Below are 55,205 nucleotides of genomic sequence, written 5' to 3' on the forward strand. Positions count from 1 at the left end.
CGGGCCGACTCGGCGGAATTTTCGGTCAAGATGAGCCGACTCGGCGGGAGTTGGTCAGGCCGAGAAGGGGACCAGCAGCCGACGCAGCAGGTCGGTGAGCTGGCTCTGCTGGTCGGCGGAGAGGCTGTCGAGGAACTCTCGCTCGGCCGCGAGCAGCGCTTCGAAGGCGCTGTCGACGGTCGCCTTGCCGTCGGGGGTGAGCCGGACGAGCACGCCGCGGCGGTCGGCGGGGTCGGGGAGTCGCTCGACCAGGCCGCGAGAGGCGAGCCGGTCGACGCGGTTGGTCATGGTCCCGCTGGTCACCAGGGTCTCGCGCAGCAGCCGGCCGGGGGAGAGCTCGTAGGGGTCGCCCGCGCGCCGCAGTGCGGCGAGCACGTCGAACTCCCAGGACTCGATCCCGGAGCCGGAGAACGCGTCACGTCGGGCGAGGTCGAGGTGGCGCGAGAGGCGGGAGAGACGCGAGAAGATCTCGACGGGGCCCAGGTCCAGATCGGGGCGCTCGTGTGCCCAAGCCTCGCTCAGGTCGTCGACTTCGTCGCGCATGGCGTTGAGCGTAGCCCAAGTTCGCCTCATCGAGAATCTTGACATCGAGACAAGTCGGGAGGACGATCGGAATATCTTGACATCAAGAGAAATCGAGAGGACGTACGCCATGACTGCATGGGATCCTGAGCGCTATCTGACCTACTCCGACGAGCGAGGCCGGCCGTTTTCCGATCTGCTCCGCCGGGTCGCTGTGGATCAGCCGAAGTCCGTGGTCGACCTGGGCTGCGGTCCTGGCAACCTGACAGCGCTGGCGGCGGCCCGCTGGCCGGGGGCCAGGGTCGTCGGCCTGGACTCCAGCTCCGCGATGATCGACAAGGCGCGCGCGACCGTCGACGGTGTCGACTTCGCGGTGGCGGACCTCCGCGACTGGGCCGACTCGGCGGCACCGGGGTCCGTCGACGTACTCCTCTCCAATGCGACCCTGCAGTGGGTTCCCGGTCACCTGGACCTGCTGCCGGCTCTCGCCCGCGCTGTGAGCGACGAGGGCTGGTTCGCCTTCCAGGTTCCGGGCAACTTCGACGAACCCAGCCACCGGCTCCGCGAGGAGCTCGCCGCCGAGGAGCCGTACGCCGAGCACGCCCGCCACCTCGAGGCGCCCGGGTCGCACGATCCCGCCGAGTACTACGACGTGCTCGTGAAGGAGGGGTTCGCGGTCGATGCCTGGGAGACGACGTACCTGCACGTGCTGACCGGCGAGGATCCCGTCTTCACCTGGATCGCCGGGACGAGCCTGCGCCCCACGGCGGCCGCGCTCGAGAAGGCCGGGCTCTTCGAGTCGTTCGCCGAGGAGCTCAAGAACCGTCTGGCACAGGCCTATCCCGTACGAAACGATTCGGTAGGAAACAGTTTCGTGCTGCTCCCGTTCCGACGCGTCTTCGTGGTCGCCCGCAGGCTGGCGGCATGATGCGGATCCATCACGTGCAGGTCGGCATGCCCGCCGGTCGCGAGGACGAGGCCCGGACGTTCTATGCAGACGGACTCGGACTGACCGAGGTGCCGAAGCCGACCGAGCTGGCCAAGCGCGGTGGCGCCTGGTTCCGATCGCCGGGCGGCGCGGAGATCCATCTCGGGGTCGAGGACCCGCACCGGCCGCAGGCCAAGGCCCATCCCGCCCTCGCCGTCGAGACCGAGGCGGAGCTGGAGGCCCTGGGGGCGAGGCTCGCGCGACTCGGCTTCGACGTCGACTGGAGCCAGCGTCACAACGCCGACGGATTCCAGCGTTTCCACGTCCGCGATCCGTTCGGCAACCGCGTCGAGATCGTGTGGCCAACCGCCGTCTAGCACGAACTTCTGGTCCATGTAGGCGAAAACAGGAATCAAGCAAAAAGAACCGTAACGCCAACTGGTCTGGACCGTTGTCCCCCGGGGGATACAACAACGAGCCAGGAATGATGCCAGAAACGATGGAAGGCAAGACTTTGACTGACGACGTGACCGTCCCCCAGCCTCGGGACGCGGAGACGACGAGCGTGGTCAATCGAGTCCGCCGGGCTCAGGGCCAGCTCGGTGGCGTGCTCCGCATGATCGAAGACGGCCGCGAGCTCGCCGATGTGGTCGGCCAGCTCAAGGCAGTGACCCGTGCCCTCGACAAGGCGGCTTTCGCGCTGCTCTCCAACGAACTGCGCCGTGCGCACGCCGATGGGGACCGCCCGGAGCAGATCGAGGAGCTCGAGAAGGTCTTCCTCTCCCTCTCCTGATCTCGGGCCAGGAGAGGGGAGGGGGTTACCCTCGGGTAACCTGACCGCCATGAGCCAGCTCTACGACCTCTGGAAGTCCTTCAACCGCGTGCCGGTTGTGGGCAAGCGAGCATTCTCGGTCGCGTTCGCGAAGAAGGCGCCCTACTTCGGGTCCATCCACCCGCTGGTCAACCAGCTGCGGCCCAACTACGCCGAGGTCATCGTGCCCAACCGCAAGGGCAACCACAACCACATCGGGACCGTGCACGCCATCGCGCTGTGCAATGGCCTCGAGATGGCGATGGGTGCCCTTGCGGAGGTCACCATCCCGCGCGACAAGCGCTGGATCCCCAAGGGGATGACCGTCTCCTACACCGCCAAGGCGACCTCCGACATCACCTGCATCGCGGAGACCGACCAGGAGGACTGGGAGACCGCGGACGGCGACCTCGCCGTCCGGGTCAAGGGCATCCGCGAGGACGGCACCGTCGTCATCGAGGGCACCATCAACCTCTGGGTGACCCCGAAGAAGAAGTAGAAGCAGGTACGCAACGGCCCGCCGCCCGAGAAGGGGCAGCGGGCCGTTCGTGGTGCAGGTACTAGAGGCCGGCGGTGTTCTGCTTACGCACCCGCTCGGCCTCTGCTGCGATCGGGTCGACAGCCGCGGGGTCGCCGACGGGTGCTGCGGTGTGGGCCACCCGCCGCGTGCGGGCCTCGATCCAGTTGGCGACGAGGCCGAGGATCGTGTTCAGGATGATGTAGATGACCGCCACGACGATGGCCGCGGGGACCAGGTTGTGGAAGTTGCCGTCCAGCTTGGGCACCTGGTTGAGCAGCTCGCTGTAACCCAGCACGTAGCCCAGCGCGGTGTCCTTCAGGAGCACGACGAGCTGAGCGATGATCGCGGGCAGCATGGAGCGGACCGCCTGCGGCAGCAGGATCGCCCACATCACCTGGGTGCGGGTGAGCCCGATGGCGAAGCCGGCCTCTCGCTGCCCGTTCGGCAGGGCGTTGACGCCGGCTCGGATGATCTCGGCGATGACGGAGCCGTTGTAGAGCATCAGGCCGAGCACGACCGCCCAGAAGATGCTGGTCGGCGTGATCCCGAGCGAGGGCTGCATGAAGTAGATGAAGAACATCAGCAGCAGCATCGGGATGGCGCGGAAGAACTCGATGACCACAGCGCACGGGATGCTGATGAGCTTCACGTCGGAGAGACGTCCGATCGCGAAGACGAAGCCGAATACCAGAGCGAGGACCGAGCCGACCGCAAAGGCGCTCAGCGTGCCGATCAGGCCAGGGATCAGCAGGTTGTTCCAGACGTCGGCGTCGAGGAACGGGGTCCACTTCTCGCTCTCCCACTGGCCGGTCTCGTCGAACTTCGAGTAGACGAACCATGCGACGTAGCCGAGCAGGACCAGCGCGACCCCGGAGTAGATCCAGTTGAGGGCCTTGGCGCGCGGGCCGGGGGCGTCGTACAGGACGGAGGCACTCATCGAATCACCGCAAACTTCTTGGAGGCCCAGCCGGCGAGGAAACCGACCGGCAGGGTCATGAGCATGAATCCGATCGAGAAGATGATGAAGATCAGCACGATCTGGTCGGCCTCGTTCTCCATCATCGTCCGCATCTGACCGGACGCCTCGTTGACGCCCTTGGCGGTGACGACGCCGATGGTGACGGCCACCGTCGTGTTCTTGATCATTGCGATCAGGACACTCGCCAGGGGGTTGAGCACCGACCGCAGCGCCTGCGGCAGCACGATCAGCCGGAGGTTCTGCGAGAAGGTGAGTCCGATCGCGCGGGCCGCCTCGGCCTGCCCCAGCGGCACTGTGTTGATGCCGGAGCGGAGGACCTCGCACACGAAGGTCGAGGTGTAGACGCTCAGAGCCAGCACGGCGAGCCAGAAGTTCTGGGTCGGCAGGTCATCGGAGAAGCTCAGGCCGAACTGGAAGGCGAGGCCGAACATCGAGAAGAACATCACCAGTGTCAGCGGCGTGTTCCGGAACGTGTAGACGACTGCCGCCCCGACCCAGCGCAATACCGGCACCGGGGAGACGCGGAAGACGGCGAGTGCGACGCCGAGCAATAAGGCGAAGACGCCGCTGTAGACGGCAAGTCTCAAGGTCAGCCCGAATGCTTGGAGGATGGCCGACCCATACTCGGAGAAGAGATCCATGGGGTACTTTCGGTTCTTGGTGGTCCGTCTTGTCGCTCACCCCGAGTCGGCGGGTCCTGACCCTGTTGCTCGCTCCGCTGGGAGCGGGCCAGAGCCCGCCGGCTCGGGTCTGGGTGAACTCAGTAACGGTCGACCGCGGGAGGCTCCGGCAGCTCGTAGCCAGAATCGCCGAGGTTGTCGTTGAACGCCTTCTCCCAAGCGCCGTCCTCGAAGGACTGCTCGATCAGGTCGTTGATCTTGTCGCGGTCCTTGCTGCCCTTGGGCAGGCCGACGCCGTAGTTCTCCTCCGAGAACGGCTGGCCGACGATCTTGAACTCACCCGGGAACTCGTTGGCGTAGCCCGCGAGGATGATGTCGTCGGTGGTCAGCGCGTCGAGCTGCTTGCCTTGGAGGGCGGTGATGCACTTGCTGTACGAGTCGAACTCCTGCGGCACGGCGCCGTACTCGTCCTTCACCTTCTGTGCGGAGGTGGAGCCGGTGACGGAGCAGATCTTCTTGCCCTTCATGTCGTCCGGGCCCGTGATGGAGGAGTCGTCGGCGCGGATCAGGAGGTCCTGACCAGCGATGTAGTAGGGACCGGCGAAGTCGACCTTGGCCTTGCGCTCGTCGGTGATCGAGTAGGTCGCCAGGATCATGTCGACGGTGCCGTCCTGGAGGAAGGTCTCGCGGTTGGCGGAGACCGCCTCCTTCCACTCGATCTGGTCCTCCTCGTAGCCGAGACCCTCGGCGATGTACTTCGCCATGTCGACGTCGAAGCCGGAGTAGGTGCCGTCGGCCTTCTTGAAGCCGAGGCCCGGCTGGTCGAACTTGATGCCGATCTTGATCTTGTCGCCGCCGGCGTCGGAGCCGGTGTCGTCGCTGCCGCCACAGGCAGCGAGCGAGCCGGCGAGCGCGAGGGCGCCCACGACCGCGGCGATCTTCTTGAACTTCATCGAATCCACCTTCTGGAATATGAGTGTTGGTGCATTGCAGGGTGCGCGAGCTCAGCGGCTCACCCGAGACGTACGTTCAGTGCTTGAGGATCTTGCCGAGGAAGTCCTTGGCGCGCTCGGACTGCGGGTTGTCGAAGAACTCAGCCGGGGTGTTGGACTCGACGATCTGGCCGTCGGCCATGAAGACGACTCGGTCGGCGGCCATCCGGGCGAAGCCCATCTCGTGGGTGACCACGATCATGGTCATGCCCTCCTTGGCGAGGCTGACCATGACGTCGAGCACCTCCTTGACCATCTCCGGGTCGAGGGCGGAGGTGGGCTCGTCGAAGAGCATCACCTGCGGCTTCATCGCCAGCGCCCGAGCGATCGCGACGCGCTGCTGCTGTCCGCCGGAGAGCTGAGCGGGATACTTGTTCGCCTGGACGCCGACGCCGACGCGGTCGAGCAGCTTCTTGGCCTCGGCCTCAGCCTCGGCCTTCTTCAGCTTGCGCACCTTCATCGGGCCGAGCGTGACGTTCTGCAGGATCGTCTTGTGGGCGAAGAGGTTGAAGCTCTGGAAGACCATCCCGACCTCGGCGCGCAGCTTGGCCAGGCTCTTGCCCTCCGCGGGCAGCTCCTTGCCGTCGAGCTTGATCGTGCCCGAGTCGATCGTCTCGAGCCGGTTGATCGCGCGGCAGAGGGTCGACTTCCCCGAGCCCGAGGGCCCGATCACCACGACGACCTCGCCACGCTTGATCTCCAGGTTGATGTCCTGGAGCACGTGCAGGTCGCCGTAGTGCTTGTCGACATGGTCGAGCACCACCAGGGCGTCTCCCGAAGGTGCGCTGGTGGGATCTGTGTCAAGCACGGTCATGTCGCAGACCTAACCACATCCTGCATTGCACATCCATGACTTGGTCCCCGGTATCGGTTACAAGGAGATAACCAACGAGATTCGGTACGCCGGGCCGCTACCGCAATCCTCGCCGGATTCCACCGCGCGGCCCCTGCGGTCGTACTCTTGAGGGCGCTATGACTACGTCGATCGCCTCTGGCTCCGCAACGGCCCGTACGTACGAAGTCCGCACCTACGGCTGCCAGATGAACGTCCACGACTCCGAGCGCCTCTCCGGGCTGCTCGAGGATGCGGGCTATCTCAAGGCGACCGAGGGAACGCAGGCCGACGTGGTCGTCTTCAACACCTGCGCGGTCCGGGAGAACGCCGACAACAAGCTCTACGGCAACCTCTCCCATCTGGCCCCGATCAAGGAGGCCAACCCCGACCTCCAGATCGCCGTCGGCGGCTGCCTCGCGCAGAAGGACCGGGCGACGATCACCGAGAAAGCGCCGTACGTCGACGTTGTGTTCGGGACGCACAACATCGGCTCGCTCCCGGTGCTGCTCGAGCGGGCCCGGGTCCAGGAAAAGGCGCAGGTCGAGATCCTGGAGTCCCTCGAGGTCTTCCCGTCCACGCTGCCCACCAAGCGCGAGTCGGCCTACGCCGCCTGGGTGTCGGTGAGCGTCGGCTGCAACAACACCTGCACGTTCTGCATCGTCCCGAGCCTGCGGGGCAAGGAGAAGGATCGGCGCCCGGGCGAGATCCTCGCCGAGATCGAGGCGCTGGTCGCCGAGGGCGTCACCGAGGTGACCCTGCTGGGCCAGAACGTCAATGCCTACGGCGTGGAGTTCGGCGACCGGCAGGCGTTCTCTAAGCTGCTGCGCGCCTGTGGCGAGATCGAGGGCCTGGAGCGCGTCCGGTTCACCAGCCCGCATCCCGCGGAGTTCACCGACGACGTCATCGAGGCGATGGCCGAGACGCCCAACGTGATGCCGTCGCTGCACATGCCGCTGCAGTCCGGCTCCGACCGCGTGCTCAAGGCGATGCGCCGCTCCTACCGGTCGACCAAGTTCCTCGGCATCATCGAGCGCGTCCGGGCGGCGATCCCGCACGCGGCGATCACCACCGACATCATCGTCGGTTTCCCGGGGGAGACCGAGGAGGACTTCCAGGCCACCCTCGACGTGGTCCGCGAGTCGCGCTTCGCCTCCGCCTTCACGTTCCAGTACTCCAAGCGTCCCGGCACTCCCGCGGCCGACCTCCCCGACCAGATCTCTCCCGAGGTCGTCAAGGACCGCTACGGACGACTCGTCGATCTCGTCAACGAGATCGCCTACGAGGAGAACAAGAAGAACGTCGGACGTACGCTCGAGCTGATGGTCGCCGAGGGCGAGGGCCGTAAGGACGCCGAGACCCATCGCCTCTCCGGTCGCGCGCCCGACAACCGGCTCGTTCACTTCAACGTGGCCGGTGCCGAAGGCGTACGTCCCGGCGACATGGTGAAGGTCGAGGTCACCTACGCGGCTCCGCACCACCTGGTGGCCGACAACCCGGTGCTCGAGGTGCGGCGCACCCGTTCCGGCGACGCCTGGGAGGCGCGCCAGGGCCGAAGCGAGCCCGAGACGCCTTCGGTGGGCCTGGGCATGCCGTCGGTCGGCGTGCCTGCTCCGCTGCCCGCTGCGCCAGCGTGCGGCTGATCGTTCGGCGTCGCATTACTCGAACAGCAAATTCTCCGTAACTCCGTTCCCCCGAGGGTATTTCTGCCCTAGCCTGAGGCAACTTGTCTCAGGAAGGGATACCCCCCATGTCGATTCCCAAGCTGGCCGGCAGAGCAGCAGCGATGGGCGCGCTCGGAGTGCTCGTGGCATCAGGCCTGGCGGCCGCTTCTCCCGCGACCGCGATGCAGGCGGCGGCAGGAGGCGACGCCTGCTTCGACCCGCACGAGGTCGGCGCGGCCCGCGTCGCCGAAGGTGCCGAGCAGGTCCGCGACACGAACCATCTGACCGCCAAGCAGGCCGACGCCAAGGAGAAGGCGCTCAGCGATGCGCTGGCGGCGAAGGGCAAGAAGGGCGGCAGCGCCACCCTCGGCCCGACGACCATCCCGACCTACATCCACGTCATCCAGGAGGACGCCACCACCGGCGCCGTCCCGCAGGCCAACATCGACGCGCAGATCGACGTGCTCAACGCGGCGTACGCCGGCACGCCGTTCTCCTTCGAGGTCGCCGGCCAGGAGACCACGATCAACCCGGCCTGGTACCCGATCATCTCCGGCTCGGCCGGGGAGCGGGAGATGAAGTCGACCCTGCGCCAGGGCGGCGACAACGCGCTCAACGTCTACATCGGTGACATCGACGACGGCCTGCTCGGCTGGGCGACCTTCCCGACCAAGAACATCGGGTCGCAGGACGGTGTGGTCATCCTCGGCGAGTCGATGCCGGGCGGCTCCGCAGCGCCGTACGACGAGGGTGACACCGCCACCCACGAGGTCGGTCACTGGCTGCACCTCTACCACACCTTCCAGGGCGGCTGTCACGGCAAGGGCGACCAGGTCGACGACACCCCGGCCGAGGCGGCGCCCGCCTTCGGCTGCCCGGAGGGCTCCGACACCTGCACGGCTCCGGGCCTCGACCCGATCCACAACTTCATGGACTACACCGAGGACGCGTGCATGGACGAGTTCACGCCGGGTCAGGTGCAGCGCATGATCGACGGGTGGGTGGCGTACCGCGCCTGATCGCTGCTTCGACGATCTCCACAAAGCGCCGAGCGCCGGGTCCCTTGCGGGCCCGGCGCTCGATCCGTCTGCGATCAGCAGGGTTGACTCAGAACTGCGACTGCTCCTGCTCGCCGCCGAAGCCACCCTCGCTGGACTGCTCGCCGCCGAAGCCGCCCTGGCTGGACTGCTCGCCGTAGGAGCCGCCCTCGCTGGACTGCTCGCCGTAGGAGCCGCCCTCGTTCTGGCCACCCTCGGCGCCGTAGGAGGAGCCCTCGTCGGACTCCTGGCCGCCGTAGCCACCCTCGCTCGAGCCCGCGGACTGCTCGCCGCCACCGTAGGAGCTGCCCTCGTCGGACTGCTCGCCGTAGGAGGAGCCGCTCTCGCTCTGGCCACCCTCGGAGCCGTAGCTCGAACCCTCGGACTGCTCGCCGCCGCTGAAGCCGCCCTCGTCGGAGGACTGCTCGCCGTAGGAACCGCCCTCGCTCTGGCCGCCCTCCTGGCCGCCGAAGCCGCCCTCGGTGGACTGCTCGCCGTAGGAGGAGCCCTCGCCGGACTCCTGGCCGCCGAAGCCGCCCTCCTGGCCGTAGTTCTGCTGCTCGTCGCTGTTGCCGTAGTTCTCAGTCATAGTGGTCCACACTTCCGAGTAGTTGTGTTCGGACCGGCTTCGGAACATGCGTCGCACGTCCGCCCCCCGGCTGTCCCATTCGGTGAGGCACGCGAGCGGGACGGTCTCGACCGTTCCATGTGGCGGCACGAATGGCAACAGGTGCGTAACAGTGTTTCGGAAAAAGCCATGCAAAATGTCAACCGGGTGTACGGCTCACGCAAAGCGAGGCGGGGAACAACCCCGTGTGGGTTGCTCCCCGCCTCGATGCGTGGATGGGTTCAGTTGCCGTCCAGCTTCTCCGCCTCGTTCTTCGCGGTCTCGACGCCCTGGTCGATCTGGTCGCTGAACTTGCCACCGGTCTTCTCGTCGGCGAACTCGCCGGCCTTGTCCAGGCCCTCGCTGACCTTGTCGGCGCCAACCTTGTCGATGCCCTGCTGGGCGAGGTCCTTTGCCTTGTCCAAGAAGCTCATGCTTCCCCCTCATGGTCGGTGGCTCCCCGTATGAGCCAACTAGCGGTCAGACTAACCACATGGAGTACGACAGCAACAGGGGGACACGCGACCTGGATAGTTCGCCCGGGCTATCCAGCTTGGGATCTTCTTCCTGGTCCGTGACCCCGATCGTGGCCGTCGTCGGCGCCACCGCGGCGGGCAAGACGTCGCTCTCCCTGGACCTCGCCGAGACCCTCGGCGGCGAGATCATCAACACCGACGCGATGCAGGTCTACCGCGGCATGGACATCGGGACCGCGAAGCTTCCGCTCGCCGAGCGGCGCGGGATCCCGCACCATCTGCTGGACCTCCTCGACATCGCCGAGCCGGCCTCCGTGGCTGACTTCCAACGGCTCGCGCGGGAGCGGATCGCCACGCTCCGTGAGTCCGGGAAGACGCCCGTGCTGGTCGGCGGCAGCGCTCTCTACACGCGAGCCATCCTGGACCGGTTCGAGTTCCCCGGGACCTCGACCGAGGTCCGGGAACGCCTGGAGAAGGAGCTCGAAACCGCAGGCGAGAAGGCACTTCATGATCGGTTGCGGGCTCTGGACCCGGTGGCGGCCGAGCGGATCGAGGTCGACAACGGTCGCCGCGTCGTACGCGCCCTGGAGGTCATCGAGCTGACCGGTGAGCCGTTCAGCGCCCGGCTGCCCGAGCAGGTCTATCAGGATCCGGCCTCCATCCAGATCGGCGTCGACATCTCCCGCGAAGCCCTGGACGTACGCATCCGGCAACGCGTCTCGGAGATGTTCGAGGCCGGGTTCGTCGATGAGGTCGCCCGGCTCCTGGAGGCTGGTCTCGGACGGACGCGGACCGCGGCGAAGGCCATCGGCTACAACGAGGTCGCCGCGTACCTCTCCGGAGAGATGACCCTGGAGGAGGCCATGGAGCGGACCGCCATCAGGACCCGGCAGTTCGCCCGACGCCAGGACGCCTGGTTCCGCAAGGACCCGCGGGTCGTGTGGGTCTCCTACGACGACCCGTCCCGCCTCGACAAGGCCGTGGCGGCGGTGCGGACGGTGCGGGCGGTGACGCGGTGAGCGAGCAGGTGCGCGACCGCCTGCGGGAGCTGCTGGACGCGGTGCTCGACGGCGCCGACGACGGGGAGCCCCGCACGCTGGCCCAGATGGCGGGGGACGCCTACACCTCGCCCTACCACTTCAACCGGCTCCTCTCCCGGGGCGCGGGGGAGCCGCCGGTGGCGATGCGACGGCGGGTGATGCTGGAGCGCGCTGCCTGGCAGCTGCGACACGGCGGCACCGTGACCGACGCGGCCTGGGCCGCCGGCTACGAGTCTGTGGAGGGGTTCTCCCGGGCCTACGCGAAGGCGTTCGGGCACCCTCCGAGCACGGCCGCTGTCAGCCACTGGCTGCCCGCGCCGAACGGAATCCACTTCCATCCGCCCGAGTCGCTGTGGGTCGACTCCCAGGAAAGGGTGCTCGCGCCGCTGACCGAGCAGCTGGTGATGCACGACGTCGACGACACCCGGGCGCTGCTCGACCTGGCCAAGGACCTGCCCGAGGAGGTGCTCACCGGGGTGTGCCTGCCGGGCCACGAGGTGCTGCCGTGGGACGGGCCGGAGGAGTCGCTGCGCCAGGTCCTCGAGGCGACCGTGTGGGCCAAGGAGTGCTGGGTGGCCTCCATCGAGGGTCTCTCGATGCCCGTCCGGCGCCAGTCCGACGACGCCGCCGCGCTGATCGAGCGTCACGAGTCCGTCGCGGCGCGCTGGCTGGCCGTCGTCCGCGACATCGAGCGCCGCGGCGCCTGGGAGGACCGGCTCGTGGACGCCCTGTGCGAGCCGCCGGAGAGCTTCCAGATGGGGTCGGTGGTCGCCCACGTCCTGACGTACGCAGCCCACCGGCGTCTGCTGGCTCGGATGATGCTCCGGATGGCCGGCGTCGAGGTCGACCGGGGTGACCCGATCGACTGGCTACGGGCTCGCCGCGGCGAGGTGCCGCCTCGTACCCTGGGGCGGTGACCCCTACCTGGACTGAGATCAGCACGCCCGAGGAACTCGTCGACCTGGTCGGCACGCCGCACGAGCGAGCGGTGACCAAGGGGCGTCCGGCGCTCCTCGACATCGACCGGGAGTGGCTCGCCGCGACGCCGTTCTGCGTGCTCGCGACCTCCGACGCCGACGGCAACTGCGACGCCTCGCCCAAGGGGGACCCGGCGGGGTCGCTGGTGCACGTCATCGACGACAAGACGATCGCGATCGCGGAGCGACCGGGCAACAAGCGGGTCGACGGCTACCGCAACGTGCTCTCCAACCCGCACGTCGGGCTCAACTTCCTGATCCCCGGCCGGGGCGACACGCTGCGGATCAACGGTAGGGCCCGTCTGGTCTCGGACGCGCCGTTCTTCGACGAGATGGTCGTCAAGGGCAAGCGGCCGATCCTCGCCCTGGTCGTCGACATCGACGACATCTTCTTCCACTGCGCGAAGGCGTTCCTGCGCTCGGGCCTGTGGGACCCGGAGACCTGGGACCCCGACCACCTCCCCAAGCGTGCGGTCATCGCCAAGCAGGTCGAGAACGACCCGCGCACGCTGGCGGAGATGGAGGACTACTACCGCACCGACGTCTACTCGAAGTACCTCTACTGATGACCTACTCCTACCTGAAGGGCCACGGCACGGAGAACGACTTCGTGCTGCTGCCCGATCTCGACGGCTCGGTGCACGGCGCCCTCTCCGACGACGAGATGGCCGCGCGGGTCCGAGCGCTGTGCGACCGCCGCGCCGGCATCGGCGGCGACGGGATCCTGCGGGTGATCCGCACCGCCGCCTACACCGGCGAGGACCGGCCGGCGAGCGACGCCGAGTGGTTCATGGACTACCGCAACGCCGACGGCACCCTGGCCGAGATGTGCGGCAACGGCACCCGGGTCTTCGCGGAATACCTGCGTTCTGCCGGGCTCGCCGGTGACGAGGTCACCTTCGCCACGCGTGCCGGCGACAAGACCCTGCGCGCGGAGGGGGACGTCTGGACGGCCGATCTGGGCTCGCCGAAGCTGCTCGGGTCGACCCAGGTCACCGTCGCCCACCACTTCTGGTCCGCGTGCAACGTCGACATGGGCAACCCGCACGCCGCGGCCGAGGTCGAGTCGATCGACCCCCACGGCCCGGTCGGCGACCTCTACGACTCCCCGATCTTCGACGAGACGGTCTATCCGCACGGGGTCAACGTCGAGTTCTTCGTACGCGTCGCCGAGCGTCACGTCGCCATGCGGGTCTTCGAGCGCGGCGCCGGCGAGACCCGGTCCTGCGGCACCGGAGCCTGTGCGGTGATGGTCGCGGCCGCCGAGGCCGACGGCCTCGCGATCGCGCGCGATGCCGACGTGACGTACCGGGTGGATGTGCCGGGCGGCACCCTCCACGTCACCTGGACGACCGACGACCACGTTCTGCTCACCGGACCGGCGATCCTGGTCGCTGAGGGTACGACGTCGCTCTGACCGCGAGATGGTTAACGGGTATTCACCACCGTGAGGGTGGTCACGTCTATGGTGCTGCCCATGCAGTTGACTGACAGCACAGCGATCGTGACCGGAGCGGCCAGCGGAATCGGGGCGGCGACGGCCCGGGCGCTGGCAGCCAAGGGTGCGACGGTCATCGTCGCGGACATGCAGAAGGACAAGGGCGAGGCTCTGGCGGAGGAGATCAAGGGGCTGTTCGTGCCCGTTGACGTCACCGACACCGACCAGATCACCAACGCCGTGGAGAGGGCCGTGGAGATCGCGCCGCTGAAGGCGGTGGTCAACTCGGCCGGGATCGGCTGGGCGCAGCGCACCATCGGGCGTGACGGTCAGATCGGTTCGGCGCACGACCTGGACGCGTACAAGAAGGTCATCGCGATCAACCTGATCGGCACCTTCGACATGTGCCGCCAGGCGGCGACCTACATCAGCCGCAACGAGCCCGACGCCAACGGGCAGCGCGGCGCCATCGTCAACCTGGCCAGCGTGGCCGCCTTCGACGGCCAGATCGGGCAGGTGTCCTACTCCTCGTCCAAGGGCGGCGTCGTCGGGCTCACTCTTCCGCTCGCGCGCGACCTCGCCGCGGTCGGCATCCGGGTCAACACCGTCGCCCCGGGGCTGATCGACACCCCGATCTACGGCGAGGGCCCCGAGTCGGAGGCGTTCAAGGCCAAGCTCGGCGAGAGCGTGCTGTTCCCGCACCGCCTCGGCGTGCCCGAGGAGCTGGCGAGCATGGTCGTGGAGTGCCTGACCAACGACTACATGAACGGCGAGACGATCCGGGTCGACGGCGGCATCCGGATGCCACCGAAGTGACCGGACGCAACTGGTAACAGGACGCAGGTAGTACCCCGACGGCTGGCGCACCGCTAATGTGTGCGCCAGCCGCGGACCGTTCAGACCGCTCCGCGGATGTCGGAGCTAGGGGAGTTCGCATGTCCGATAAGGCGGGCACCAGTACGTCGAAGGCGCTCGCGATCATCGAGCCCGAGGAGCCCACCGGGCCGCCCGAGCCCGCGCGGGAGCCGCGGTTCACCCGGGAGACGATCGGCGTGATGGCCGGTGCCGCCGGTGTCCTGGCGCTGTGCCTGCTCGCGACCGCCCTGGTCGCCGAGGGAAAGGCCGGCTCGAGCGGCGAGCGGACCTGTCTGGGCCCGCAGATGACGGTCGCGGTGGCCCCCGAGGCGGCGACCGTGGTCGGCAACATCCTCGAGGACGCCGGCTGCGGCCAGATCGAGGTCGAGGCGACCAAGACCGACCAGGTCCTCCAGCCGATGGCGCTCGGCGGTGAGCTGCCCGACGTATGGATCCCCGACTCCTCCGTCTGGCTCGACCGGATCACGCCGGCCGCCGAGCCGGTGACGCTGCGGGCCTCGATGGCCTCCTCGCCGGTCGTGCTCGTCTCCGGCGACGGGCTCGCCCGCACCTCCTACGCCGAGGCGTTCGTCGAGGACGACCTGCTGATGGGTGACCCCCGGCGGATGATGAGCGCCCTCGGCACGGTGGTCGCCGGCCAGGCGAAGCCGGCGAGAGAGGCCAGGCTGGAGCCGTACGGCGAGCGGATCGCCTCCGGCGACGAGGCTGCCGCCCCGACCGACTCGGCGCGTCTGGCCGAGCTGCAGACCGTCATGAGCGGGGTGACCGCGACCAGCGAGCAGCAGTGGTCGACGAACGCGCCGATGCTGAAGGCCGCGGCACCCAAGGAGGGCACCGTGGTCCTCGACTACCCGGTCCTGATCACCGCCGACTCCTCGCGCCGCAACGCGATCGCCGAGTCGATCACCAGCTTCGCGCGTGTGCTCGACAGCGGCGCGGCCGACACCGCGCTGACCCGGGCAGGGTTCCGCACCACCGGTGCCGGTAAGCCGTCGCCCACAGTCGGTGCCTACACCCGGGTCGACGCAGCGAGCGTGACCAACGCTGCCGCCGAGTGGAACGCCAAGCTGCAGCAGACCCGGACGATCGCGGTCGTCGACGTCTCCGGGTCGATGGCCTGGCCGACCGGTTCCGGGACGACCCGCCTCCAGCTCACCCAGGCGGCGGCGTCGGAGGCCGTCGAGCTCCTTCCCGGTGGCGCCGCGGTCGGGCTGTGGGCCTTCTCCGAGGCGGCCGAGGGCGATCCCGCCGACCACACCGTGCTCGTCCCGACCCGCCAGCTCGCCACGAAGGACCAGCGCGCGCAGCTGAGCGAGGAGATCGCCGGCCTCACCGCGCGCACCGGCGGCGGCACCGCCCTGCACGACACCGCGCTCGCGGCCTACCAGGCCGCGGTCGCCTCCTACGACCCGCTCGCGTCCAACACCGTCCTGCTCTTCACCGACGGCACCAACGACGATCCCGGTTCGATGGACCTGGCCGAGCTCGTACGCCAGCTGGAGGCTGCCTCCGACCCGCGTCGGCCGGTCCGCGTCCTGGGCATCGGGATCACCGCCGACGCCGACCTGGGCGCGTTGCAGGCGATCGCCGATGCGACGGGTGGGGCTGCGTACGTCGCGGAGCGTCCGGAGGACGTCGGGACCGTGCTGCGGGAGGCGCTCGAGCAGCGCTGAGGGGCGCTCTTGGATAAGCATTGTCCCCCGGGTGGTGTGGCGCCGTACCCTTGTTGGTATATGACGAACAACGCACACGATTTCTCACTCGCTGACGAGCTCGAGGCCACCGAGGAGTGGGACGCGCTCGACGACAGCTTCGAGAGTGGTTACGCCGACGAGGATCCCGAGGACACCGATCCGACCGTCGGCGCGATGGAGCTTGCCGAGCGGCACGCGCTCAAGCGCGTCGCCAGCCTGCGCACCGAGCTCGAGGACATCACCGAGGTCGAGTACCGGCAGCTGCGTCTGGAGCGAGTGGTGCTCGTGGGCGTGTGGGCCGGCGGCACCCAGACCGACGCCGAGAACTCCCTCGCCGAGCTCGCGCTGCTGGCCGAGACGGCCGGTTCCGAGGTCCTCGAGGCGATCTACCAGCGCCGCCAGGCGCCCGACCCCGCGACCTACATCGGCCGCGGCAAGGTCGAGGCACTCAAGGAGATCGTCGCCGCGACCGGCGCCGACACCGTGATCGCCGACGGCGAGCTGGCGCCTTCGCAGCTGCGAAACCTGGAGGACCGCACCGGGGTCAAGGTCGTCGACCGGACCGCGCTGATCCTCGACATCTTCGCCCAGCACGCCAAGTCCCGCGAGGGTCAGGCTCAGGTGGAGCTCGCTCAGCTCAACTACATGAAGCAGCGGCTTCGTGGTTGGGGTGGCAACCTGTCCCGTCAGGCCGGTGGCCGGGTCGCCGGTGGTGCCGGTATCGGTGGCCGTGGTCCCGGTGAGACCAAGATCGAGACCGACCGTCGCCGGATCAACACCAAGATCGCGAAGCTCAACCGCGAGCTGAAGGCGATGAAGGGCACCCGCGACACCAAGCGCGCCGACCGCAAGCGCCACCAGATCCCCGCGGTGGCGATCGCCGGCTACACCAACGCCGGCAAGTCGTCGCTGCTCAACCGGCTGACCGGTGCCGGGGTTCTCGTCGAGGACGCGCTCTTCGCGACCCTGGACCCGACCACCCGGCGTACGACCACCGAGGACGGGCGGGTCTACACGATGTCCGACACGGTCGGCTTCGTGCGTCACCTGCCGCACCAGCTCGTCGAGGCCTTCCGCTCGACGCTGGAGGAGGTCGCCGACGCCGACCTGGTCGTGCACGTGGTCGACGGCTCCCACCCCGACCCTGAGGGCCAACTGGCCGCGGTGCGTGAGGTGTTCGCCGAGATCGGTGCCGGCGACGTGCCGGAGCTGGTCGTGATCAACAAGGCCGACATCGCCGACCCGCTCGTGATCAGCCGGCTGCTCCGCGCCGAGCCGCACTCGGTCGCGGTCTCGGCCAAGACCGGCGAGGGCATCGACGAGGCGATCAAGGCGGTCGAGACCGACCTGCCGCGACCGGGCGTGGAGTTCTCCGCGCTGGTTCCCTACGAGCGCGGCGACCTGGTCAACCGGATCCACCAGCACGGCGAGATCGACCACCTCGAGCACACGGCCGAGGGCACCGTCGTCAAGGGCCGCGCCAACGCGGACCTGGCGGGTGAGCTGGCGGCTTACCCGAACTGAGCGCACCCCGCCTGATCCAGGGCTGGCTCGGCGTTTCGACATTGGCTCTGCCACGCTCGTCCCGCACACTTGGGGACGGTCGGTCGACGGAGAGGGCACGGATGCGCACAGAGGTACGCCGCGCGGCGCGCGCCACGGTCGTGAGCGCGCTGGCTGGTGCTGTCCTGATGGCCACGCTCGCCGGCTGTGCCACCGAGGGCGACGGGGTGCTTCCGGGCGCCGAGGGCAGCCACGGGGCCGAGGTGACCCAGGACCTGTGCGCCCGGCTGGCGGCCGAGTCGATGACCCGCGCCTCGGTGGTGACCGGGGCCGGTGAGCGGGTCGTCGTGATCGGCGACTCGTGGGCCTCGGGGTTCGGGCTCGACGACCCCGGCCTGTCCTGGCCGCGCTATCTCGACGGCGAGGTCCGGGTCTCCGGGTTCGGCGGCACCGGCTACGCGCGCGGCTCGATGGAGACGTGCGGTCCGATCTCCTTCCCCGAGCGGATTCCCGACGTGATCGCGCAAGGGGCCGACCTGGTCGTTCTCGAGGGCGGCATCAACGACTCCAAGAGCGACATCGAGGACGTCGAGAAGGGCTTCCGGGCCACCCTGGACGAGCTCGAGGGCTATGAGGTCGTCGTGCTCAGCGCGCCCAGGGTGAACTCCCGGGCCAAGGCGATCAGGGTCGTCAACAAGATGATGCGCCGGGTCTCGGCGGAGTACGGAGTGACGTACATCAATGTCTTCGACCTGCAGCTGCCGATGCTCGAGGACAACACCCACCTGACGGTCGCGGGCCACATGCAGTTCGGGGAGATCGTCGCCCGCCGGATCGCGGAGAGCCGATCGGAGACTGTCCCCGCCCACGGCTAAGGTTGCCCGAGTGACCGCAACCGAGATCGCCTCCCAGTCGCCCGTACGTGAAGCCCTGGCGGATGCGGTCGCGACCCTCGGCGGTGCCACCCGCGAGGGCCAGGTGATGATGGCCGACGCGGTCGCGCAGGCCCTGGCCGACGAGGAGCACCTGCTGGTCGAGGCCGGCACCGGCACCGGGAAGTCGCTGGCCTATCTGGTCCCGTCGCTGCTCCACGACAGCCGGGTCGTGGTCGCCACCGCGACCCTGGCGCTGCAGCACCAGCTCGTCGAGCGCGACCTGCCGCGCCTGGTCAAGGCGATCGGCTCGCGTCCCGGCGTGGATGCCTCCTACGCGGTGCTCAAGGGCCGCTCCAACTACGCCTGCCTCCACCGTGTCCGCGAGGGCGCGCCCGACGACCAGGGCACCCTGGTCGACGTCCCGCTCGGCCCGATGGCCGAGAAGGTCCTGGAGCTGCGCAGCTGGGCCGAGGAGGAGGCCGAGAAGGGTGGCAGCGGCGAGCGCGACTCGGCGCCGCGCCACACCGACCGTGAGTGGCGTCAGGTCTCGGTCAACCACCGCGACTGCCTCGGCGCCGCCAAGTGCCCCTTCGGCGAGGAGTGCTTCGTCGAGGTCGCCCGCGACAAGGCCCAGAAGAGCCACCTGATCGTCACCAACCACTCCCTGCTCGCGATCGATGCGATCGAGGGCGTGCCGATGATCCCGGAGTACGACGCGGTGGTGATCGACGAGGCCCACGAGCTGGTCGCCCGGGTGACCCAGGCAGCGACCGACGAGCTGACCGCCGCAGAGGTGGAGCGTGCCGCCCGCCGGGCGCAGAAGCACGTCGAGGGCTCCGAGGCCGACGACCTGGCCGACGCCTCCGACGCGCTGCGGGCGGCGATCAACGAGACCTCGCCGGGGCGGTTCGTGACCCTCCCGGAGCTGGTCTCCGACGCGCTGGTGCTGGTGCGTGACGCCGCGCGCTCCGCGCTCTCGGCGCTCCCCAAGCCGAAGGACTCCGACAGCGCCGACCCTGGCTTCCAGCAGGCCAAGGGCGGACTCCAGGAGGTCTTCACGACCGCTGAGCGGATGGCCGCGGTTTCCGAGCACGACGTGATCTGGCTCAACGAGGGCAGCGACCGGATCCCGCCACGACTCTGCGTCGCGCCGCTGCAGGTCTGGGCGCAGATGCGCGAGAAGCTGCTGCGGGAGAAGACCGTCGTGTTCGCCTCGGCGACGCTCAAGCTCGGCGGGGACTTCGGTCCCGTGGCCGGATCTCTCGGGCTCAAGGCGGAGGAGCGCACCGAGGTGGGTGCCGGGGCGCAGCGCACCGAGGACGTGCTGCCGTGGGTCGGGCTCGATGTCGGCAGCCCGTTCGACTACGGCCGGCAGGGGATCCTCTACGTCGCCCGCCACCTGCCTCCTCCCGGCCGCGACGGCATGGGCGCCAAGACCCTGGACGAGATCGTCGACCTGGTCGACGCCGCCGACGGACGTACGCTCGGGCTCTTCTCGTCCCGTCGCGCGGCCGAGGCGGCCGCCGAGGTCGTGCGCCAGAAGCTGCCTCACCTGACCACGCTGGCGCAGGGCGACGCCCAGCTGCCCGAGCTCGCAGCGCAGTTCGTCGCAGACCCCCACACGGTGCTCTTCGGGACGCTGTCGCTGTGGCAGGGGATCGACGTGCCCGGCGACACCTGTCAGCTGGTGATCATCGACCGGATCCCGTTCCAGCGGCCCGACGACCCGCTGATGTCGGCCCGGCAGCAGGCGGCGGACAAGGCCGGCGGCAACGGATTCATGCAGGTCGCCGCCACTCATGCCGCGTTGCTCATGGCCCAAGGCGCCGGCCGGCTGATCCGCACCACCACCGACCGCGGGGTGGTGGCGGTGCTGGACGCCCGGCTGGCGACCGCGCGCTACGGCGGCTTCCTCAAGGCCAGCCTGCCGCCGATGTGGGCCACCACCGACCCGGCCATCGTGCGCCAGGCGCTGAAGCGACTCTCCGAGTCAGCCTCCGCCTGACGCCGGTCGAGTCGGCTCGTACTGACCGAAAAGCACGTCGAGTCGGCTCGTTGGAACGAGCCGACTCGGCGTGATCTGGGTCAGCGGTAGGTCTTGGCCCACCAGCGGTGGGTGGCCTTGTCGGGCGTGGCGACGCCGTGGCAGGAGTACGGGGTGCCCTGACCGCAGGTGAAGTTGCTGCTCGCGTTGGCGAAGGTGACCTCGACCTTGCGGATCCGCTTGGAGGAGAACCCCTCGATGGTCTTGGTGGCGATGCCCTGGCTGTTGGGCTTGAGGTGGTAGACGCCGCGGGTGCCGTCGGTGCGGAAGATGCTGATCACGGCAGCGTTGGCGTTGGGGCGGGCGACGTCGACCTTGATGCGCAGCTTCCAGCCCTTGCCGACGTTCTTCGGGACCAGACGCTGGGAGGCGTAGGTGAGGTGCTTGAGGGTGAACTGGCCGTCGACGGTCTGTCGCTTGGCGGGCAGCGCGGTGCGGCCGTCGTAGACCGGCGGGTAGTAGGCGCCACCCTCGCTGTAGCTCTTCGCGGGGGCCAGGTTGGCGGCGGCGAAGCGGGCGTACTGCAGCTTCAGCGTGGTGCCGCGCGCGGCGAGCGTCTGTCGGATGGCCGCGGTGGAGTAGGTGGACGGGGCCCGGTTCCAGACACCGAGGACCACCTCCGGGAGGGAACCCCGCTCCTTGGCGAAGCGCTCGGAGAGGTAGCGGAAGAAGATCCAGTTGCCGTAGATGCCGAGGTTGGAGACGTTGGAGTTGTCCAGCGGCTTGCGCTGGTCCTCCAGCTGGCCGTAGGCCAGGTACTGGCGGTTGTCGTTGATGCTGTCGTAGACCTCGTCCTCGACCCAGGTCGCCGTGGACTCCATCATCCAGCGGTCCTCGCCGGCGTCGTAGGCGAACTGGACCGCGTGGAAGTACTCGTGGGCGGCGGTGACCCGGAGGTTCTCGGTGGGCGTGTTGGCCGTGCCGTACTCACTGGTGGCGTAGTCGTTGTCCAGGACGCAGTAGGCCGTCGCGGCGGTCTTGGAGACCTTCGTCTCGGGGGCGCAGTAGCCGTAGTAGCCCTCGTCGTAGAGGTTCTCCAGGTAGATGTCGACCTTGCCGGGGGTGACCGTCTTGTCGGCGGCAGGCTTGCGGTAGCCCGCCTGCACATAGATGTTGTGGACCTTCGTGACCACGTCACGGACCTGGGTCGCGTACGCCACCGAGGCGCTGTCGCCACCCTTGCCCGGCGTGTAGTGGACGCAGACGACGTCGCTGCACGTCTCGGTCGCGGTGCGCGGGCGGGCGAGCAGCTCACGCGCGGCCTTCTGGTTGGAGCCGTCCAGGGCGTCCTTGGCGTTCCAGAGGTTGGTCAGGGCGATGGTCGCGTCGGGCCGGCCGGCGACGTGCCGACCTGGCACGACCTGGCGGGCGCCACGGACCGACTGGTTGCGCTTGACCTTCTTGGCCTCGGCGAGAGCCTCCCGGGCCTCCTCCTCTGTCACCGGCTGTGCGGCGCTGGTGTCGCCGCCGGTCCGCACCGAGCTCGCCGGGGTCGATCCGGTTGCGGGCATGGTGGCGGCGAAGGTGGCCACTACCATCCCTGCGATCAAGACGAGGGAGCGTTGTTTGCGGTTGATCCGGCGGGCAATGTTTCGCATGAGATACCAGACGTTCGGGAAGGTAGACCAGGGCAGTCTAAGGGCACGCGACTCGGCCACATCGGTGAAACGCCTAGACCGGCTCGGTGACGTGATGGAGCCGGTTGCTCCCGCTCGCGGTGGCGTACGACCTGGCCCAGGTGGCCGTGGTCCTGGAGTCCTTGCGCTCGCCGATGACGTACCAGTCCATCTGGGCCCGGTTGCGGGTCACGTCGAGGACCGAGAAGCCGTGGTCGTCGAAGTTGAGGTAGCGCACATGGCGGTTGGCGGTCCTGATGATGTTCTCGACCGTCACGCTCACCGTGCGGCGCGGTGCGCCGAGGATGTCCTTGAGGTTGTTCGAGGTCACCGAGGTGGCGACGAACTCGACGCCGGCGGTCCTGCCGAGCGGGTAGACGGCGGAGTCGTACGGCAGGTCGCAGGCCCACGCCGAGTGGATGTCGCCGGTGACGAACACCGTGTCGGTGATCGCGTTGTCGCGGATGTGCTCGAAGAGCTCGGTGCGGTCGGCGGTGTAGCCGTCCCACTGGTCGACGTTGTAGGCGATGCCGTTGTCGGGCAGCAGCCCGGTGACGTCGTTGACCGGGCTGACCAGGCTCTTCGGGAGGGCCGCGAAGGTGACCGGCGCGATCATGACCGGGTTGCCGACGATCTTCCACCGGGCGTCGGTGAGCAGGCCCTCCTTGAGCCACTCCAGCTGCTCGTCGCCGGTGATCGTACGGTCGGGGTCGTCGACGCCGGCCAGGTCGGTGCGGGCGACCTGCTCGGAGCGGTAGGAGCGCAGGTCGAGCATGCTCAGCTCGAGGAGGGTGCCGAACCTCAGCCGCCGGTAGATGCGGTCGTGGAGGTGCCCGCCGGTCTCGACGACGGCAGTGCCGTCGACACGTAGCGGCATCCACTCGTCGTAGGCCTGGTTGGCGTTGGTCTTGCGGTCGATCCAGTCGTACTCGCCGGGCTCGTTGTTCTCCGCACCCAGCAGCCAGGCGTCGTTGGCGGACTCGTGGTCGTCCCAGGTGACGATCCAGGGCAGGTGTGCGTGCGCGTCGGCGAGGTCGGCGTCGCGCTTGTACTGGGCGTGCCGGACCCGGTAGTCGGCCAGGGTGTGCATCTCGTGGGCCGGCTCGTGCGGGCGGATGTCCTCGTTGGCCATGCCGTAGCCGTACTCGCCGGGGCCGTACTCGTAGAGATAGTCGCCCAGGTGGAGGATCGCGTGCAGGTCGTCGCGCGCGGCCAGATGGCGGTAGGCGGCGAACCAGCCGGCCTGCAGGTTGGAGCAGGAGACCACCCCGAAACGTACGTTGTCCGGGGCCGCGTCCGCAGCCGGAGCGGTGCGTGTGCGGCCGACGCGGCTGGTCTGGCCGTTGTAGGTGAAGCGGTAGAAGTACCAGCTCTCCGGGGACAGGCCGGTGACGTCGAGCTTCACGGTGTGGTCGCGGTCCGGGCCGGTGAGCTGGGTGCCCTTGGCGGTGAGGCGGCTGAAGTCCGCGGTCGGCGAGACCTCCCAGTGGACCAGGATCTCCTCGCCCCGTCCGGACCCCGGGGTCGCCTCCGCGGTGGGCGTGACCCGGGTCCAGATGACCACGCGGTCCGGGAGCGGGTCGCCGGAGGCGACGCCGTGCTGGAAGTGGTTGAGCGTGGTGCCGGCTGCCTCGGCGGGTGTCGGCAGTGCCACGACTCCCACTCCTGCGGCGGTGGCCAGGCCGGCGGCGATGAGGGTGCGGCGGTCGATCTGCGTCTGGGTCGTGCTGCTCTGAGTCACGCTGTATGGAACGACGCAGCCGCCGGCCCTGTCATGGGCCGGCGGCTGGATTTCACGCAGAGTTCCCGGACTGGTCGCGGGAGGTGTGAGACAGGACTCAGAGGCTGCGCAGGACCGCCGTCACCTTGCCGAGGATCGTCGCGTGGGTGCCGTCGATCGGCTCGTACGCCGCGTTGTGCGGCAGCAGCCACACCTTGCCGTCCTTGCGGGAGAGCGTCTTGACCGTCGCCTCGCCGTCGATCAGCGCGGCCACGATCTCGCCGTTCTCCGCGGTGGGCTGCTGGCGCACGACCACGAAGTCGCCGTCGCAGATCGCGGCGTCGACCATCGAGTCACCGGAGACCGAGAGCAGGAAGAGGTCGCCGTTGCCGACCAGCTGCTTGGGCAGCGGGAAGACGTCCTCGATGCTCTGCTGGCTCGAGGTCTCCTCGGCCAGGATCGGGCCACCGGCCGCGATCCGACCGACCAGGGGAACCATGGTGGCGTCGGGGTTGGGGTTGACGACGGCCTCGGCGGTGAGCGCCGGCTCGGTCTCCTCGCCGGCCATGGCCTTGCGGTGGGCCATCACCTCGGGGAGGAAGACCTCGAGGGCACGGGGTCGCTTCGGGTCCTTGCGGATCAGACCACGCTGCTCCAGCGCGCGCAGCTGGTGGGCGACGCTGCTGGTGCTGGTCAGCCCGACGGCGGCACCGATCTCGCGCATGCTGGGCGGGTAGCCGCGCTGCTCGATGCTGTCGCGCAGGTGAGCGAGGATGCGCTGCTGACGCGGCGTGAGCCCGGTCGCGTCCGGCGGCCCGTCGGGCAGCTCGCGGACGCGGCTCTTCTTCGAACCGCCTGATCCGGTGCCTGTCTTCTGCGTGGTCATGTCATCACATTAGTCCCTCTGGCACCACGACATCAAACATCTGTTCGATCTCGTTCGAAGTGCGTGTCGGCGTTCAAAAATTCCTGACGTCGCTACTTGCGTTGTTCGAACACGTGATCTACCTTCGAACATGTGCTCGATCGAACACGTGATCGAGAGACTTGTGAACTGGAGGCCGTGATGAGTGCAACCGTCTATGTGCTGCCCGTAGCCGAGCCGCCCCGGCCCGTGCCGGAGGTGCGTCGCTCGACGGTGCGGCTCACCCGTCGTGGGCGGATCGTCGTGTTCGCCTTCGCGCTCGTCGTGCTCTTCGCGATCGCTTTCGTCGGGGCGCGGGTGGCCTTCGCGGTGGACGGTGATGCCGACAAAAGCCCCGCCCCCGCCGCTCACACGATGGTCGTCGGCGATGGCGACACGCTCTGGGACATCTCCGCGGAAGCCGTCGCCGGGACCGGCGCTTCGATTCGGGAGATGGAGCAGAGGATCAAGGAGCTCAACGGTCTCGAGTCCTCGATGCTCGTGTCCGGGCAGACCCTGATCGTTCCGACCGCGCCGTAGCGGGCGCCCACAGATGTCCGGCTGCTCCTTCGAGGGAGTCAGCCCGCGCGGCGGGCACCCTGGCAGCCGGCAACCGGGGAAATGTGAGAGTGCTGCAGACGATGGGAAGCGTCTGCAGCACTCTCGCTGTCCTGGCGGTCGTCGTCAGTGACGCCCGCGGTAGGGCGTGTCCGGCTCGGGCGGCGGCCACTGCTTGTTGCGGGTGCTGTGACGCGGCGGCCACTCGTCGTCCGGCTGAGCGGCGGGCGGTTCCTGGGGCTGTCGTTGGGTGGGCATCGCCTGCGTCGCTGCCGGATCCTGGGTCAGTCGAGCCCTCGAGCCGGTCTGGCCGTAGCTGGCCGGAGCCTGGTAGGCGCCGGACTGATACTGCGAGGAGCCGGCCTGCTGGGTGGGGTAGCTGTCGGTGCCGTAGCCCTGCGAGCCGTACGCCGGGGAGCTGGTCGGCGTGGAGGCCGGGGTCGGCGGGCTCGTGTAGTAGGGCGGGGTGCTCGGCGGCGTCGGCGGCTGGTAGCTCGGCGTGCTGTAGGCCGACCGGCTCCCGGTGTTGCCGAAGTCCGAGGAGCTGCTCGTGTAGCCGTAGGGCGACTGGGAGCCCGTGTCGGTGTAGGCCGAGCGGCTGCCGGTGTCACCGTAGGGAGCCTGGCTCCCGGTGTCGGAGCTGTGCCGGCCGTAGGAGCCGGTGTCCTCGTAGCCGTAGGAGCCGGTGCCGTAGTAGTCCTGCTCCATGTAGGTCGTCTGGTCGCCGTATGGCTGCTCCGGGTAGTCCTGCTCCTCGACGTAGGCGTTGGAGTGGCTTCCGGTGTAGTCGTCGGCGGGCGGTGGGGTGGGGGAGCCGGTGAGGGCCCGCCAGGCCTTCCCGGCGAAGGTGAAGGTCAGGAAGAGACAGGCGACTGCGACGACGGCCGCGACGGCGAGCTTCACCCAGGCGCCGGAATCGCCTCCTCGTGCGTCGGCCCCGAAACCGACGGCGACCCACACCAGCACTCCCCAGATGACGAGGAATGCCAGCGTCGCGATCGCAGGCAAGATGAACGGTGGCCGGGGACCGCTTCTGGGGCGCGTGCCTCTCCGCGACCCGACGCGATTTCCTCCGGAGATGTTTGTCACGGGGTCATTCTTACCCATCTGGGCCAGCGCGTCGCCGCTGAACCGGAATCTTTCGGTGTTTGACCGACGACACGCCGGGCGCACGGGGAAACGCGGCGCTCGCTTGCATCGACTGGGGGGCGGGCGTACGGTTACCACTACATCTAGTAGTTACACCGCTGTAGTTATCCACATCTAGTTCACATGAACAGGTGGATGACCCACAGCGACGGGGGTGTTGTTCCACAGGGACTCACGCTCAATTCCACAGGTTCCACAGGCTCGGGCCGCCGCTGAGACGGCCTGGATCCACAAGGCTTCACGAGAGGGGCTCGACCGTGCACTGTCCGTTCTGCCGACACAGCGACACCAAGGTTCTCGACTCCCGCGTGGCCGAGGACGGCGGCCAGATCCGGCGTCGTCGGGTCTGCCAGGAATGTGGGAAGCGGTTCACGACCGTCGAGCAGATGCAGCTGATGGTGGCCAAGCGCTCCGGCGCGGCGGAGCCGTTCAGCCGCGACAAGGCGGTGCACGGCGTACGCAAGGCGTGCAAGGGCCGCCCGGTCACCGAGGACCAGCTCGCCTGCCTCGGCCAGGAGGTCGAGCAGGCGCTGCGGAGCCAGGGGTTGGCTGAGGTGCCCAGCCACGAGGTGGGGCTGGCGATCCTCGCGCCGCTGCGCGAGCTCGACGAGGTGGCCTACCTGCGCTTCGCGAGCGTCTACCGGGCCTTCGGCTCGGCCGACGACTTCGAGCGCGAGATCCAGATGCTGCGTACGGAACGGGAAGTCCAGGACTTCGAGGCAGAACATCCGGTCGAGGCCCCGGTGGGCACCGACTGATCCCACGGCCATGGGAGATGGCACACAGACCGGCCCGGGCAGGCCGTGGGGAAGCGACCTGTCCGGGCCATCCAGCAAGACAACAGCACGACGCACGAAGCCCGAACGGGCGCACAGGAGACTCCACCATCAGCACCGACCAGCAGTACGGCACAGCGATCGATGACAACAGGGGGAACGAAATGACAGACACGGCATCAGAGGCACAGGCATCGTCGAAGGCGGGCGCCGGGCTGAAGATCGAGCGGATCTTCAGCACCGAGGGCGTCCACCCCTACGACGAGATCACCTGGGAGCGACGCGACGTCGTCCAGAAGAACTGGAAGACGGGTGAGACCGTCTTCGAGCAGACCGGGGTCGAGTTCCCCGACTTCTGGTCGATCAACGCCTCGACGATCGTGACGACCAAGTACTTCCGCGGTGCCCTCGGCACCGACAAGCGTGAGCAGAGCCTGAAGCAGCTGATCGACCGGGTCGTGAACACCTACGTCGCCTCCGGCAAGGAGAACGGCTACTTCGCCTCCGAGGCCGACGCCGACCTCTTCGGTCGCGAGCTCACCTGGCTGCTGGTCAACCAGCACTTCGCGTTCAACTCGCCGGTCTGGTTCAACGTCGGCACCGAGTCCCCCCAGCAGGTCTCGGCCTGTTTCATCCTCTCGGTCGACGACTCCATGGACTCGATCCTGAACTGGTACAAGGAGGAGGGCCTGATCTTCAAGGGCGGCTCCGGTGCCGGTCTCAACCTCTCCCGCATCCGCTCCTCCAAGGAGCTGCTGAAGTCCTCCGGCGGCACCGCCTCCGGCCCGGTCTCCTTCATGCGCGGCGCCGACGCGTCCGCGGGCACCATCAAGTCCGGTGGCGCCACCCGTCGCGCCGCGAAGATGGTCGTCCTCGACGTCGACCACCCCGACATCGAGGAGTTCGTCGAGACCAAGGCGCGCGAGGAGGACAAGATCCGCGCGCTGCGCGACGCCGGCTTCGACATGGACCTGGGCGGCAAGGACATCTCGTCCGTGCAGTACCAGAACGCCAACAACTCGGTGCGCGTCTCCGACGAGTTCATGCGCGCGGTCGAGGAGGGCAAGAAGTTCGGCCTCCGGGCGCGTACGACCGGTGAGGTCATCGAGGAGATCGACGCCCGCGAGCTGTTCCGCAAGATCTCGGTCGCCGCGTGGGAGTGTGCCGACCCGGGTCTGCAGTACGACGACACCATCAACGACTGGCACACCAACCCGGAGACGGGCCGGATCACCGGCTCCAACCCGTGCTCGGAGTACATGTCGCTGGACAACTCCTCCTGCAACCTGGCGTCGCTCAACCTGCTGAAGTTCCTCAAGGACGACGACACCTTCGACGCGGTCCGCTTCCAGCAGGCCTGTGAGGTCGTCTTCACCGCGATGGACATCTCCATCTGCTTCGCCGACTTCCCGACCGAGGCGATCGGCGAGACCACCCGCGACTACCGCCAGCTCGGCATCGGCTACGCCAACCTCGGCGCCCTGCTGATGGCGATGGGTCTCGGCTACGACTCCGAGGGCGGCCGGACCATGGCTGCCGCCATCACCTCGCTGATGACCGGTGCCGGCTACAAGCGTTCGGCCGAGCTGGCCGGCGTCGTCGGTCCGTACGCCGGCTACGCCCGCAACGCCGAGGCCCACCAGCGGGTCATGCGCAAGCACCAGGCCGCCAACGACGCGGTCCGCTCGATCAACCCGGTCGACCGCAACATCATCGACGCGGCGACCCGGGTGTGGTCCGACGTCGTCGAGATCGGCAAGGTCAACGGCTTCCGCAACGCCCAGGCCTCGCTGCTCGCGCCGACCGGCACCATCGGCTTCATGATGGACTGCGACACCACCGGCATCGAGCCGGACTTCTCGCTGGTCAAGTTCAAGAAGCTCGTCGGCGGCGGCTCGATGCAGATCGTCAACCAGGTGATCCCGCGGGCGCTGACCAAGCTGGGCTACCAGGCCGAGCAGATCGAGGCGATCGTCGCCTACATCGCCGAGCACGGCCACGTCGTCGACGCCCCCGGCCTGCGCCAGGAGCACTACGAGGTCTTCGACACCGCGATGGGCAAGCGTGCGCTGCAGCCGATGGGCCACGTACGCATGATGGCGGCTACCCAGCCGTTCCTCTCCGGCGCGATCTCCAAGACCGTCAACCTGCCCGAGTCGGCGACCGTCGAGGACATCGAGCAGGTCTACATGGAGTCGTGGAAGCTGGGTCTGAAGGCCACCGCGATCTACCGCGACAACTGCAAGGTCGGCCAGCCGCTGGCCGACGGCAAGTCGGAGAACGCCAAGAAGGACCAGGGTCTCTCCACGGCTGCTGCCGAGGTTGCGGCTGAGGCCGAGGTCGAGCCCGAGGTCGTCGAGAAGATCATCGAGAAGATCGTCTACGCGCCGACCCGCAAGCGCCTGCCGAAGTCCCGCGTCTCGCGCACCACCTCCTTCACGGTCGGTGGCGCCGAGGGCTACATGACCTCCGGCGCGCACGCCGACGGCGAGCTCGGCGAGGTCTTCCTCAAGCTAGGCAAGCAGGGCTCGACCCTGGCCGGCGTCATGGACGCCTTCTCGATCGCCGTCTCGGTCGGCCTCCAGTACGGCGTGCCCCTGGAGACCTACGTCTCCAAGTTCACCAACCTGAAGTTCGAGCCCGCCGGTCTGACCGACGACCCGGACGTACGCATGGCACAGTCGCTCATGGACTACGTCTTCCGCCGGCTGGCGCTGGACTACATGTCCTTCGAGGACCGCTCGGCTCTCGGCATCTACTCCGCCGACGAGCGTCAGCGCTACCTCGAGACCGGCTCCTACGAGCAGCTCGGCAACGGCACCACCGCCGCCGAGCTCGTCCAGAAGCCGGCTCCGGAGCGCAAGGTGGAGGCGAAGACCGAGGTCGTCGAGGCCGACGTCAAGGAGGAGGCTCCTGCCGAGGCGGCTGCGCAGGAGGCCCCCAAGGCGGCCGCCCACACCACCGCCGAGCTGCTCGAGTCGATCAGCGGCATGGCCATCGACAGCCCGCTCTGCTTCACCTGCGGCACCAAGATGCGCCCCGCCGGCTCCTGCTACGTCTGCGAGGGCTGCGGCTCGACCTCTGGTTGCAGCTGATTCGTTGAGTGACTGAGTCCGGTCCCGCATCCACTCCTGGGTGCGGGACCGGACTCACTTGTTGGCTCTAGGGTTGCTGGGGTGAGCGCCGATGCCGGGTACGACGGGACCGACTTCTACTGCGATGTCGCCATTCCTCGTCCCGACCGCCTTCATGTGGTGCACGACAGCGCAAGGGTGCTGGCGTTCCACCACACGCGACCGTTCTGGGCCGTGCACGTCGTGGTGGTGCCGAAACGCCACCTCGGATCACTCACGACTGTGAGTGCCGAGGACGAGGCCGACGTGCGTGAGCTCCTCGGTGTCGTCCAGGCAGTTGCCCGGGACGTGGAGCGCGAGCACGGCGCCGCGGCGGTGCTGACGAACCTGGGTGCCTACCAGGACTCCAAGCACCTGCACGTGCACATCCACAGCGGTGGGTGTCGTGACCAGGGGTGATGTGGGAGTCGTGGTGTCACTGGGTGACATCGGGACTCCCTGGTCGGGGAAGTTGCAAGGGGAGGAAGTGATCCCGGGTCCAGCCGGCGGTGTCCAGGACGAAGCGGAGCAGGACCGAGTCGCCCGTGCCAGTGAGTTCGGTGTCGATGTCCGTCGCCGATGAAGAGCCTAGGCCTGGGACGTACGCATCAAGGGCACTCCTGCGCCGCGCTTCGGTGTCGGGTGGGCCGGTGACGGTGAGGGCCGAGCTGTCGATGGCCACCCCGGTGACCCGCCCGGATCCGATCGGGCGGCCGGCGACCATCAGTGCGGTCTCGGTGGCTGCCCTGACGGATCGATGGTCAAGGACCGCGCCGAGGGCGACGCGCGGGCGGTGGGCCGCCGTTGCCAAGGCGTGAGCGACCGCGTCGTGGCAGGCGATGTGGTCGGGGTGTCCGGTCAGTCCGTCCGGTCCGACGGTGAGGACGATGTCAGGTCGGATTGCTTCGAGTGCGGTCCTGACACGAGCGGCGAGGTCGGTGGTGTCGGCCGCGCCGATGGTCTGCGCCGCTGAGTGCGGCGTGTCCGTCCAGCGTCCGGGCTCGGTCAGGTAGCCCCAGGTGTCGATCCCGAGCAGCTCGGCTGATGCTGCGAGCCGAGCCTCCTTGGCTCGGCGCGCGGCCGCAAGGCCGGCCGGGGTCAGCGGGCTTTGACGGCCCTCGCCACCGGTGAAGAGGCGCAGATGGGTCCGCATCCCCGAGGCCTTGGCGGCGACCGTCGCAGCTCCGGTGGCGAACACCTCGTCGTCTGGGTGAGCATGCACGACGAGCACCACGGCTTGGTCGAACCCCTGGCCGCTGAACATGCCCACACGCTACGGGCACCGGCGTGGAGGCATATGTGGAGGTGAGAGTCCAGACACTGGTCTTCTGGCCCTCCGGCGTGTGGCCTTCGTCCCTGTGACGACGACGACCGGCGCGTGACGATCACAGTGAGAAGCGCGGCGTGAGGGCGGACTTCGCTCGAAGGGACAGGAGTCGACAAATGATGGGTTACGGATACGGCATGGGGGCCGTGGGCTGGATCGCCATGACCATCTTCTGGGTCGGGTTGATCACGTTGGTCATCTGGGTCATCGCCCGCGTGCTGCCGACCGGGGGTGCCTGGGGTGAATCGACGCCACGACGGGGCGGAGCACCCGCGGAGAGCGCCGAGGACATCTTGGACCGGCGCTTCGCCGCCGGGGAGCTGGACGAGGAGACCTATCGGTCGATGCTCGCCACGCTGCGCTCGTCGAGGACCGCGCGGACCGAGCCCCGGTGATGCGTACGCTCAAGAGCCTGTGGATTCCGCTGGTCGCTCTGCTCGCGATGCTCGGCTCCGGCGCCTGGCTGGTCACCCAGGACGACGATGACGGCCGAGGGTTCGGCCCCTGGGGTGGGACGGGCATGCCGATGATGGGCGGCTCGGCCGAGTCGTGGCGGCCGGGCGGCGAACGCGATCCGGTGGACGACCTCGCCGAGGCACGAGACCGAGCCGAGGACTTCGCCGAGACGCTGGGGCCCGGGCTGCGCGTAGGTGAGGTCATGCGGTTCGAGAACAACTACTACGCCGAGCTCGAGGAGTCCGACGGGGCCAAGGCCACCGAGGTGCTGGTCGATCCGTCGACCGGGGCCGTGCAGCTCGAGTTCGGGCCGGCCATGATGTGGAACACCCGCTACGGGATGATGGCCCGACCCGGCACCCGCGCCCGGCTCAGCGCCGAGCAGGCCCGGTCTGTCGCGCAGGCGTGGGCCGACGACCACGGCGGGCTCGCCGTCGCCGAACCCGAAGCCTTCCCCGGCTACTACACGCTGCACACGCTCCGGGATGGCGACATCAAGGGGATGCTCTCGGTGAACGCCGTCACGGGTGCCGTCTGGTATCACAGCTGGCACGGGGAGTTCGAGGAGATGTCCGAGGGCGAATAGCCACGCGGGCTCCTGCGGTTCGGTCAGCGGCCGAGGATGCGGGCGAGCCAGGTGCCGTTCGGGTCCTTGGGGTCGGCGGAGTGTCCCGGGCACCACTGCCCGGTGGGCACGGAGGCTTTGATGGCGGCGACGTGGCGGCCACAGCCGGCCCAGGTGGTCTTCTTGCACTTCTTGCAGCGGACGGGGCGACACATTCTGTTCGGTTCCTCTTCTGTGGTTCGGGTGGTTCAGCTGTGGGAGAACGTGATGTTGGGCAGTACGCGGCGCAGCCAGGCCGGGGTGGCCCAGGCGGCGCGGCCGGCGACTCGGAGCATGACCGGAAGTAGCACGAGCCGGACCAGGAAGGCGTCGAGCAGGACGGCGACGCCGAGGATGACGCCCATCTCCTTGGGGGGTAGCGGGCCCGAGAGGGCGAAGGTGAAGAACACCGCGACCATCACGCCGCCGGCGGCGAAGATGACCCGCCCGGAGTGCGCGACCGCGCCAACCATGGCCTCGTGCGGGTCGCCTGACTTCTCCCAGTGCTCCTTCGCGGAGGCGAGCAAGAAGACGGTGTAGTCCATCGCGATCGCGAAGATCATCGCGAAGAAGAAGACCGGCGCCCACGCGTCCAGGAAGCCTTGTGGCTCGAATCCGAGGAACCCGGAGCCGTGTCCGTCCTGGAAGATCAGGCGAGCGACGCCGAACGCGGCGGCTGTCGACAACAGACTGACCAGGGTGCCGAGCAGCGAGATCAGGGGCGCCTGCAAGGCCACGAGCAGCAGCAGGAAGCCGAGCACCAGGACGACGCCGATCACCAGCGGGGTCGTCGTATCGAGTTGGGTCTTCAGGTCGATGTTCTCGACTGCTGCGCCACCGACCAGGGCAGAGTCCGGCAGGTCGGTGCGGAGACGGTCGATGCTCGCGGCGAGGTCGGGATCGGACGGGTCGACCGTCGGCACCGCCTGGATCAGGCTGTAGTCGGTGCCGTCCGAGGCCGGGGCCGCGGGCATGACGGCCTCGATGCCGTCGTCGTCGGTCAGGATCTGCGATGCGGCCTCGGCGTCCCGCTTGTCGACGACGACCTGGAGCATGCCTGGGGCACCCTCGCCGAAGGCGTCCTGGACCTGGTCGTAGCCGACCCTCGCGCTGGAGTCCTCGGGGAGCACCTTGATCGAAGGCATCGCTGTCTCGAGACCCAGGATGGGGGCGGCCAGCACGATCAGCACGATCAACGAGCCCAGACCCCAGACAGCGGGGCGTCGCCACAGTCGTTCGCCCCAGGAGGCGAAGACGGGGGAACGGTGCTCCCCGGCCTTCACCCAGGGCAGCGAGAACTTGTTGATCTTCTGGTCGAGGGCGACGAGGACGAGGGGGAGCAATGTCAGCGTCGCGGCGAGCACGAAGACGACCGAGAGCATGATCCCTCCGGCCATGGAGCGGAAGGAGGGGGAGGGAACCAGCATCACCGCAGACAGCGAGACCAGCACGGTCACGCCGGAGAGCAGAACGGCCTTGCCCGCCGTGTCCATGGTTTCGGCGATAGCCGCACGCGCGGAAGTGTGGTGTCCCATCCGGGCAGCGCGGTATCGGGCGACGAGGAAGAGTGCGTAGTCGATACCCAGTGCGAGAGAGAACATCATCGCGAAGTTCATCGCCCAGATCGAGACCGGAACCAGCTCGTTGATCAGCACGAGCGAGCCCGCGGAGGCGACCAGGCCGGCGAGGGTGAGGACGAGCGGAAGGCCAGCAGCGACCAAGGCCCCGAAGGCGAGTACGAGGATCGCGAGAGTGACGGGCCACGACATCATCTCCGAGGTGAGCATTGCCTCCAGGTTGGCCTCGTTGAAGTCCGACCACAGCAGCGACGAGCCCGTGGGATTGACCTGCACGGTGTCGGTGGAAAGAGCCTGGAGCTCTTCCTTGAGATCGGTGGCGACGCGCACCATCTCGTTGGTGTCAACACCGGCACCGGCCAGCACCACCGCTGTGGCGCCGTCCTGGGACAGGCTCGCCCCGGGCATCGGAGCGATCACCTCGTCCAGCCGTGGCTCGTCGTCGAGGATCTGGGTCACCTCTGCCAGCACCTGCTGACCCTCACCGTCCTGGAGCGAGCCGTCGGTGCTGTGGACGACCACCTGGATCGCGTGGCTGGCGTTGCCGCCGAAGTGTTCCTGCGCGAGCTCGCGGACGGCCACAGACTCTGAGCCGTCGGCCTGCCAACCGGCCCCGGAGAGGTTCTTCTCCACCGCGGGAGCGAAGACGCCCAGTCCGATCACCAGGAGCACCCAGCCGACGGCGACCAGACGTCGGTGATCGATCACCCACACTCCCAGTCGACCCAGCGGGCCGGGTCGGGTGAGTGGCGTGGTCGCCGGCGGGCCAGCGGCGTACGTCGTCTGTGGCATTCGTGCTTCCTCTCGAGAACTAACCCCCTGGGGGGATGCGACGACGGTAGCATAACCCCCCGGGGGGTTGTAGAATCCACGGAGACGAAAGGGAGAACCGATGACCAGCTTCACTTTGAGCGCCACCGTCCCCGCGTCGTACGCGGAGACCTTTGTGCGCGTACGAGAGCTCCTCGGCGAGGCCGGGTTCGGCGTGCTCACCGAGATCGACCTGACCGCCACCCTGCGGGCCAAGCTCGGTGTCGAGGTTCCGCAGCAGGTGATCCTCGGAGCCTGCATGCCTCAGCTCGCCCACCGCGCGCTCGAGGCAGACCCGCGGATCGCGACCATGCTGCCGTGCAACGTCGTGGTCGCGGCCGAGGGTGAGGGGACCCGGGTCGAGATCTTCGACCCGGCCGCGATGACCTCGTTCAGCCCCGACGCCGGTGTCGCCGAGGTCGCGGCGGACGCGCGCCAGCGCCTCACCGGCATGCTGGATGCACTCACGGGAAAGAAGTAGGACGACGATGCAGCTCGAGCCTGACGAGATCAAGGCCGTCATCACCCGACTCAAGCGCGCCAACGGACACCTCGCCTCGGTGATCCGGATGCTCGAGGAGGGCTCGGAGTGCGAGGACGCGCTCACCCAGCTCGCGGCGGTGAACAAGGCGGTCAGCCGAGGTGGGTACGCGCTGGTCGCCACCGGGCTGGAGAAGTGCCTGGCGGACGGTGGTCGCGACAGCGTGGACACGAAGAAGATGGAGAAGCTCTTCCTCGCGCTGGCCTGAGCTGCCGGGCCGGTTGCCGTCCACAGGCGGCGTTCGGCACCGGGTTTTCCACAGGCGCCCGAACACGGGTGGCGGAGCGGCGAGATCCGGGTTCTGCTGGGGCCATGCCCAAACCAAGGAAGCACGACAGATCGCCTCGACCGCCGAACAGATTCGGCGATCCGCGGCGGCGTTCGTTCGCCGAGAAGGTCGTCGGCAGTCCCTACTGGCCGGCGATGTTCGCGGTGAACGATGCCGAGTCCCGTGGAGACGTCAAGGCGGCGCTGGAGATCGTCCGCAAGACCGCTCGCCAGCTCGACGACGAGCAGTTCTGGCACCCCTCGCGGCTCGAGCGGCTGGAGCAGATCCGGCTGCTCGAGATGCTCCTGCCGCGGTGGGCGCACTCGCGGTGGATCGTCGCGCAGGCGATGCAGGGGACCCATCCGCGCAACCAGTGGCGGATGGCGAAGGCGATCAACGTCGCGCTCGACGTCAGAGGCGGTCCCGACCCCGTGCGTGACCGGGAGGACGACCGGATCCGGGTCATGGATCGCGACTGGGTCTATCGCCAGTCGTTCCTCTACGACCTCGGCGGGCTCGAGGCGTTCCTGCGTCACAACGCCTCCGGCGCGCTGATCGCCGGCGCGGACCGGATCTGGGAGTGGGCACGGGCACCGATGCGCGGTGTGCGACTTCTGGAACGGGAGCCGAGGCACCTGTTGTGGGAGGACCCCGAGACCGGGGAGCAGGTGCGCACGATCAACATCGGAGCCGGCTTCCTCGTCGAGGACGGCGAATGCGCGATCGGCAGGATCGTGCCGCTGGAGAGCGGGTCGATGTTCGAGACGGCGCCGTTACGGGTCCCGGACGAGGTGGCGTACGCAGTGGCCGACGAGCCCGACAGATGGACCGAGACGCTGCGGGACGCCTGCGCCCAGGGTCCGGACGAGATCTGGGTCCGCCGAGGGCTGCGGGACTACGGACTGCTCACCGACATCCCTCACGCTCTGGTCGATCTCGCCATGGACGCGGGCCTGCGCGCGTTCCACGACCCCGATGACGAAGAGCTCGCCGAGCTGTTCACCCACCCCGCCGACTACCCGGCTTGCCTCGCCGCCTGGCTGGTCCGTCCGGAGACGATCAACGCGCTTCGCGCCGGGCTGCACCCTGAGGGGCGCGCGGCCCTCGTCGGTTTCGCCGAGTTCGTCCACGAGCCGGCGGCGAGCCTCATCCACGACCTCGTCGACCACCATGAGGAGGCCGCCTGACACCCCGCGCGGTCCCTCGCCTGAATCTGGAATTTGACCTAGTTGAATCCAGTCAAGACCGTAGGGGTCGCAATGGCAGCACTGCAGGCGGCATCGGGCACCGAGCCTCAGCTGAGCCGGCGCAGGATCAATCCATCTTCGGAACCGTGCATGCTCGGCATGCTGCTCGCTGCGCTCGACGGGGCGCTCGCGGTGCTCTCACGCAAGATCGTCGAGGGCGAGAGGACCTGACCCCGGCCGGCGCCGGCTTATAGGGCTTTTTACTTTCGTCCGTGTTTGAAATCCACGAGAGCGGGTAGGACAAGGGCATGCCCGACGACGACATGCACGTCAATCCCGACGATCTCAGGTCCATCAAGAACACGCTCGACACCGCCGGTGGTGACCTCTTCAAGCAGGCCGAGCCGCTGCAGAAGACCCCTGACGTCGGGGAGTCGTCCTCGGAGGTCGCGACCGCGCTCGCGTCGCTGGCGGCGGCGGTCGGTGGGATGTCCCAGGGTCTCGGAAAGCTCGGTGACAGTGTGCAGAACGCCCTCGATCACGCAACCACGTCCGATGATGCCGCCGGCGAAGCGGGCCGGCGCCACGAGCAGAGGGTGAGGGGCAACTGATGCCGGAAGCGATGGACACGAAGGTCTACGGTGACGCGTCGGCGGCGCAGACGGCGGCGGATGCCTGCACGACCGCCAAGGACGCCGTCGGGGACGCCCTCGACGATCTCGGTAAGGCGATCAAGACCGCCGGCTCGTGGAAAGGCCAGGCCGGCGCCGCCTTCGAGTCGAAGGCGGAGAAGCGCAAGAGCGACCTGCGTCAGCTCGAGTCGCGCATCGAGGCCATGGGCAAGGGACTCACGACCTTCTCGGGCGACCTGACGGCGGTCGAGAGCAAGATGTCCACGATCCGCGCCGAGGCCAGCGGCGCGGGGCTCACGGTCAGCGGCACCATGATCTCGCCGCCGACCGACCCCGGCGACGATGCGTCCGAGAGCGACGTCGACGCCCACAACACCAAGGTCGAGAAGTGGAACGACCTGGTCAGCCGGGTCGAGACGGCTCGCAAGGACGAGGACAACGCTCACGAGGACCTCGGCAAGGCGATCTCGAAGTCCACCGGTGACGGCTGGATCGAGGACCGCCTCGAGGACCTGGGCCTGCTGCCGAAGGACTTCTCCGACGGCATGCAGATCGGTGCGTACGCCTTGGGGTTGGCGGGTCTCGGAGCCGGTGCCGGCGTCGACTGGATGGTGAAGAGCCGCTACGGGACGTTCCAGCCGCGGGTGAACGGCCGGTTCGCCAGCCCGGCGAGCCTGACCAAGCTCGAACGTGCTGCGAAGGTGCTCAGCGACAAGAACTGGCACGCGAAGGCCAACAAGGCAGCCGTACGCGGCAAGTGGCTGACCGCGGGCAAGTGGGCCACCCGCGCCGGTTGGGTGGTCACCGCCGGGACCTCGGCGTGGGAGCAGTGGCAGAAGGACGCCGACGACCCGTCGCTGTCCACCACGGAGCGGGTGAGCCGCACGGTGAGCACGTCCGCGATCACGACCGCGGGTGCCGCGGGTGGCGCCTGGGCCGGGGCACAGGCCGGCGCGGCGATCGGCAGCGTCTTCCCCGGCCCGGGCACGGTCATCGGTGGCGTCGTGGGTGGTGTGATCGGTGGCGCGATCGGCTCCGGGCTCGCCGGCAAGGCTGCCGACTTCGTGGTCGACGAGGCCGGTGAGCTGGGCGAGGCCGTCGTCGACGGGGTCAGCGACTTCGCGGAGGGCGCCGGCGAGGTAGCCTCCGATGTCGGCGACGCCATCACCTTCTGGGACTAGGACCACCATGATCTGGGCCGCACTCATCCTGGCCGCCGGCGTCATCGGCGCCGGCGTCAGCATCTGGCAACATCTCGGGCTCTCGGCCCGAGCCCGTTCCTGGGCGAACGCGTGGAACCGGGGCGGTGTGGGCGAGGACGTCGTGCTCATCCATCTGCCCTGCATCTCCGCGCTGGCGATCACCGGCTCGACGGCCTTCGGGCTGGTGCCGGAGCAGACCGCGGCGTGGACGATCACCGGTGGGCTCTTCCTGCTGACCTGCGTCGTCTACCCGCTGCTCGTCGTCCTGCCCACCCCGTCGTTCATCAAGCCGAAGTGGTATCGCGAGTCGCGTCCGAAGAAGCGCACCGCGGGGAAGAAGTGACCGTGTCCGAGACTCAGACGACCCTGGTTCTACCGGACGGCTGGGAGAGCGTCGACCCACCCGAGGGCGTACGTTTCCTGGCGCTCGCGCCAGCCGACGGCACGTTCCGCGCCAACATCACGGTGACCGCCCAGACCAACGGGGACCTGGGGTTCCGCGACTGGCAGGTCGGTTCCGAGATGGCCTTCGTCCAGATGATGCCGGGCTACACGCCGATCGACCTCGAGCGCCTCACGATCGCCGGGCAGGAGGCGGGGCGGCGGCTGGCGATGTATGACGGACCGGGTGGCTCCGCGCTGACCATGGAGCAGTGGTTCGTGGCGATCGACGGTGTCGGTCACACCCTGACCGCGACTGTGCCGACCAGCGACTATGCGGCCTGGGCCACCCTGCTCGACGCCACCGCCGCGACCTGGGTCCCGGCATGAGCGCCGCGTCGACCGAGGTCGTCTGGGTCCTCGCCGGACCGGGCGGGCGGCTGGAGCACCGTGCCGCGGTCGACCCTGCGGGAATCCACCTCCGGCTCGCCCTCGACGGCACGCGTACGCAGCACCTCGGCGTCCCGCGCGGCCACCTCGTCCCGAGCCTGGTCCGCACCCTGAAGATCCGTCCGGTCAAGGGCGCGGCCGGATCGGTGCGCGCGTTCCCGACCGCCCGGATGGCCGTGCTGCTGGGCGATGACCAGGGCTCTCGCGACGAGGCCCTGAATGAGCTCGGAGCCCGCACCGCCTGGTCCATCACGGTCGGCGAGTGGCAGCTCGCCGGCATCAACGGTCCCGACGGTCTCCATCTCGCGCTTGAGGACACGCTCACCCCGATCACCAACACCGGCTTCTACCGGCTGCTGTGCCAGCAGCTCGGCGCCTACTGATCCCGGCGGAGCGTGAGGGTCGCGAGGTCGGTTCCGAGGATGCGGAAGGCGTCGACGAGGAGGCCGGCGACGAGTGCTGCGTCGGCCTGGGGGACGGTGCGCCAGTAGTGCGGCACCTCAGGCGCCGGTGCGATCGGGTCGGTCTCGTCAGGGGTCAGCCAGCCGGCCGTGCGAAGCGCCTCGTGCTGCTCGGGGGATGCCTCCCAGGTGCCACCGATGTGCTGCGTACCTGCGAACTCGGCGGAGAGCATCTCGTCCACGCACAGCACCTGTCCCCAGCGCGACGGAGCGGCCGATCGTGATGCCTTCGACCTGAGCCGAGCCAGGAACCCGGTCGGCTCCGGCACCGGAGGCTCGGGCTCGCCGATGATCACGAACTCCTGCTGCCCGAGGCCGGCGAGCTCGGACGTGATCCGTTCCTGCCACTGCGTTGCGTCCACCCGTCCATCCAACCAGGGCCAAGTAACGCACCGGTGAGCAGCGTTACCGGCGCGTTCACGCACAAAGGGTTGTCACGCGATTGCGGCACTGGTTGCATCTGTCCACCCCCACAGCCCCACAGACAAGGGACCCCACATGACTCTCGGGAGACGACTCACGCGCAAGCTCGCCCTCGCGCTTCCGCTCGCCGCACTTCTCTCCATCGTTCCGGCCGCCGCCTGGGCAGCTCCGCCGCCGGCGCTGCCGGCGTCCGCCCCCGAGGGCGATCGCACCTGGCAGCCGGCGCTCGACTTCGACACCGACGGCTGCTACAACACCCCGGCGATCGGCCCGGACGGCACGCTCAACGGTGGCCTCGCGATGGGCGGCACGGTCAACGGCCAGTGCCGCGACCTCTCGGACCTGCAGAACACCAACGTCTACTCCCGCTCGAAGTGCAACAACGGCTGGTGCGCGTACCTCTACGGCTACTACTTCGAGAAGGACCAGGTCTCCTGGGGACCCGGCTCGGCGGGCCACCGGCACGACTGGGAGCACATCATCGTGTGGGTCCAGGACGGTCACGCGCGCTACATGTCCGTCTCCCAGCACTCCAGCTACGCGATCAAGTCCGAGTCGGAGCTGCAGTTCGAGGGCGGTACGCACCCCAAGGCCGTCTATCACAAGGACGGTGGCAGCACCCACTGCTTCCGCTTCCCCAAGACCGGTGGCGGAGACGAGCCGCCCGAGAACCATGAAGGCGTCTGGCAGGTCAAGGGCCTGGTCGGCTGGGACAACTACCCGGCCGGCATCCGGGACCGCCTGGTCGCGGCCGACTTCGGTGCGGCCACCTTCAAGCTGACCGACGCCCGCTTCGGCGGAACGCTGGCTGCCGGGAAGCCGGCCGCGGTCACTCTCGACCCGTACGCCTGACCGTACGCCCTCCAGGCCGGCCTCCCCTTCTCGCAGGTCAGGTGGCCTGCGAGAAGTCGAACAGAGCGATCGGAGCCGAGGTCGGTTCGTCGGAGCCTCCCTCGGGCTCGACGGTGATCCCGGCCGCGCTCGCATCCGCGGCGTCGCCCTCGAGGACGAAGGTCTGGTCACTGCCGGCCGGCATCAGGCCGGCAGGGACCATGACATCGTCGTGCTGGAGCCAGAGCTCGTAGACCTTGCCGGCCGGAGCGGCGGGCATGCCGGAGGTGACCAGCACCGCCCTGTTCTCCGAGACCGAGCGAACCACCCGGGCACGGGCCTTGCCGGGTAGGTCGATGGCCACGGTCGTCGCGTCCTTGGCACCCAGCACCCGCTCAGCGGTCGTCATGGTCTGGCTGGAGTCGTCGCGGATCAGCTCGACCGCGGCGACCGTTCCGGTGCCGACGACGGCCAGCACAGCGGCCGCGGCGGCGAACGTACGCCAGCCGAACCGGTGACGGGGCGACGTGCCTGAACGCTCGGGAACGTCCTCGTGGATCGGCGGGGTCTCGGGCGGAAGCGGCCGGATCTCCTTGATGCCGGCGAGCAGCCGGTCGCGCAGCTCGGGCGGAGGCGCGGCGTCGGTCAGGCTGCCGAGCATCCAGGTGCTCTCGCGCAGGCTGGCCACCTCGTCGCGGCAGTCGGCGCAGACGGCGAGATGCTCCTCGAACCGAGCGCGCTCGATGTCGTCGACGGCGTCGACGGCGTAGGCGCCGGAGAGGGCGTGAATGTCGTGCGCGGTCATCGGCTCACTCCCATCGCGTCGCGCAAGCGGATCAGTCCGTCCCGGATACGGGTCTTTGCAGTGCCTATCGGTAGGTCAAGCATGGTGGCGACCTCGGTGTGGGTGTAACCCCCGAAGTAGGCCAGCTGTAGCGCCTCACGTTGCACTGCGGTCAGCGTTTCGAGTGCGGCGTGGACGCGGCGGGCCTCCAACGAGGCCTCCACGGTCTCGGCCGTGGTGTCGTGGGGTGGGGTCTGGGTGGTGCCGTGGTAGGCCGTGTCGTTGCGGCCGGCCGACTCCGCGGACCGGACCCGGTCGACGGCCCGGCGGTGGGCCAGGGTCAGCAGCCAGGAATGAGCGCTGCCCATGTTCTCGTCGTAACGGCTGGCCGTACGCCACACCTGGAGGAATGTCTCCTGGGTGACCTCCTCGGCCTGAGCCGGATCACGCACCACCCGCAGCACCAGTCCGTGCACACGGGCGGAGGTCGCGTCGTAGAGAGCGGCGAAGGCAGCTTCGTCGCCTCGGGCGGTGCGACGAAGCAGCCCGGCAAGTCCTGGGGACCCGGTCCCCTCCGACGACGAGTCGTCGGAGGGGACTGAGTTGAGCGATCTCATGTGTAGATCCTCGCGGATGTTCGGTTCGATGTCCCGATCAGGGCATCAGAACGGTGTCGACGACGTACACCGTGGCGTTGGCGGTCGGGATGTTGCCGCACAGAACCTTGGCGTTCTCCTTGCCCACGGTGAACTCCTCGCCCTCGCCCTCGACGGTGATCATGTCACCGGCCAGGGTCTCGTGCTCACCGGCGACCTCGTCCGGGCTGAGCTGACCGGCCACCACGTGGTGGGTGAGGACCTTGGTCAGCGTGGCCTTGTCGGCGAGAACGGCGTCGAGGTCAGCCTTCGGGATCTTCTTGAAGGCGTCGTCGGTCGGGGCGAAGACCGTCAGCGCGTCGGCGCTGTTGAGGGTGTCCACGAGCTCGGCCTCGCCGACGGCGGTCACCAGCGTCTTGAGCAGCGGGTTGGCGCTCGCAGCAGAGGCGACCGGCGCGGTCGCCATGCCGTTGAACGAGCCGGCACCGTCGGCGGGGATCAGCTTGCAGCCTTCACCGAAGGTCTGCGCCCCGGCGTCATCGGTCTCAGGCGCGGCCTCAGTGGTCTCGGAGGTCTTGGAGCCGCTGTCGCTCTCGGCGGCGGTGTCCTCGGAGCCACATGCCGAGAGGCCGAGACCCATCAGGAGGGCCAGGGTAGCGGCCGCGCCGCCGGTGCGGGTGATGGTGTTGATCTTCATGGAAGGGCCTTTCGAGGGATGGTTCTTCTTGCTGTCATGAGGGCTTCGGCACGGTGGCCAGATCGGATTTCGCCAATTTCTGATCAAGTGACCGTGACGACGATTTCCTGGATCCCGCTGGACCCGTCGGGGAACGGGGTGGCCCGCTCATCGCTCTGCACGTTGCCGTCGCGATCGGTCACCCGGACGGCCAGCTGGTGGCTCCCGGGCTCGGCGTCCCAGGGCATGAACCACTGGCGCCAGTAGTCGATCCCGGCGTCCGGACCGAGCTCGGCCGGCTGCCAACGGCCGCCGTCGATGCGTACGTCGACCTTGGCGACACCGTGGTGCTGGGCCCAGGCGACGCCACCGATCACGGTGCGGCCGGCCTCGAAGTTGCTCAGTGGCCGGGGCGTGTCGATCCGGCTGGAGAGCTTGATCGGGGCATCGATGGCCCAGTCCCGGTCCGTCCAGTAGGCCGTCGCCTCGTCATAGCGGGTCAGGGTGAGCTTGGTGACCCACTTGGTGGCACCGACGTACCCGTAGAGGCCGGGCACCACCAGCCTGGCCGGGAAGCCGTGGCTGCGAGGGAGGACCTCGCCGTTCATGCCGAGGGCGACCATCGCGTTGCGGCCGTCCATCACGGCCTCGAGCGGGGTGCTGATCGTGAAGCCCTCGACGTCGGTCGAGAGGATCTGGTCGGCGCGGCTGCCGACACCGGCCTCCTCGAGCAGCTCCTTGAGAGGTACGCCGGTCCAGCGCGCCGCGCCGACGAGCTTGCCGCCGACCTCGTTGGAGACGCAGGTCAGGGTGATGTCGTACTCGACGTTCTCCCGCGCGCGCAGGTCGTCGTAGCTGAAGGTGAGCTCGCGGTCGACGTCGCCGTCGATGGTCAGCGACCAGCTGTTCTGGTCGACGATCGGGACGGCCAGCTTGGTGTCGACCCGGTAGAAGTCGCGGTTGCGGGTGATGAACCGGGAGATCCCCTTGTGGGTCTCCTCCAGACCTGCCGGGAGCGCCGGCAACGGCTTGCGGACCCGCGGCAGCATGATGTCGGCGAGCGCCGTACGGCCCCGCACGATCATCTGCCCGCCGGTCGCGGCCGCGGCGGAGAGAAGGGCGAGGGCGCCGAACCCGATCAGGACGCTGCGGCGGGTGGCCGCGCCTTCGTCCGGGGCGTCCTGCCGGTGAGCCGGGGTGCGCTCAGCTGTCAGGGCGCGGGTCAGCAGCACCAGCAGGCCTGGGCCGAGGACGAGCGCCACCAGCGTCGGCACGAGGTTGGCGATCTCGAAGAGGGGCTGGCGGACCACGGCGGCGCCGGCGAGCAGGACGAGGCCCGCCATGAGGCCGACTCCGAGTTTCAGGCGTCGACGGGCGACGACGCCGATCACGGCGGCGAACGCGATCGTGACCAGCAGCACGCTGCCGATCAGGATCGGCTTGTCGGCGCTGCCGAGCTCACGCACCGCCCATTCCTTGACGGGGGTGGGCGTGGCGTCGATGACGGCGGTGCTGACCGCGAGCGCGGGGGAGGAGGCTGGTGTTAGCAGGGCAGCCGTGAGGTGCGCGACGGACATTCCGACCGCTCCGGCGAGCACACCGGCGGCGGCATGGGCGAGGGTATGACGATCCAGGTGTCTCATAGCGGGGATTCGCGCCCGCCCCCGAATCGGATTTGATGCCCGCCGAGACGATCAGTCCGAGTCGCGCATCTTGGCGAGCCTGGCCCGCAGGCCGGGCGCCCGGTGCGCGTTGGCACGCAGCTCGACGTACGTGTCGCCGTAGACCCAGAGCAGGGCGTCGTCGAGCCGCCGCACGGCGCCCGGCGGGTAGCGGTAGTCCATCCGCGCCATCAGGGTGTCCTCGTCCACCGAGCGCAACGCGTCGCCGAGCTCGGTCAGCGAGGTGATCCCCAGCTCGAGGATGACGCCGGAGATCCAGCCGTAGTGGTCGGTGCGCGACCAGCCGGCGTCGGCGTACTGCCCGGCGAGGAACGCCGCCAGCTCTCGCGGGCTGATCCGCGGGTCGTCGTCGACGGCCTCGGTGCTGGCGCCGGTCACGCCCTGCCGCAGCCGGTCCCTGATCGTGGAGAACTCGCGGTCGGCGAGCTCGAGCAGGCCCGCGGCGAGCGTGAACCGGCGGTCGAAGTCGGGCACGTGCTCGCTGGGGATGGTGCCCTTGTAGCGGATGTCGTGCTCGAACTCGGCCCAGGCGTGCTGCAGCACGGTGCGGATCTGGATCTGTGCCTGGCGGCCCCGCAACAGTTCGTACGCCGCCTGGCCCTCGCGAGCGGGGTCGAGACTGACCAGCAGGTGACGGCTGGCGTACCCGAACCGGCCCTCGCTCGCGGTCTCCTCGCCCATGTCGCGGTCGTCCAGCACCACCACCTGGTCGTCGAGGAGCTCGGCGACGGCCTGGACGTCGCTGTGGACGTACGTGATCACCCGCAGCCCGATCTGATCGGTGATCTCGCGGAGCGGGTCGGCGTAGACCGGCCGTCCGTCGACGGTGCGAGCCGCCTTGGCCGCGAACGACGCGACCGACTTCGCGCGACAGGTCACGGTGAGGTAGTTGATGCCCGCCTCGTCGAGGATCGAGGTCACCAGCCGTACGTACTGGTCGGCCGCCTCCTGCAGCATCGGCTGGATCGCGGCGTACTCGCGGACCGCGGTCCCGGGGTCGTGGACCTTCGACTCGGCCTGCCCACGCGGGGTGGGGCGGAGATCGTCGGGCAGCGTCGGCGTGACGATGTAGCCGGTGGCGAAGTCGCCGTACGTCGTGGTCCGGTCCGGTGCCCGGGTCGCGAACAGGCCGATGTAGGCGCACAGCACCGCGTCGACCTGGTCCTCGACCGCGCGCAGCTCGCTCTTGCGTACGGCGTTCTCGGCGGCGGTCCGAAGCGCCAGCCAGGACGGGTCGTCGAGCCGCAGCGGCGGCTCGGAGCTCTGGAGACCCTCGAGCAGGCCGAGCAGCACGAGCAGCTCGGCCCGGAGCTGGTCGACCTCACGCCCCGACTTGTGCTTGTACTTCAGCGTCCGGCCCAGGCGGAACAGGGCGACCGTCGCGGGATGCGGGTAGACCTCGATCGCCCGGCGGCGCCGACCGGACCGCGGGTTCATGTCGAGCCCGAGCCGGGCCGCGATCCGGGCTCCTCGAGGCTGCTCGCCGAACTCCGGCTTGCTGGTGTTGGTGGGATGCGCGCCCGCGTCGAAGCGAGCGAAGTCCTTGTTGAGCGCCGCCTCGGCCGGCCGGTTCCCGGTGGGGTTGGTGACGATCAGGGGAGCATCGATCGCGACCAGGCAGTCGCTGCCGACGTACGGCTCCAGGGCGGCAACGATCTCGTCGTCGGTCTTCGCGGCCGAGACGTGGACGAGCCGGCCCTCCTCGTCCAGGACGGCCAGGCCCGTCGGCCTGCGAACGCCCCAGGCGAGGTCGACTCCGATGAAGTACATGGGGCCAGCCTGCCCGCCCGTGCTGCGCGGGTCTAACACCGAGGTGCGTCAGCGGGTCGCCTGGACGATCGTGATCGGCCCGAACCGGTGCTCGATGTGGTCGATCTCGCGGGCGTCGGTGAAGCCGGCGTCGGTGAGCAGGCTGACGATCCCCGCCACCGGTGGTCGAGCCTGTCGAGACCTCCCGTGCCGGTGGCCGTGCTCGTGCTCGTGCTCGTGACCCGGCCCATGATCCGGCGCCCCGAAGTCGACGATGGTGACCCGCCCGCCGGGCTTGAGCACCCGGTACGCCTCGCGCCCGAACCCTTCGCGTCCGGCCTCGTCGACGTGGTGGAGCGCGAGCGAGGAGACGACGTGGTCGACGCTGCCGTCCTTCGGCAGCAACCGGTCGGCGTACCCCTGCACCAGCGAGAGACGTACGCCCCGCCGACCCGCCTTCCGGGCCGCCAGCCGCAGCGCGCTCGCATCGGGGTCGTGCCCGGTGACGACGGCTCCGGGGACGGCGCGGAGCACCGCGAAGGAGAGGTTGCCGGTGCCGCAGCCGACGTCGAGCACGGTCTGGCCGGCTTGGATGCCGGCGAGCTCGACCGTCCGCTCGTGGAGCGGCCGCACGCGGGCGAACCGGGTGAAGAGGTCGTAGAGGGGGAGGAGCCAGGTGCGGCCCATGCCGGGGAGGAACTCGCGGCCGCGATCGCTCTCGGCGCGGCCGTCGATGATCTGTATGGTGGTCATGATTCCACGATGGGACATTCTGCGGATCTGCGGTGGGAGGGAAGTAGGTAGTGATGGGACGTTCTTCGGATTCGGCTGCGACGCTGTCGCGCTCGGTGCGTACGGTCCGGGCCGACGGCACCCCGATCTACCGTTGGGAGCAGCGCCCCGGCATGCCCGCGGTGAGGGTCGTTCCCTTCGATCCCGACTGCGACACCGAGCACCTACCTCCCGACAACCGGCACGCCCACGACTTCTGGGTGCTGGCCTACGTCGAGCGCGGCGGAGGCGCCGTCGGCCTCGACGGCCGGCAGGTCGCGCTGCGCGACGGCGAGGTCCACGCGGTGGCTCCCGGCGAGGTCGTCGCCGCCGAGTCGCTCGCCGAGCTCACCCACGCTCGCGCCTGGTCGGTGGCCTTCACCCCCGACGCCATCCCCGCCCTCGCCTCGATCTCGCCGCTCACCTGGACCCACCACCCGCTGCTCGCCCTCTTCGCCGCCGACGGTCGCCGCGCGCTCGTACCGGAAGCCGAGCGCCCCCGCTGGGAGGCCATGTTGGCTGATCTGGCCGAGGAGCTACGCCACCCCGACCGCCTCGGCGCCCACGACGCCGTCACCGCGACCCTCACGAACCTCCTGGTGGCGTCGGCTCGGCTGGCCCCGAGCGCCCCCATCGCCCCCGACCCGCTGGTCAGCCGCGTGTTCGACGAGATCGAGAGGACGTACGCCACCAAGGTCTCCGCCGGCGACCTCGCCCGATCCTTGGGCTACACCCCCGGCCACCTCACCACGGTCATCCGTCAACGCACCGGCCGCACCCTCCTCGACTGGCTCACCGAGCGCCGCCTCACCGAAGCCCGCCGCCTCCTCCGCGAGACCGACCTGCCCCTGTCGGTCATCTCCACCCGCACCGGCCTCACCGACCCCGGCTACCTCGTACGCCGCTTCAAGGCCCGCTACGGCACAACCCCCGACCGCTGGCGTCGGGAGGTGTGAGTCGCGTAAGGCGACTTACGCGACTTGCTTGGACGGATGCCACTCCGGCAGGAGATCGGGGGTTCGCGGGTACTTGGCATGGTCCTGCAGGAGGAGATCGCGAATGAAGTCCTTGCCCTCTTCGGACTCGTCGTAGGGCTTGCCGTAGTAGTCGAAGTCAGCCTGGAGGCGCCGCTGCGCGTCGATCGTCATGGTTGCGCGATACCAGGTGCCCGCGCCGTGGGTGTACATGGACTTTCGGAGCTTGTGTGCGTTGCGAGCTCCCGCCGCACCTAGTGAAAGGTTTTGGCTGCCCTGCGGGGTCGAGACCTCGGCGCGGACGGTCGTTGAGTTCGCCATACCCGACATGGCGATCGTGATGCTCTGCCAGTCGGCTGGAGCCGAGTCGAGGGCAACGTGCCCGATGGACTCCAGCAACTCGTTACTGGTGTCAAGCATCTGTGCCTCCTGGATCGGGCTCTTCGTTCTCGATAAATGTAGTCGCTTCAACGCCGTCGACCACGTGGGTGACGACGATGTCGGTTGGTCTACGACTGGATCCGTCGTAGTCGAGATCAATCGTCACCTCGACCGTCTTCCCCTCCTGAATCCGGTCTGACCAGAGATTCTCAAGCCGTCGGTATTGACCTTGATTCACCTTGCTGCCATGCATGGGGACCAGGTTGATCAGGTCGCCAGGGCCCTTGAAGATCCGGGCAAACAGATGCCCTGCGTGGTCGACGTTCTTGATTTTGTCCTCGAGATTGCGTTGCGCCGCGACATTGCGCGGGTGGGTGGGGTCGTACTCGCTCAGAGTCGCCTCTGCTTGCCAAACCCGACTCACCTCGTCGGTCCTGTACAAGAAGCGATCGTCGACCAGGACCGTAGATTCGGGCGGAGGTTTCGCCAGTGTCTTTCTGTGGGCCGGGTCGGTAGACGAGAGTCTGAGCGTGCGCTGCACACGTCGGTCTGATTGCGTCGCAGCCTCGCCAGATGGGACCGCACCCGCTGAGGCCGTCTCGACCTGTCGGGGCACGTACGGCACGAAGGTTGCTGCATCTGGATCAGTCCAGGACGATCCCGTCAGTGGCATGTAGGGGAGAACGAAACTGGATGGCGCCCCAGAAGACTGTGTCGGAGCCACCTCGGTCCTGTTTGATGGGCTCGCTGCGACGTCGGCCGTGACGGTGCCCATACGAGCCGCCAGTGCTGCCCTCAAGGGTGCGAAGGCGCCATTCAGGACGGGCCCCACGGTGTAGGCCTGCGGCCGGACCAGCTTCCAAGCAACGTACGTCAGCACACCGATGAGGCCGAGCTTGAGGACGAACCAGAGGGCGTCGGTCGCAAGAATGGCAGCGAAGAATCGCAGCAGCAGAAGCCCCACGAGGAAGCAGATCGGGCCCATCACCAGCGGCCCGGCGACGCGCTTGAGCATCGCGACCGCCGCATCGCGGGTGCGATCGATCATGAACAGCACACCCAGCGCCGGGGAGAAGGGGACGAGAAGCCGCACTAGGGCGTACGCAAGCAGCGTGGCGAGAGCGGCCAGAAGCAGGAAACCGCAGGTCACCAGGATCATGGCGAGGTTTACGAGCGATGTCGTGACTCGCTGCGACCAGTGACCGCCCTTGAAGTGGTCGTACGCCAGCGCATCGGTCTCCTTGATCTGCTCGGCGTACGTCTTGAAGTCGTCGGCCTTCTTCTCGACGATCTTCGCGCCAGCACCCTCGGGATCGTCGCGGTAGGTCTCGTACTCCTCCCAGGAGAAGTGCGTAGCCGCGAAGACCTTCGGCCCGTACTCCTTGGCGGTCGCCGAGTCGGGATTGCCGAAGACTCCGGTGGTCCACGTGCGGTACTGCGTCGTTCGGACGATGTGATCGAACTGGATGTCCACCGCGACGACCGCCGACTCGTCGCCGAGGTCTCTTGCGTCTTCCGGGAGAGCCTTGTCGTCGTTGAACGACGTGGCGATCAACTCGGTCGCTCCTCGCACGCCGTCATCGACGAGGTGGACAGCCTCCAACGGGTAGTTCATCAACCAGGACGAGAGGCCAAGTACGAGGAGCGCCCAGGCCGCTGCGGTGGCTGAGTCTGCGAATCGACCGGCTCGCGAACGCAAGATGATGATCACGACGACGAGAAGTAGGACGATCGGTAGCCATGGTGACCACACTCCCTGCGCGGTCGCAGTCGTGGCCTCCACGACGGGTTCTTCGAGTGCGATGAGCCATGAGCTGGGGGACAGCACCGAGTGGAGCAGGGCGTGGGACCAGTTCGGCAGCAGGCCGGCGAGTTCGAGCAATATGTTGCTGAGCGCCGTCCCGGCTTCGGCCACGAACTGCCCGGTGCAGCCGTTGTCGTAGGTGAACCATTGCGGTGAAGTCCCGTAGACCGACTCGATCGACGCCGGGTGCTGGTCGGCAAACGGATCTGCTGATCGCCCCGCTCGGTCGATGTCGAGCTTTACGACGAACGATCCGAATCCGTGAGGTGAAGCCGGAATCGGCGCATCGAGGTTGTTGCACGCGTCCTCGCCCGGGATCGGCAACGGGTCGAACGGCACGTCGATCGCTGCGGCCGGGAGCGCGGTGAGCAACGCGAGCAGGAGAGTCGCCGAGGCCAGCAGACGGCCAAACGCCCGCCTGCCTGCCAGATCCCTCAATGCCGCCCGAGCAGCCTTCACGTGAGTGTTCTACCCGCGACCACCGACATCTAAACCGAATCAAGCAAAGAAATCTCCCACGCTGGCAGAGCGCACAACCTGGGCGCAGCCGGTTCGTTGGCCCGTGCTGCATCGCTAGGCCTCAAGGCCTAGCTTGCGGCCACCGAGGCCGCGGTGAAGAAGTCGGTTGGCATGGCGTGATCCAGGCGCCAGGTGATCGCGATGGGGCGATCACCCGTGTGGGAGACATAGGTGGCCGGGCCAAGGAAGAGATAGGGCGACGTGCCGAAAACCCCGTCGGCCTGCTCACGTGCGAAGAGCAGCACGCTGCTTGCGCCGGTCAGATAGCGTTGTCCAGTCTTGCTCGTCACCGAGGTAGTGGACTGCGTCTCCCAGTGGAACAGCGTCGGGCTGATCGGATAGTCCCGATACATCGTGGTGGGGGAGAAGTCGGCTTCCGACTTCTTGAGGTTGATGAAGAACGCATCCACGTTGAGCTCTGGGATGTGCTTGACGCCTTCGCGCATGGAGTTCGGCTTCCGGTCGAGGCTTGCATATCCCAGTGCCGCCAGGATCTCTTCGCGCTGATAGCGCGCGTGGACCATGAGCGGCACCTCGGAAAGCGAACCGGAAAGGTTAGACAGGCTGTGACGTGCGGAATCGAAGGCGAGGTCAACCACAGCCTTGATCTCGGACCGTGTCGCCTGCTCTGACCGGAGGGCAGCGAATCCGGCATTGATTGAATCGAATCCGCCGCCATCGGGCCAGAGCGAGAAGAAGAGCATGTCGGCCAACCGCCGCTCGTCGGAGGAAAGCGATGAATACGACGGTGCGTCGTCTGCGAGCATCCGAGAGAACGTAGTCGCGCGAAGCGGATCATCTACGTGGGAAAACGCGCGTACGCGACGCAGCAGTCTCGACTCGGCGGAGGTGCCCTCCGGGACGGGCAGGCCAGCCAAGCGGCGCAGCTCCGTCCACGAGTGCTGGCCCTTTCGAAGAACGTCGGGCAATTCCATCCCCGACTCGTTGAGGTACTCGGAAAGGGCAAGGTCGCCGTATGAGCGCAGTTCCTGAACCATCGAGGGCCAGCGGTTCGAGATCTGCGACTTGAGATTGTCGACGATCATCGTCTGTGCCTCGCGGTCCATGACGATCTGGCAACCGGCGGGCAGGAACGGGAAGCCGCGTTCGACCTCGCGGCGGAGAGCAGCTCTGGTCAGCCCGGTCATGGCTCGAAGCTTTCGATCCCAGGAGAACTGCTTGTTCTGATGGCCGACGAAGTCGAGAACTGTGAGAACGGCTTTGTCGCGGGTGCGCCGCAGGCCACGACCAAGCTGCTGCAGAAAGACTGTGGCTGAGTCAGTGGGCCGGAGGAACAGGACGGTGTCTACGTCAGGGATGTCGAGGCCCTCGTTGAAGACGTCGACGGAGAACAACACGTTGAGTCGTCGCTCGCGCAGTGCGGCGATGGAATCACGGCGTACGGCGGAGGCAGTGGTGCCGGTGACGACTCCGGCAGGGATCCCAGCCTCGTTGAAGACCTTCGCCATGTAGTTGGCATGCGCCACGTCGACACAGAAGCCGAGGGCACGCATCTGCGACACGTCGGGCATCTTGTCGCGGAGCTCGTTGAGGATGATCCGGGCGCGAGCATCGTTACCGGTGTATAGCGAGGAGAGTGCTGTGTCGTCGTACTTTCCGCGCACCCACTTCACGGTCCGGAGGTCGGTGTTGTCGGATACAGCGAAGTAGTGGAAGGGACAGAGGAGGTCTGCGCCGAGTGCGTCCCACAGCCGGAGCTGGGTGGCGATGCGATTGTCGAAGAATGACGCGACGTTGACCCCGTCCGCGCGTTCGGGCGTCGCGGTTAGACCGACCAGCTCCGTGGGCCTTAGGTGGTCAATGAGCTCGCGATACGACCTTGCCTCAGCATGATGAAACTCGTCGATGACGACGACGTCGTAGGTGCTCGGTGGGATCTGAGAGACGCCGTACGACTTCAGTGACTGCACGCTGGCGAAGACATGCTCCCAACGCTCCGGGCGAGCTCCGTCGACGTACAGCTCGCCGAAGGTCGCGTCGGAGAGGACCTCGCGGTAGGTCCGCAGTGACTGCTGCAAGATCTCCTTGCGATGCGCCACGAACAGGAGCTTTGGACGCTTCCCCTCAGGGTTGTTCTCTGCGAATCGTCGGTAGTCGAGAGCAGCGACGACGGTCTTTCCGGTCCCCGTCGCAGCGACCACGAGATTGCGATGCCGGTCGTGCAGCGTACGCTCCGCGTCGAGGTCGTCGAGCATCTTCTGCTGGTATGGATACGGCCTGACCTCAAGGCCCGAGAGCGAGATCGTGACTCGATCTCCACGGCTCCGGCCGGATGCCTCGGCCAACGCATCGTCCAGCCGATCCCGGTCTCGCTCGGGGTCGTACAACTCGAAGTCGCCGTGGTTCCAGTAGGTATCGAACGTGGCGGTGAACTTGTCGAACAGAGAGGGCGTGCCCTTGCGAGACAGGCGTACGTTCCACTCCACGCCCTCGACCATGGCCGTCCGGGTGAGGTTGGAGGACCCCACATACGCGGTGTCGAACTCGGTATTGCGGCGGAACATCCAGGCCTTGGCGTGCAGACGAGTGCGCTGAGCGTCGTACTGAACCTTCACCTGCGCACCGAAGTCCCGAACCAGTCGGTCGAGCGCTTCGCGTTCGGTGGACCCGGTGTACGTGGTGGTGATGACCCGAAGGCGCGCGCCGCGGTCGCGGAGTCGTTTCAGCTCGGGCTCCACGAGGCGAAGGCCGTACCAGCGTACGAACGCGCAAAGCAGGTCGACTTCGTCGGCCGTGTCGATCTCGGCGCGGAGTTCGGCGGCGAGGCTGGGCTCCTCCTTGGAGTTCGTCAGCAGCGCTGCCTCAGTGAGCGGCGTCTTCGGGCGGGTGTTGAGGTAGGTGACAGTGCCTGGGCCCTGCTGACTGCTGATCCGGCGGAGCTCGGTCGGGGGAGCGACGATGTGGTCCGTATCGCAAGTCTCCAGTTGGGTAATGAGCTCGTTGGCAGCCTTCACCCGCAACTCGGGATCCTTCACAGCCTCAAGGCTGCGTACGGCTGCCTGATAGACATGGCGCGCAAGCACATGCGGCTGGTCGGCCTGGTCCACGTGGACGGTCTCGACGTCGCGATCGGCTACTCGTCTGAGCTGGTCTTGAAGGTCGTTGGTGATGAGCAGTTCGTAGAGGCCGTCATGCGATCCGAGGTCTGACACCTGTCCAGCTTCTCTAACGGTGTCGCTGGATGGTCGGAATTTCGCAAATCCCCTCCTCAAATGTGGGGAGTACCTCTCTCAGTCACCTCTACGAGACGCGTCAAGCGCGCTCCATCACGTGCGGTGGTGATCCCGCATGAGCTGGTCGTTTGGGTGAGCGCTACGCGGTAGCTCGAACGCGGCGATCTAGTGAGCGGTCCGGCGACCGTGCGCGATCCACACGCCGACGAGGATGCCCAGCAGGTAGCCGATACCTGCGCCGATGAGGAGCGCCGTGCTCATCGGGAGAGTGGCCTTCGGGACGTCATGGTTCCATTGGCGCTCGTGATCGAGTCGTGGTCGATCTGCGTCGGAAGGTATCCACCGAATCGGGGATGCGGGGATCGCCACCTGTTGCCGTTTGGCGTGGGCTTGACGTGATCATGTGGCTGGATCCGTCGGCGCGAGCGGGTTTCGCGGAGTGTCATCGTCTAGTAAAAGGCCCGATTGCCGATCGGCTCGGGGTGCGTCGGGAGGTTTACGTTGGCCGTCAGTGAGAGCGGACTCCTTCGGCTGGCGGAGCAGCTGAAGGAGAAGGTCGGCAGCAGATTCCTGCTCGGGATCGTCGGGCCGCCGGGGGCGGGGAAGTCGACGTTGGCGGAGCGGCTGCGGGACGTACTCAACGAGGACGGACCC

Annotated in this window: 57 protein-coding genes (1 of these 57 running past the window's edge); 33 read left to right on the forward strand and 24 right to left on the reverse strand. The window is 68.2% G+C overall.

The annotated features are described in order from the left end of the window. Positions 1–54: 54 nt before the first annotated feature. Positions 55–543, reverse strand: a complete 489-nt coding sequence (locus ACFVDI_RS07140; RefSeq protein WP_378902137.1) for a MarR family winged helix-turn-helix transcriptional regulator — start codon at positions 541–543, stop codon at positions 55–57. Between the two features lie 109 nt (positions 544–652). Here ACFVDI_RS07140 and ACFVDI_RS07145 point away from each other — a divergent pair, with 109 nt between their 5' ends. The 4 genes from ACFVDI_RS07145 to ACFVDI_RS07160 all read left to right on the forward strand — a co-directional run bounded on the left by ACFVDI_RS07145 (position 653) and on the right by ACFVDI_RS07160 (position 2,760). Next, positions 653–1,450 carry a methyltransferase domain-containing protein gene (locus tag ACFVDI_RS07145; protein ID WP_378902140.1) on the forward strand — a complete coding sequence of 266 codons (798 nt, stop codon included), beginning with the start codon at positions 653–655 and terminating at the stop codon, positions 1,448–1,450. Then, complete coding sequence (locus ACFVDI_RS07150; protein WP_378902143.1) at positions 1,447–1,827, forward strand: VOC family protein; 381 nt, start codon at positions 1,447–1,449, stop codon at positions 1,825–1,827. Before ACFVDI_RS07145 ends, ACFVDI_RS07150 begins: the two co-directional genes overlap by 4 nt. 149 nt (positions 1,828–1,976) lie before the next feature. Continuing rightward, the gene (locus tag ACFVDI_RS07155; protein WP_008362591.1) at positions 1,977–2,243 is read left to right on the forward strand and encodes a metal-sensitive transcriptional regulator; all 267 of its coding nucleotides are present in this window, start codon (positions 1,977–1,979) and stop codon (positions 2,241–2,243) included. Between the two features lie 49 nt (positions 2,244–2,292). Further along, positions 2,293–2,760 carry a hotdog fold domain-containing protein gene (locus tag ACFVDI_RS07160; RefSeq protein ID WP_008362589.1) on the forward strand — a complete coding sequence of 156 codons (468 nt, stop codon included), beginning with the start codon at positions 2,293–2,295 and terminating at the stop codon, positions 2,758–2,760. A gap of 61 nt (positions 2,761–2,821) precedes the next feature. Here the strand turns inward: ACFVDI_RS07160 and ACFVDI_RS07165 are convergent, their stop codons facing one another. The 4 genes from ACFVDI_RS07165 to ACFVDI_RS07180 form a co-directional block, all read right to left on the reverse strand. Then, complete coding sequence (locus ACFVDI_RS07165) at positions 2,822–3,718, reverse strand: amino acid ABC transporter permease (RefSeq protein WP_378902147.1); 897 nt, start codon at positions 3,716–3,718, stop codon at positions 2,822–2,824. Further along, complete coding sequence (locus tag ACFVDI_RS07170; protein ID WP_378902150.1) at positions 3,715–4,401, reverse strand: amino acid ABC transporter permease; 687 nt, start codon at positions 4,399–4,401, stop codon at positions 3,715–3,717. Before ACFVDI_RS07170 ends, ACFVDI_RS07165 begins: the two co-directional genes overlap by 4 nt. Positions 4,402–4,520: 119 nt before the next feature. Beyond that, positions 4,521–5,333, reverse strand: coding sequence for a glutamate ABC transporter substrate-binding protein (locus ACFVDI_RS07175; RefSeq protein ID WP_378902153.1), 813 nt, complete (start codon positions 5,331–5,333; stop codon positions 4,521–4,523). A gap of 76 nt (positions 5,334–5,409) precedes the next feature. Then, positions 5,410–6,186: an amino acid ABC transporter ATP-binding protein gene (locus ACFVDI_RS07180; RefSeq protein ID WP_378902156.1), complete on the reverse strand. Its 777-nt coding sequence runs from the start codon at positions 6,184–6,186 to the stop codon at positions 5,410–5,412. Positions 6,187–6,344: 158 nt separating this feature from the next. Between ACFVDI_RS07180 and miaB the strand changes: the two genes are divergently transcribed. Both miaB and ACFVDI_RS07190 read left to right on the forward strand, forming a co-directional pair. Continuing rightward, positions 6,345–7,847, forward strand: a complete 1,503-nt coding sequence (miaB, locus tag ACFVDI_RS07185; protein WP_378902159.1) for a tRNA (N6-isopentenyl adenosine(37)-C2)-methylthiotransferase MiaB — start codon at positions 6,345–6,347, stop codon at positions 7,845–7,847. Positions 7,848–7,954: 107 nt separating this feature from the next. Next, positions 7,955–8,887 (forward strand): zinc metalloprotease, encoded by a 933-nt coding sequence (locus ACFVDI_RS07190; protein ID WP_378902162.1) that lies wholly within the window; start codon positions 7,955–7,957, stop codon positions 8,885–8,887. A gap of 88 nt (positions 8,888–8,975) precedes the next feature. On the opposite strand, the gene ACFVDI_RS07195 is transcribed toward ACFVDI_RS07190, so the two are convergent. Both ACFVDI_RS07195 and ACFVDI_RS07200 read right to left on the reverse strand, forming a co-directional pair. Continuing rightward, the gene (locus tag ACFVDI_RS07195) at positions 8,976–9,494 is read right to left on the reverse strand and encodes a hypothetical protein (protein WP_378902165.1); all 519 of its coding nucleotides are present in this window, start codon (positions 9,492–9,494) and stop codon (positions 8,976–8,978) included. A gap of 260 nt (positions 9,495–9,754) precedes the next feature. After that, positions 9,755–9,946 carry an antitoxin gene (locus tag ACFVDI_RS07200; protein WP_378902168.1) on the reverse strand — a complete coding sequence of 64 codons (192 nt, stop codon included), beginning with the start codon at positions 9,944–9,946 and terminating at the stop codon, positions 9,755–9,757. 119 nt (positions 9,947–10,065) lie between these two features. On the opposite strand from ACFVDI_RS07200, the gene miaA reads away from it, so the two are divergent. From miaA to ACFVDI_RS07245, 9 genes are all read left to right on the forward strand, one after another. Beyond that, entirely contained in the window at positions 10,066–11,007 is a 942-nt protein-coding gene (gene miaA / locus ACFVDI_RS07205) for a tRNA (adenosine(37)-N6)-dimethylallyltransferase MiaA (RefSeq protein ID WP_378902171.1), read from the forward strand. Then, a complete protein-coding gene (locus ACFVDI_RS07210) occupies positions 11,004–11,945 on the forward strand; it encodes a helix-turn-helix transcriptional regulator (RefSeq protein WP_378902174.1) in 942 nt (313 codons plus the stop codon). Before miaA ends, ACFVDI_RS07210 begins: the two co-directional genes overlap by 4 nt. Continuing rightward, the gene (locus ACFVDI_RS07215) at positions 11,942–12,571 is read left to right on the forward strand and encodes a pyridoxamine 5'-phosphate oxidase family protein (RefSeq protein WP_378902177.1); all 630 of its coding nucleotides are present in this window, start codon (positions 11,942–11,944) and stop codon (positions 12,569–12,571) included. The genes ACFVDI_RS07210 and ACFVDI_RS07215 overlap by 4 nt, the downstream gene beginning before the upstream one ends. Then, positions 12,571–13,422: a diaminopimelate epimerase gene (dapF, locus tag ACFVDI_RS07220; protein WP_378902180.1), complete on the forward strand. Its 852-nt coding sequence runs from the start codon at positions 12,571–12,573 to the stop codon at positions 13,420–13,422. The genes ACFVDI_RS07215 and dapF overlap by 1 nt, the downstream gene beginning before the upstream one ends. A 60-nt stretch (positions 13,423–13,482) precedes the next feature. Then, positions 13,483–14,259, forward strand: a complete 777-nt coding sequence (locus ACFVDI_RS07225) for an SDR family NAD(P)-dependent oxidoreductase (protein ID WP_378902183.1) — start codon at positions 13,483–13,485, stop codon at positions 14,257–14,259. Positions 14,260–14,378: 119 nt separating this feature from the next. Continuing rightward, entirely contained in the window at positions 14,379–15,992 is a 1,614-nt protein-coding gene (locus ACFVDI_RS07230; RefSeq protein WP_378902186.1) for a VWA domain-containing protein, read from the forward strand. 60 nt (positions 15,993–16,052) lie between these two features. Next, positions 16,053–17,537: a GTPase HflX gene (gene hflX / locus ACFVDI_RS07235; protein WP_378902189.1), complete on the forward strand. Its 1,485-nt coding sequence runs from the start codon at positions 16,053–16,055 to the stop codon at positions 17,535–17,537. 101 nt (positions 17,538–17,638) lie between these two features. Then, complete coding sequence (locus ACFVDI_RS07240; protein ID WP_378902192.1) at positions 17,639–18,391, forward strand: SGNH/GDSL hydrolase family protein; 753 nt, start codon at positions 17,639–17,641, stop codon at positions 18,389–18,391. Between the two features lie 10 nt (positions 18,392–18,401). After that, positions 18,402–20,396, forward strand: a complete 1,995-nt coding sequence (locus ACFVDI_RS07245) for an ATP-dependent DNA helicase (RefSeq protein WP_378902195.1) — start codon at positions 18,402–18,404, stop codon at positions 20,394–20,396. Between the two features lie 80 nt (positions 20,397–20,476). Here ACFVDI_RS07245 and ACFVDI_RS07250 read toward each other — a convergent pair whose 3' ends face one another. The 3 genes from ACFVDI_RS07250 to lexA all read right to left on the reverse strand — a co-directional run bounded on the left by ACFVDI_RS07250 (position 20,477) and on the right by lexA (position 24,657). Continuing rightward, positions 20,477–21,967 (reverse strand): MXAN_6640 family putative metalloprotease, encoded by a 1,491-nt coding sequence (locus ACFVDI_RS07250; RefSeq protein ID WP_378902198.1) that lies wholly within the window; start codon positions 21,965–21,967, stop codon positions 20,477–20,479. Positions 21,968–22,106: 139 nt separating this feature from the next. After that, the gene (locus tag ACFVDI_RS07255) at positions 22,107–23,792 is read right to left on the reverse strand and encodes an alkaline phosphatase D family protein (RefSeq protein ID WP_378902201.1); all 1,686 of its coding nucleotides are present in this window, start codon (positions 23,790–23,792) and stop codon (positions 22,107–22,109) included. 97 nt (positions 23,793–23,889) lie between these two features. Next, the gene (lexA, locus tag ACFVDI_RS07260; RefSeq protein WP_378902204.1) at positions 23,890–24,657 is read right to left on the reverse strand and encodes a transcriptional repressor LexA; all 768 of its coding nucleotides are present in this window, start codon (positions 24,655–24,657) and stop codon (positions 23,890–23,892) included. A gap of 180 nt (positions 24,658–24,837) precedes the next feature. Between lexA and ACFVDI_RS07265 the strand changes: the two genes are divergently transcribed. Continuing rightward, positions 24,838–25,215 (forward strand): LysM peptidoglycan-binding domain-containing protein, encoded by a 378-nt coding sequence (locus tag ACFVDI_RS07265; RefSeq protein ID WP_378902207.1) that lies wholly within the window; start codon positions 24,838–24,840, stop codon positions 25,213–25,215. Positions 25,216–25,359: 144 nt separating this feature from the next. Here the strand turns inward: ACFVDI_RS07265 and ACFVDI_RS07270 are convergent, their stop codons facing one another. After that, positions 25,360–26,241, reverse strand: a complete 882-nt coding sequence (locus ACFVDI_RS07270) for a hypothetical protein (protein ID WP_378902210.1) — start codon at positions 26,239–26,241, stop codon at positions 25,360–25,362. A 398-nt stretch (positions 26,242–26,639) separates the two neighbouring features. On the opposite strand from ACFVDI_RS07270, the gene nrdR reads away from it, so the two are divergent. The 3 genes from nrdR (at position 26,640) to ACFVDI_RS07285 (ending at position 30,691) form a co-directional block, all read left to right on the forward strand. Next, entirely contained in the window at positions 26,640–27,140 is a 501-nt protein-coding gene (gene nrdR / locus ACFVDI_RS07275) for a transcriptional regulator NrdR (RefSeq protein ID WP_045546759.1), read from the forward strand. Positions 27,141–27,322: 182 nt separating this feature from the next. Further along, positions 27,323–30,253: a vitamin B12-dependent ribonucleotide reductase gene (locus ACFVDI_RS07280; RefSeq protein WP_378902214.1), complete on the forward strand. Its 2,931-nt coding sequence runs from the start codon at positions 27,323–27,325 to the stop codon at positions 30,251–30,253. Positions 30,254–30,334: 81 nt separating this feature from the next. Then, on the forward strand, positions 30,335–30,691 hold the full coding sequence (locus ACFVDI_RS07285) for an HIT domain-containing protein (protein WP_378902217.1): 357 nt from the start codon (positions 30,335–30,337) through the stop codon (positions 30,689–30,691). Between the two features lie 16 nt (positions 30,692–30,707). On the opposite strand, the gene ACFVDI_RS07290 is transcribed toward ACFVDI_RS07285, so the two are convergent. Continuing rightward, a complete protein-coding gene (locus ACFVDI_RS07290) occupies positions 30,708–31,535 on the reverse strand; it encodes a PIG-L deacetylase family protein (protein WP_378902220.1) in 828 nt (275 codons plus the stop codon). 179 nt (positions 31,536–31,714) lie between these two features. Here ACFVDI_RS07290 and ACFVDI_RS07295 point away from each other — a divergent pair, with 179 nt between their 5' ends. After that, a complete protein-coding gene (locus ACFVDI_RS07295; protein WP_378902223.1) occupies positions 31,715–31,993 on the forward strand; it encodes an SHOCT domain-containing protein in 279 nt (92 codons plus the stop codon). Beyond that, the gene (locus ACFVDI_RS07300; protein WP_378902226.1) at positions 31,993–32,640 is read left to right on the forward strand and encodes a hypothetical protein; all 648 of its coding nucleotides are present in this window, start codon (positions 31,993–31,995) and stop codon (positions 32,638–32,640) included. Before ACFVDI_RS07295 ends, ACFVDI_RS07300 begins: the two co-directional genes overlap by 1 nt. Positions 32,641–32,663: 23 nt before the next feature. Here ACFVDI_RS07300 and ACFVDI_RS07305 read toward each other — a convergent pair whose 3' ends face one another. Together ACFVDI_RS07305 and ACFVDI_RS07310 are read right to left on the reverse strand one after the other, a co-directional pair. Then, entirely contained in the window at positions 32,664–32,834 is a 171-nt protein-coding gene (locus ACFVDI_RS07305) for a hypothetical protein (protein WP_378902229.1), read from the reverse strand. 33 nt (positions 32,835–32,867) lie between these two features. Then, positions 32,868–35,027, reverse strand: coding sequence for an MMPL family transporter (locus ACFVDI_RS07310; RefSeq protein ID WP_378902232.1), 2,160 nt, complete (start codon positions 35,025–35,027; stop codon positions 32,868–32,870). A 100-nt stretch (positions 35,028–35,127) separates the two neighbouring features. On the opposite strand from ACFVDI_RS07310, the gene ACFVDI_RS07315 reads away from it, so the two are divergent. From ACFVDI_RS07315 to ACFVDI_RS07355, 9 genes are all read left to right on the forward strand, one after another. Then, positions 35,128–35,526: a DUF302 domain-containing protein gene (locus ACFVDI_RS07315; RefSeq protein ID WP_378902235.1), complete on the forward strand. Its 399-nt coding sequence runs from the start codon at positions 35,128–35,130 to the stop codon at positions 35,524–35,526. Positions 35,527–35,533: 7 nt separating this feature from the next. Then, positions 35,534–35,794, forward strand: a complete 261-nt coding sequence (locus ACFVDI_RS07320; protein WP_378815673.1) for a metal-sensitive transcriptional regulator — start codon at positions 35,534–35,536, stop codon at positions 35,792–35,794. Between the two features lie 104 nt (positions 35,795–35,898). Then, the gene (locus ACFVDI_RS07325; RefSeq protein WP_378902238.1) at positions 35,899–37,041 is read left to right on the forward strand and encodes a hypothetical protein; all 1,143 of its coding nucleotides are present in this window, start codon (positions 35,899–35,901) and stop codon (positions 37,039–37,041) included. A 72-nt stretch (positions 37,042–37,113) separates the two neighbouring features. Next, complete coding sequence (locus tag ACFVDI_RS07330) at positions 37,114–37,272, forward strand: hypothetical protein (protein WP_378902241.1); 159 nt, start codon at positions 37,114–37,116, stop codon at positions 37,270–37,272. 77 nt (positions 37,273–37,349) lie between these two features. Next, positions 37,350–37,652 (forward strand): hypothetical protein, encoded by a 303-nt coding sequence (locus ACFVDI_RS07335; RefSeq protein ID WP_378902244.1) that lies wholly within the window; start codon positions 37,350–37,352, stop codon positions 37,650–37,652. Then, a complete protein-coding gene (locus tag ACFVDI_RS07340; RefSeq protein ID WP_378902247.1) occupies positions 37,652–38,854 on the forward strand; it encodes a WXG100 family type VII secretion target in 1,203 nt (400 codons plus the stop codon). The genes ACFVDI_RS07335 and ACFVDI_RS07340 overlap by 1 nt, the downstream gene beginning before the upstream one ends. Positions 38,855–38,861: 7 nt before the next feature. Further along, positions 38,862–39,218: a hypothetical protein gene (locus ACFVDI_RS07345; RefSeq protein WP_378902250.1), complete on the forward strand. Its 357-nt coding sequence runs from the start codon at positions 38,862–38,864 to the stop codon at positions 39,216–39,218. A gap of 2 nt (positions 39,219–39,220) precedes the next feature. Then, entirely contained in the window at positions 39,221–39,646 is a 426-nt protein-coding gene (locus ACFVDI_RS07350) for a hypothetical protein (protein WP_378902253.1), read from the forward strand. Next, positions 39,643–40,089, forward strand: a complete 447-nt coding sequence (locus ACFVDI_RS07355; protein ID WP_378902256.1) for a hypothetical protein — start codon at positions 39,643–39,645, stop codon at positions 40,087–40,089. The genes ACFVDI_RS07350 and ACFVDI_RS07355 overlap by 4 nt, the downstream gene beginning before the upstream one ends. Here the strand turns inward: ACFVDI_RS07355 and ACFVDI_RS07360 are convergent. Continuing rightward, entirely contained in the window at positions 40,083–40,529 is a 447-nt protein-coding gene (locus tag ACFVDI_RS07360; RefSeq protein ID WP_378902259.1) for a hypothetical protein, read from the reverse strand. The genes ACFVDI_RS07355 and ACFVDI_RS07360 overlap by 7 nt on opposite strands. Positions 40,530–40,665: 136 nt before the next feature. Here ACFVDI_RS07360 and ACFVDI_RS07365 point away from each other — a divergent pair, with 136 nt between their 5' ends. Next, positions 40,666–41,442: an NPP1 family protein gene (locus tag ACFVDI_RS07365; RefSeq protein ID WP_378902262.1), complete on the forward strand. Its 777-nt coding sequence runs from the start codon at positions 40,666–40,668 to the stop codon at positions 41,440–41,442. A 37-nt stretch (positions 41,443–41,479) separates the two neighbouring features. Here ACFVDI_RS07365 and ACFVDI_RS07370 read toward each other — a convergent pair whose 3' ends face one another. The 6 genes from ACFVDI_RS07370 to ACFVDI_RS07395 all read right to left on the reverse strand — a co-directional run bounded on the left by ACFVDI_RS07370 (position 41,480) and on the right by ACFVDI_RS07395 (position 47,661). Further along, complete coding sequence (locus ACFVDI_RS07370; protein ID WP_378902265.1) at positions 41,480–42,226, reverse strand: anti-sigma factor domain-containing protein; 747 nt, start codon at positions 42,224–42,226, stop codon at positions 41,480–41,482. Continuing rightward, positions 42,223–42,822 carry an ECF RNA polymerase sigma factor SigK gene (sigK, locus tag ACFVDI_RS07375; protein ID WP_378902268.1) on the reverse strand — a complete coding sequence of 200 codons (600 nt, stop codon included), beginning with the start codon at positions 42,820–42,822 and terminating at the stop codon, positions 42,223–42,225. The genes ACFVDI_RS07370 and sigK overlap by 4 nt, the downstream gene beginning before the upstream one ends. Positions 42,823–42,859: 37 nt before the next feature. Then, positions 42,860–43,498 (reverse strand): fasciclin domain-containing protein, encoded by a 639-nt coding sequence (locus ACFVDI_RS07380; protein ID WP_378902271.1) that lies wholly within the window; start codon positions 43,496–43,498, stop codon positions 42,860–42,862. 83 nt (positions 43,499–43,581) lie between these two features. Further along, on the reverse strand, positions 43,582–45,120 hold the full coding sequence (locus tag ACFVDI_RS07385; protein ID WP_378902273.1) for a molybdopterin-dependent oxidoreductase: 1,539 nt from the start codon (positions 45,118–45,120) through the stop codon (positions 43,582–43,584). Positions 45,121–45,171: 51 nt separating this feature from the next. Next, complete coding sequence (locus tag ACFVDI_RS07390) at positions 45,172–46,929, reverse strand: DUF429 domain-containing protein (protein WP_378902276.1); 1,758 nt, start codon at positions 46,927–46,929, stop codon at positions 45,172–45,174. 48 nt (positions 46,930–46,977) lie between these two features. Next, positions 46,978–47,661 carry a class I SAM-dependent methyltransferase gene (locus tag ACFVDI_RS07395; protein WP_378902279.1) on the reverse strand — a complete coding sequence of 228 codons (684 nt, stop codon included), beginning with the start codon at positions 47,659–47,661 and terminating at the stop codon, positions 46,978–46,980. A gap of 53 nt (positions 47,662–47,714) precedes the next feature. Between ACFVDI_RS07395 and ACFVDI_RS07400 the strand changes: the two genes are divergently transcribed. After that, on the forward strand, positions 47,715–48,635 hold the full coding sequence (locus tag ACFVDI_RS07400; RefSeq protein ID WP_378902282.1) for an AraC family transcriptional regulator: 921 nt from the start codon (positions 47,715–47,717) through the stop codon (positions 48,633–48,635). A gap of 15 nt (positions 48,636–48,650) precedes the next feature. Here the strand turns inward: ACFVDI_RS07400 and ACFVDI_RS07405 are convergent, their stop codons facing one another. The 3 genes from ACFVDI_RS07405 to ACFVDI_RS07415 form a co-directional block, all read right to left on the reverse strand. Then, on the reverse strand, positions 48,651–49,073 hold the full coding sequence (locus ACFVDI_RS07405) for a hypothetical protein (RefSeq protein WP_378902285.1): 423 nt from the start codon (positions 49,071–49,073) through the stop codon (positions 48,651–48,653). Further along, positions 49,066–51,297, reverse strand: coding sequence for a DNA/RNA non-specific endonuclease (locus ACFVDI_RS07410; RefSeq protein ID WP_378902288.1), 2,232 nt, complete (start codon positions 51,295–51,297; stop codon positions 49,066–49,068). The genes ACFVDI_RS07405 and ACFVDI_RS07410 overlap by 8 nt, the downstream gene beginning before the upstream one ends. 128 nt (positions 51,298–51,425) lie before the next feature. Further along, positions 51,426–54,530 carry a DUF3427 domain-containing protein gene (locus ACFVDI_RS07415; RefSeq protein WP_378902291.1) on the reverse strand — a complete coding sequence of 1,035 codons (3,105 nt, stop codon included), beginning with the start codon at positions 54,528–54,530 and terminating at the stop codon, positions 51,426–51,428. 522 nt (positions 54,531–55,052) lie between these two features. Here ACFVDI_RS07415 and ACFVDI_RS07420 point away from each other — a divergent pair. Continuing rightward, positions 55,053–55,205: the start of a nucleoside/nucleotide kinase family protein gene (locus tag ACFVDI_RS07420; protein ID WP_378902294.1), read on the forward strand. 483 nt of this gene lie beyond the right edge of the window; 153 of the gene's 636 nt are visible here — the first part of the coding sequence; its start codon is at positions 55,053–55,055; its stop codon lies beyond the right edge, outside the window.

It is taken from the genome of Nocardioides sp. NPDC057767, from assembly GCF_042798275.1.
GTDB lineage: Bacteria > Actinomycetota > Actinomycetes > Propionibacteriales > Nocardioidaceae > Nocardioides.

Bases quoted from the DNA above. Each gene is read 5' to 3' on its own strand.
- ACFVDI_RS07140 (WP_378902137.1), bottom strand. From the start codon at position 543: ATGCGCGACGAAGTCGACGACCTGAGCGAGGCTTGGGCACACGAGCGC.
- ACFVDI_RS07145 (WP_378902140.1), top strand. From the start codon at position 653: ATGACTGCATGGGATCCTGAGCGCTATCTGACCTACTCCGACGAGCGA.
- ACFVDI_RS07150 (WP_378902143.1), top strand. From the start codon at position 1,447: ATGATGCGGATCCATCACGTGCAGGTCGGCATGCCCGCCGGTCGCGAG.
- ACFVDI_RS07160 (WP_008362589.1), top strand. From the start codon at position 2,293: ATGAGCCAGCTCTACGACCTCTGGAAGTCCTTCAACCGCGTGCCGGTT.
- ACFVDI_RS07165 (WP_378902147.1), bottom strand. From the start codon at position 3,718: ATGAGTGCCTCCGTCCTGTACGACGCCCCCGGCCCGCGCGCCAAGGCC.
- ACFVDI_RS07170 (WP_378902150.1), bottom strand. From the start codon at position 4,401: ATGGATCTCTTCTCCGAGTATGGGTCGGCCATCCTCCAAGCATTCGGG.
- ACFVDI_RS07175 (WP_378902153.1), bottom strand. From the start codon at position 5,333: ATGAAGTTCAAGAAGATCGCCGCGGTCGTGGGCGCCCTCGCGCTCGCC.
- ACFVDI_RS07180 (WP_378902156.1), bottom strand. From the start codon at position 6,186: ATGACCGTGCTTGACACAGATCCCACCAGCGCACCTTCGGGAGACGCC.
- miaB (WP_378902159.1), top strand. From the start codon at position 6,345: ATGACTACGTCGATCGCCTCTGGCTCCGCAACGGCCCGTACGTACGAA.
- ACFVDI_RS07190 (WP_378902162.1), top strand. From the start codon at position 7,955: ATGTCGATTCCCAAGCTGGCCGGCAGAGCAGCAGCGATGGGCGCGCTC.
- ACFVDI_RS07195 (WP_378902165.1), bottom strand. From the start codon at position 9,494: ATGACTGAGAACTACGGCAACAGCGACGAGCAGCAGAACTACGGCCAG.
- ACFVDI_RS07200 (WP_378902168.1), bottom strand. From the start codon at position 9,946: ATGAGCTTCTTGGACAAGGCAAAGGACCTCGCCCAGCAGGGCATCGAC.
- dapF (WP_378902180.1), top strand. From the start codon at position 12,571: ATGACCTACTCCTACCTGAAGGGCCACGGCACGGAGAACGACTTCGTG.
- ACFVDI_RS07225 (WP_378902183.1), top strand. From the start codon at position 13,483: ATGCAGTTGACTGACAGCACAGCGATCGTGACCGGAGCGGCCAGCGGA.
- ACFVDI_RS07230 (WP_378902186.1), top strand. From the start codon at position 14,379: ATGTCCGATAAGGCGGGCACCAGTACGTCGAAGGCGCTCGCGATCATC.
- hflX (WP_378902189.1), top strand. From the start codon at position 16,053: ATGACGAACAACGCACACGATTTCTCACTCGCTGACGAGCTCGAGGCC.
- ACFVDI_RS07240 (WP_378902192.1), top strand. From the start codon at position 17,639: ATGCGCACAGAGGTACGCCGCGCGGCGCGCGCCACGGTCGTGAGCGCG.
- lexA (WP_378902204.1), bottom strand. From the start codon at position 24,657: ATGACCACGCAGAAGACAGGCACCGGATCAGGCGGTTCGAAGAAGAGC.
- ACFVDI_RS07265 (WP_378902207.1), top strand. From the start codon at position 24,838: ATGAGTGCAACCGTCTATGTGCTGCCCGTAGCCGAGCCGCCCCGGCCC.
- ACFVDI_RS07280 (WP_378902214.1), top strand. From the start codon at position 27,323: ATGACAGACACGGCATCAGAGGCACAGGCATCGTCGAAGGCGGGCGCC.
- ACFVDI_RS07290 (WP_378902220.1), bottom strand. From the start codon at position 31,535: ATGTTCAGCGGCCAGGGGTTCGACCAAGCCGTGGTGCTCGTCGTGCAT.
- ACFVDI_RS07295 (WP_378902223.1), top strand. From the start codon at position 31,715: ATGATGGGTTACGGATACGGCATGGGGGCCGTGGGCTGGATCGCCATG.
- ACFVDI_RS07300 (WP_378902226.1), top strand. From the start codon at position 31,993: ATGCGTACGCTCAAGAGCCTGTGGATTCCGCTGGTCGCTCTGCTCGCG.
- ACFVDI_RS07305 (WP_378902229.1), bottom strand. From the start codon at position 32,834: ATGTGTCGCCCCGTCCGCTGCAAGAAGTGCAAGAAGACCACCTGGGCC.
- ACFVDI_RS07310 (WP_378902232.1), bottom strand. From the start codon at position 35,027: ATGCCACAGACGACGTACGCCGCTGGCCCGCCGGCGACCACGCCACTC.
- ACFVDI_RS07315 (WP_378902235.1), top strand. From the start codon at position 35,128: ATGACCAGCTTCACTTTGAGCGCCACCGTCCCCGCGTCGTACGCGGAG.
- ACFVDI_RS07320 (WP_378815673.1), top strand. From the start codon at position 35,534: ATGCAGCTCGAGCCTGACGAGATCAAGGCCGTCATCACCCGACTCAAG.
- ACFVDI_RS07325 (WP_378902238.1), top strand. From the start codon at position 35,899: ATGCCCAAACCAAGGAAGCACGACAGATCGCCTCGACCGCCGAACAGA.
- ACFVDI_RS07330 (WP_378902241.1), top strand. From the start codon at position 37,114: ATGGCAGCACTGCAGGCGGCATCGGGCACCGAGCCTCAGCTGAGCCGG.
- ACFVDI_RS07335 (WP_378902244.1), top strand. From the start codon at position 37,350: ATGCCCGACGACGACATGCACGTCAATCCCGACGATCTCAGGTCCATC.
- ACFVDI_RS07340 (WP_378902247.1), top strand. From the start codon at position 37,652: ATGCCGGAAGCGATGGACACGAAGGTCTACGGTGACGCGTCGGCGGCG.
- ACFVDI_RS07345 (WP_378902250.1), top strand. From the start codon at position 38,862: ATGATCTGGGCCGCACTCATCCTGGCCGCCGGCGTCATCGGCGCCGGC.
- ACFVDI_RS07355 (WP_378902256.1), top strand. From the start codon at position 39,643: ATGAGCGCCGCGTCGACCGAGGTCGTCTGGGTCCTCGCCGGACCGGGC.
- ACFVDI_RS07365 (WP_378902262.1), top strand. From the start codon at position 40,666: ATGACTCTCGGGAGACGACTCACGCGCAAGCTCGCCCTCGCGCTTCCG.
- ACFVDI_RS07370 (WP_378902265.1), bottom strand. From the start codon at position 42,226: ATGACCGCGCACGACATTCACGCCCTCTCCGGCGCCTACGCCGTCGAC.
- sigK (WP_378902268.1), bottom strand. From the start codon at position 42,822: ATGAGATCGCTCAACTCAGTCCCCTCCGACGACTCGTCGTCGGAGGGG.
- ACFVDI_RS07380 (WP_378902271.1), bottom strand. From the start codon at position 43,498: ATGAAGATCAACACCATCACCCGCACCGGCGGCGCGGCCGCTACCCTG.
- ACFVDI_RS07385 (WP_378902273.1), bottom strand. From the start codon at position 45,120: ATGAGACACCTGGATCGTCATACCCTCGCCCATGCCGCCGCCGGTGTG.
- ACFVDI_RS07390 (WP_378902276.1), bottom strand. From the start codon at position 46,929: ATGTACTTCATCGGAGTCGACCTCGCCTGGGGCGTTCGCAGGCCGACG.
- ACFVDI_RS07395 (WP_378902279.1), bottom strand. From the start codon at position 47,661: ATGACCACCATACAGATCATCGACGGCCGCGCCGAGAGCGATCGCGGC.
- ACFVDI_RS07400 (WP_378902282.1), top strand. From the start codon at position 47,715: ATGGGACGTTCTTCGGATTCGGCTGCGACGCTGTCGCGCTCGGTGCGT.
- ACFVDI_RS07405 (WP_378902285.1), bottom strand. From the start codon at position 49,073: ATGCTTGACACCAGTAACGAGTTGCTGGAGTCCATCGGGCACGTTGCC.